This window comes from Streptomyces sp. NPDC005281 (assembly GCF_040607495.1).
GTDB lineage: Bacteria > Actinomycetota > Actinomycetes > Streptomycetales > Streptomycetaceae > Streptomyces.
Genome location: NZ_JBEXGX010000041.1, coordinates 1 through 57671, shown reverse-complemented (window position 1 = coordinate 57671; position 57671 = coordinate 1). Strand labels below are relative to the sequence as shown.

The 57671-nt window shown below is 71.2% G+C and carries 48 protein-coding genes (1 of these 48 running past the window's edge); 24 read left to right on the top strand and 24 right to left on the bottom strand.

Annotation, left to right across the window (positions count from 1 at the left end):
• Together ABZV42_RS36995 and ABZV42_RS36990 are read right to left on the bottom strand one after the other, a co-directional pair.
• A protein-coding gene (locus ABZV42_RS36995; RefSeq protein WP_355981598.1) for an ABC transporter ATP-binding protein crosses the window boundary here: on the bottom strand, positions 1-1203 show its 5' portion. The gene continues 84 nt to the left of window position 1, outside the view; only the first 1203 of its 1287 coding nucleotides appear in the window; the start codon lies at positions 1201-1203; the stop codon falls past the left edge of the window.
• A gap of 226 nt (positions 1204-1429) precedes the next feature.
• A complete protein-coding gene (locus ABZV42_RS36990; RefSeq protein WP_355981601.1) occupies positions 1430-2353 on the bottom strand; it encodes a hypothetical protein in 924 nt (307 codons plus the stop codon).
• Positions 2354-2613: 260 nt separating this feature from the next.
• Here ABZV42_RS36990 and ABZV42_RS36985 point away from each other — a divergent pair, with 260 nt between their 5' ends.
• Positions 2614-3780: a hypothetical protein gene (locus ABZV42_RS36985; RefSeq protein ID WP_355981604.1), complete on the top strand. Its 1167-nt coding sequence runs from the start codon at positions 2614-2616 to the stop codon at positions 3778-3780.
• 89 nt (positions 3781-3869) lie between these two features.
• On the opposite strand, the gene ABZV42_RS36980 is transcribed toward ABZV42_RS36985, so the two are convergent.
• The 5 genes from ABZV42_RS36980 to mce form a co-directional block, all read right to left on the bottom strand.
• The gene (locus tag ABZV42_RS36980; RefSeq protein ID WP_355981606.1) at positions 3870-4637 is read right to left on the bottom strand and encodes an ABC transporter permease; all 768 of its coding nucleotides are present in this window, start codon (positions 4635-4637) and stop codon (positions 3870-3872) included.
• A 2-nt stretch (positions 4638-4639) separates the two neighbouring features.
• Positions 4640-5689 carry an ABC transporter ATP-binding protein gene (locus ABZV42_RS36975; protein WP_356055857.1) on the bottom strand — a complete coding sequence of 350 codons (1050 nt, stop codon included), beginning with the start codon at positions 5687-5689 and terminating at the stop codon, positions 4640-4642.
• A gap of 95 nt (positions 5690-5784) precedes the next feature.
• On the bottom strand, positions 5785-6720 hold the full coding sequence (locus ABZV42_RS36970) for a cellulose-binding protein (protein WP_355981612.1): 936 nt from the start codon (positions 6718-6720) through the stop codon (positions 5785-5787).
• Positions 6721-6902: 182 nt separating this feature from the next.
• Complete coding sequence (scy, locus tag ABZV42_RS36965; RefSeq protein WP_356055855.1) at positions 6903-10751, bottom strand: polarized growth protein Scy; 3849 nt, start codon at positions 10749-10751, stop codon at positions 6903-6905.
• 243 nt (positions 10752-10994) lie between these two features.
• Positions 10995-11435 (bottom strand): methylmalonyl-CoA epimerase, encoded by a 441-nt coding sequence (gene mce / locus ABZV42_RS36960; protein WP_355981617.1) that lies wholly within the window; start codon positions 11433-11435, stop codon positions 10995-10997.
• Between the two features lie 147 nt (positions 11436-11582).
• Between mce and ABZV42_RS36955 the strand changes: the two genes are divergently transcribed.
• From ABZV42_RS36955 to ABZV42_RS36945, 3 genes are all read left to right on the top strand, one after another.
• Positions 11583-12785, top strand: a complete 1203-nt coding sequence (locus ABZV42_RS36955) for an acetyl-CoA C-acetyltransferase (protein WP_355981620.1) — start codon at positions 11583-11585, stop codon at positions 12783-12785.
• 40 nt (positions 12786-12825) lie between these two features.
• Positions 12826-13782 (top strand): methylmalonyl Co-A mutase-associated GTPase MeaB, encoded by a 957-nt coding sequence (gene meaB / locus ABZV42_RS36950; protein WP_355981738.1) that lies wholly within the window; start codon positions 12826-12828, stop codon positions 13780-13782.
• 547 nt (positions 13783-14329) lie between these two features.
• A complete protein-coding gene (locus tag ABZV42_RS36945) occupies positions 14330-15607 on the top strand; it encodes an MFS transporter (protein WP_355981623.1) in 1278 nt (425 codons plus the stop codon).
• A gap of 43 nt (positions 15608-15650) precedes the next feature.
• Here ABZV42_RS36945 and ABZV42_RS36940 read toward each other — a convergent pair whose 3' ends face one another.
• The 4 genes from ABZV42_RS36940 to ABZV42_RS36925 form a co-directional block, all read right to left on the bottom strand.
• Positions 15651-16127: a MarR family transcriptional regulator gene (locus ABZV42_RS36940; RefSeq protein ID WP_355981625.1), complete on the bottom strand. Its 477-nt coding sequence runs from the start codon at positions 16125-16127 to the stop codon at positions 15651-15653.
• A 104-nt stretch (positions 16128-16231) separates the two neighbouring features.
• Positions 16232-17032 carry an AIM24 family protein gene (locus ABZV42_RS36935; RefSeq protein ID WP_356055853.1) on the bottom strand — a complete coding sequence of 267 codons (801 nt, stop codon included), beginning with the start codon at positions 17030-17032 and terminating at the stop codon, positions 16232-16234.
• Complete coding sequence (locus tag ABZV42_RS36930; RefSeq protein ID WP_355981741.1) at positions 17029-17679, bottom strand: AIM24 family protein; 651 nt, start codon at positions 17677-17679, stop codon at positions 17029-17031. The genes ABZV42_RS36935 and ABZV42_RS36930 overlap by 4 nt, the downstream gene beginning before the upstream one ends.
• Position 17680: 1 nt before the next feature.
• Positions 17681-18313, bottom strand: a complete 633-nt coding sequence (locus ABZV42_RS36925; RefSeq protein ID WP_355981744.1) for an AIM24 family protein — start codon at positions 18311-18313, stop codon at positions 17681-17683.
• A 212-nt stretch (positions 18314-18525) separates the two neighbouring features.
• Here ABZV42_RS36925 and ABZV42_RS36920 point away from each other — a divergent pair, with 212 nt between their 5' ends.
• The 4 genes from ABZV42_RS36920 (at position 18526) to ABZV42_RS36905 (ending at position 23227) form a co-directional block, all read left to right on the top strand.
• Positions 18526-18870: a DUF3817 domain-containing protein gene (locus ABZV42_RS36920; RefSeq protein WP_355981631.1), complete on the top strand. Its 345-nt coding sequence runs from the start codon at positions 18526-18528 to the stop codon at positions 18868-18870.
• Positions 18867-19160: an MTH1187 family thiamine-binding protein gene (locus tag ABZV42_RS36915; RefSeq protein ID WP_356055851.1), complete on the top strand. Its 294-nt coding sequence runs from the start codon at positions 18867-18869 to the stop codon at positions 19158-19160. Before ABZV42_RS36920 ends, ABZV42_RS36915 begins: the two co-directional genes overlap by 4 nt.
• A gap of 308 nt (positions 19161-19468) precedes the next feature.
• On the top strand, positions 19469-21247 hold the full coding sequence (locus ABZV42_RS36910) for a cellulose synthase catalytic subunit (RefSeq protein ID WP_356055872.1): 1779 nt from the start codon (positions 19469-19471) through the stop codon (positions 21245-21247).
• 3 nt (positions 21248-21250) lie between these two features.
• On the top strand, positions 21251-23227 hold the full coding sequence (locus tag ABZV42_RS36905; RefSeq protein WP_356055849.1) for a kelch motif-containing protein: 1977 nt from the start codon (positions 21251-21253) through the stop codon (positions 23225-23227).
• 92 nt (positions 23228-23319) lie between these two features.
• On the opposite strand, the gene ABZV42_RS36900 is transcribed toward ABZV42_RS36905, so the two are convergent.
• A complete protein-coding gene (locus ABZV42_RS36900; RefSeq protein ID WP_356055847.1) occupies positions 23320-24318 on the bottom strand; it encodes a glycoside hydrolase family 6 protein in 999 nt (332 codons plus the stop codon).
• A gap of 131 nt (positions 24319-24449) precedes the next feature.
• Positions 24450-25433: a DUF5937 family protein gene (locus ABZV42_RS36895; protein WP_355981643.1), complete on the bottom strand. Its 984-nt coding sequence runs from the start codon at positions 25431-25433 to the stop codon at positions 24450-24452.
• 436 nt (positions 25434-25869) lie between these two features.
• Between ABZV42_RS36895 and ABZV42_RS36890 the strand changes: the two genes are divergently transcribed.
• The 4 genes from ABZV42_RS36890 (at position 25870) to ABZV42_RS36875 (ending at position 30023) form a co-directional block, all read left to right on the top strand.
• Positions 25870-27084 carry an MFS transporter gene (locus ABZV42_RS36890; RefSeq protein ID WP_356055869.1) on the top strand — a complete coding sequence of 405 codons (1215 nt, stop codon included), beginning with the start codon at positions 25870-25872 and terminating at the stop codon, positions 27082-27084.
• A gap of 208 nt (positions 27085-27292) precedes the next feature.
• Positions 27293-27802, top strand: coding sequence for a MarR family transcriptional regulator (locus tag ABZV42_RS36885; protein ID WP_355981648.1), 510 nt, complete (start codon positions 27293-27295; stop codon positions 27800-27802).
• A gap of 107 nt (positions 27803-27909) precedes the next feature.
• Positions 27910-28248, top strand: coding sequence for a DUF3817 domain-containing protein (locus ABZV42_RS36880; RefSeq protein WP_355981650.1), 339 nt, complete (start codon positions 27910-27912; stop codon positions 28246-28248).
• A gap of 74 nt (positions 28249-28322) precedes the next feature.
• Positions 28323-30023, top strand: coding sequence for a methylmalonyl-CoA mutase family protein (locus ABZV42_RS36875; protein ID WP_355981652.1), 1701 nt, complete (start codon positions 28323-28325; stop codon positions 30021-30023).
• Between the two features lie 503 nt (positions 30024-30526).
• On the opposite strand, the gene ABZV42_RS36870 is transcribed toward ABZV42_RS36875, so the two are convergent.
• Positions 30527-31183: a TetR/AcrR family transcriptional regulator gene (locus ABZV42_RS36870; RefSeq protein WP_355981655.1), complete on the bottom strand. Its 657-nt coding sequence runs from the start codon at positions 31181-31183 to the stop codon at positions 30527-30529.
• Positions 31184-31428: 245 nt separating this feature from the next.
• On the opposite strand from ABZV42_RS36870, the gene ABZV42_RS36865 reads away from it, so the two are divergent.
• From ABZV42_RS36865 to ABZV42_RS36850, 4 genes are all read left to right on the top strand, one after another.
• On the top strand, positions 31429-32403 hold the full coding sequence (locus tag ABZV42_RS36865) for a tetratricopeptide repeat protein (RefSeq protein WP_355981657.1): 975 nt from the start codon (positions 31429-31431) through the stop codon (positions 32401-32403).
• A 621-nt stretch (positions 32404-33024) separates the two neighbouring features.
• Entirely contained in the window at positions 33025-33660 is a 636-nt protein-coding gene (locus ABZV42_RS36860) for a DUF6230 family protein (RefSeq protein WP_355981660.1), read from the top strand.
• 124 nt (positions 33661-33784) lie between these two features.
• Complete coding sequence (locus ABZV42_RS36855) at positions 33785-34360, top strand: DUF6114 domain-containing protein (protein WP_355981663.1); 576 nt, start codon at positions 33785-33787, stop codon at positions 34358-34360.
• Positions 34350-35648 carry a hypothetical protein gene (locus ABZV42_RS36850; RefSeq protein WP_355981666.1) on the top strand — a complete coding sequence of 433 codons (1299 nt, stop codon included), beginning with the start codon at positions 34350-34352 and terminating at the stop codon, positions 35646-35648. The genes ABZV42_RS36855 and ABZV42_RS36850 overlap by 11 nt, the downstream gene beginning before the upstream one ends.
• Before the next feature lie 90 nt (positions 35649-35738).
• Here the strand turns inward: ABZV42_RS36850 and pyk are convergent, their stop codons facing one another.
• The 3 genes from pyk to pta all read right to left on the bottom strand — a co-directional run bounded on the left by pyk (position 35739) and on the right by pta (position 40624).
• Entirely contained in the window at positions 35739-37169 is a 1431-nt protein-coding gene (pyk, locus tag ABZV42_RS36845) for a pyruvate kinase (RefSeq protein ID WP_356055845.1), read from the bottom strand.
• Positions 37170-37265: 96 nt separating this feature from the next.
• Positions 37266-38507 (bottom strand): acetate kinase, encoded by a 1242-nt coding sequence (locus ABZV42_RS36840; protein ID WP_355981748.1) that lies wholly within the window; start codon positions 38505-38507, stop codon positions 37266-37268.
• 26 nt (positions 38508-38533) lie between these two features.
• On the bottom strand, positions 38534-40624 hold the full coding sequence (gene pta, locus ABZV42_RS36835) for a phosphate acetyltransferase (RefSeq protein WP_355981672.1): 2091 nt from the start codon (positions 40622-40624) through the stop codon (positions 38534-38536).
• A gap of 250 nt (positions 40625-40874) precedes the next feature.
• Here pta and ABZV42_RS36830 point away from each other — a divergent pair, with 250 nt between their 5' ends.
• Positions 40875-41900, top strand: coding sequence for an ATP-dependent 6-phosphofructokinase (locus ABZV42_RS36830; RefSeq protein ID WP_355981675.1), 1026 nt, complete (start codon positions 40875-40877; stop codon positions 41898-41900).
• A gap of 155 nt (positions 41901-42055) precedes the next feature.
• Here ABZV42_RS36830 and ABZV42_RS36825 read toward each other — a convergent pair whose 3' ends face one another.
• The 3 genes from ABZV42_RS36825 to ABZV42_RS36815 form a co-directional block, all read right to left on the bottom strand.
• Positions 42056-42769: a helix-turn-helix transcriptional regulator gene (locus tag ABZV42_RS36825; protein WP_356055867.1), complete on the bottom strand. Its 714-nt coding sequence runs from the start codon at positions 42767-42769 to the stop codon at positions 42056-42058.
• Positions 42770-42920: 151 nt separating this feature from the next.
• Positions 42921-43598 carry a response regulator gene (locus tag ABZV42_RS36820; protein WP_355981677.1) on the bottom strand — a complete coding sequence of 226 codons (678 nt, stop codon included), beginning with the start codon at positions 43596-43598 and terminating at the stop codon, positions 42921-42923.
• Positions 43595-45415 carry an ATP-binding protein gene (locus tag ABZV42_RS36815; RefSeq protein ID WP_356055843.1) on the bottom strand — a complete coding sequence of 607 codons (1821 nt, stop codon included), beginning with the start codon at positions 45413-45415 and terminating at the stop codon, positions 43595-43597. The genes ABZV42_RS36820 and ABZV42_RS36815 overlap by 4 nt, the downstream gene beginning before the upstream one ends.
• Before the next feature lie 300 nt (positions 45416-45715).
• On the opposite strand from ABZV42_RS36815, the gene ABZV42_RS36810 reads away from it, so the two are divergent.
• Positions 45716-47134, top strand: a complete 1419-nt coding sequence (locus tag ABZV42_RS36810; protein ID WP_355981682.1) for a cation:dicarboxylase symporter family transporter — start codon at positions 45716-45718, stop codon at positions 47132-47134.
• A gap of 105 nt (positions 47135-47239) precedes the next feature.
• On the opposite strand, the gene ABZV42_RS36805 is transcribed toward ABZV42_RS36810, so the two are convergent.
• Complete coding sequence (locus ABZV42_RS36805) at positions 47240-47848, bottom strand: TetR/AcrR family transcriptional regulator (protein WP_355981685.1); 609 nt, start codon at positions 47846-47848, stop codon at positions 47240-47242.
• Between the two features lie 189 nt (positions 47849-48037).
• Between ABZV42_RS36805 and ABZV42_RS36800 the strand changes: the two genes are divergently transcribed.
• Positions 48038-49948, top strand: a complete 1911-nt coding sequence (locus tag ABZV42_RS36800; protein WP_356055841.1) for an MFS transporter — start codon at positions 48038-48040, stop codon at positions 49946-49948.
• 67 nt (positions 49949-50015) lie between these two features.
• Entirely contained in the window at positions 50016-50780 is a 765-nt protein-coding gene (locus tag ABZV42_RS36795) for a DUF2127 domain-containing protein (protein WP_355981690.1), read from the top strand.
• 34 nt (positions 50781-50814) lie between these two features.
• Here the strand turns inward: ABZV42_RS36795 and ABZV42_RS36790 are convergent, their stop codons facing one another.
• Complete coding sequence (locus ABZV42_RS36790; protein WP_356055839.1) at positions 50815-51714, bottom strand: aldo/keto reductase; 900 nt, start codon at positions 51712-51714, stop codon at positions 50815-50817.
• A 1-nt stretch (position 51715) separates the two neighbouring features.
• Positions 51716-52618, bottom strand: coding sequence for an NAD-dependent epimerase/dehydratase family protein (locus ABZV42_RS36785; RefSeq protein WP_356055838.1), 903 nt, complete (start codon positions 52616-52618; stop codon positions 51716-51718).
• A 147-nt stretch (positions 52619-52765) separates the two neighbouring features.
• Between ABZV42_RS36785 and ABZV42_RS36780 the strand changes: the two genes are divergently transcribed.
• The 4 genes from ABZV42_RS36780 (at position 52766) to ABZV42_RS36765 (ending at position 56556) form a co-directional block, all read left to right on the top strand.
• Positions 52766-53287, top strand: a complete 522-nt coding sequence (locus ABZV42_RS36780; protein ID WP_356055835.1) for an Lrp/AsnC family transcriptional regulator — start codon at positions 52766-52768, stop codon at positions 53285-53287.
• A gap of 66 nt (positions 53288-53353) precedes the next feature.
• Positions 53354-53782, top strand: coding sequence for a MerR family transcriptional regulator (locus ABZV42_RS36775; protein ID WP_355981702.1), 429 nt, complete (start codon positions 53354-53356; stop codon positions 53780-53782).
• On the top strand, positions 53779-54111 hold the full coding sequence (locus ABZV42_RS36770) for a thioredoxin domain-containing protein (RefSeq protein WP_355981705.1): 333 nt from the start codon (positions 53779-53781) through the stop codon (positions 54109-54111). The genes ABZV42_RS36775 and ABZV42_RS36770 overlap by 4 nt, the downstream gene beginning before the upstream one ends.
• 192 nt (positions 54112-54303) lie before the next feature.
• Positions 54304-56556, top strand: a complete 2253-nt coding sequence (locus ABZV42_RS36765; protein ID WP_356055865.1) for an ATP-dependent DNA helicase — start codon at positions 54304-54306, stop codon at positions 56554-56556.
• Between the two features lie 63 nt (positions 56557-56619).
• On the opposite strand, the gene glgB is transcribed toward ABZV42_RS36765, so the two are convergent.
• The coding region (glgB, locus tag ABZV42_RS36760) for a 1,4-alpha-glucan branching enzyme (protein WP_356055833.1) at positions 56620-57671 on the bottom strand (1052 nt) is incomplete at its 5' end.

Sequence of the window (57671 nt, the reverse complement as noted above, 5' to 3'; positions counted from 1 at the left end):
CGGTGCGGGCGCGGCGACGGGCGCCGGCGGTCCGGCGGGGGCCTGGGCGTACGGGTTGACGGCCGGGGCGCCGGGGGCGGCCGGAGCGCCGTACGGGCCGGGAGCGGGCGCGCCCGGGGCCGCGGGAGCACCGTGGGGCGCGGCCTGCGGCATGGCGAACGGCTGCCCGCCCTGCTGTGGCGGCAGGGGCGCGTACCAGCCGGGCTGGCCCTGGCCCGCCACCGGCATCTGCGGCGGCGGCATGGCGCCCGGCGGCAGCTGCTGCTGGAGCCCGGCCTTCTGGTCCACGGTCGAGCGGTAGTCGACGGCGCCCTGCGTCATCCGCATGTACGCCTCCTCCAGCGAGGCCTGGTGCGGCGACAGCTCCCACAGGCGGACGTCGGAGGAGTGCGCGAGGTCGCTGATGCGGGGGAGGGGCAGGCCGGTGACGCGCAGCGCGCCGTCCTGCTCGGGCAGCACCTGGCCACCGGCCTCGGTCAGCGCGGCGGTCAGCTTCTCGCGCTGCTGCGGCTCGGTGTCGGGGGTGCGCACCCGGGCGAAGTCGGCCGAGTTGTGCGAGATGAAGTCCTTGATGGTCTGGTCGGCCAGCAGCTGGCCGCGGCCGATCACGATGAGGTGGTCGGCGGTCAGCGCCATCTCGCTCATCAGGTGCGAGGAGACGAAGACCGTGCGGCCCTCCGCGGCGAGCGCCTTCATCAGGTTGCGCACCCACAGGATGCCCTCGGGGTCGAGGCCGTTGACCGGCTCGTCGAAGAGCAGCACCTGGGGGTCGCCGAGGAGCGCGGCGGCGATGCCGAGGCGCTGGCCCATGCCGAGCGAGAAGCCCTTGGAGCGCTTTCGCGCCACCTCCTGGAGACCGACGACGCCGAGCACCTCGTCCACGCGGCGGGCCGGGATGCCCGACAGCTGGGCCAGGCTCAGCAGGTGGCTGCGCGCGCTCCGGCCGCCGTGGACGGCCTTGGCGTCGAGGAGCGCGCCGACCTGACGGGGTGCGTTCGGCAGCCTGCGGTAGGGGAAACCGCCGATCGTCACCTGCCCGGAGGTCGGGTTGTCGAGGCCGAGGATCATGCGCATCGTCGTCGACTTGCCCGAGCCGTTGGGCCCGAGGAACCCGGTGACGGCACCCGGCCGGACCTGGAAGGAAAGGTTGTACACGGCTGTCTTGGCGCCGTAGCGCTTCGTCAGGCCGACTGCCTCGATCATTCTCCGCACCCATCGAAAGGTTCAGGACCTCGGGGCGCACGCCCCCGTAAGGCTTAGGAGGATATCCGGGCGCCGACGGTTCCACTCAAGGGGAAGTAAAGTCACGCCCATCGGCTGGTGAAAGATCCAGTAGAGGGCGACGTTTCGTACGGGTGTCCTGTCAGGTACCCGTCTTTCTTGATCAAGGGGAAAGGGAATTCGCGCCCGGCCCGCCGGACGGTGAATCTCAGGGGCGCTCCGGCAGGGAATCGTCGAGCGGCGGAAGGTCGTCGTACAGCCGCAGCTCGGCCGAGTCGTCGAGGTAGGGCAGGAAGTCGGTCTGCGGCAGCACCCAGCCCTCCTCGCCGAAGATCAGCGTCCCCGCCTCGCGCAGCGACCGGTCGGCGCCCGCGCGGCGCACCCAGGCCGCAGGGTCGGGCCCGAGCAGGTCCCGCAGGCGCTCGGATCCGGACAGCAGGGCGGCCAGCAGCTCGGACTGGTCGCCGCCGCCCGGGCGGGGCCGGCCGGTCTCCGGCTCGGCGAGCACACCGTGCGCGCTGAAGTAGATGTACGCCCCGCCGAGCCGTTCCCCGGACGGCATCGTCATCGTGAACGCGTCGCCGGGGAGTATCGCCCGCCGGTAGTCGGGGAACTCGGTGTCGTCGACGGCCTTGAGCTGCGTCGAGTCCAGCCAGGTGACCACGAGCGTCGTCTCCGCGCTCCGGTCCACGTACGGCGTCCCGGCCACGTAGCCCGCCGGACTGATGTGCCCGGAGCAGCCCACGCCGACTCCGCGCACCCGTACCGGGACCATCGGCACCGTCGCGGGGATGCCCAGCCGGGTCAGCTTGTGGGCGACCTGCCCGGGGGAGGCGTTCGAGCCGACGGCGATGACCGGGTGACGCAGCCCGGTGCCCACCTGGCCCAGGTCGGCCAGGGCCTCGTCCAGCCGCTGTTGCGCCTGGCGCTCCTCCACGAACCACTCGCCGAGCCGCAGCGGCCGCACGTCGAGTTGGAGCAGCTCTCCGCCGGTCAGCAGGGAGGGCTCGGTGGTGGGGCGGCCGGGGTAGGTGAGGGGCTTCTTCGCGGGCACGTCGCTCAGGCCCAGTGCCTCGAGGCTTCGGTCCTTCGTCGTCACGGTGACGCCCTCCGGGGGTGGTGTCGCGCGCATGCGGGCACAGCCTTTCACGCGAGATGAACCTGGGCCTTCACCCGAGATGTACCCGGCGTGGGCCCCGGTCTCCCCGGCGGAGCGCGGTTGGCCTGAACCGGCACCGGGAATGATGTCGCCCTTATTGTATGGGTGGGGGCGAATTCGGTTACGGGGGAGGCGAGTTGAGGCTGTTGAGGCAAGGCCGGACGCGAACGGGAAGATGGGCCCGCGTATTGACGCGCGCATCGGCACGGGGATCGGCGCATCCGCAGTACCGCATGTCCGTTCGCTGGTGGATCGCGGGACGCACCGTCCACGCCCTGCTGCTGATGGCGCTCGGCGCGCTGGCCGGACTCTCGGTCGTCGTGGCGGCGGCGTGGACACTGACCGAGGACTCGCCGCGTTCGATGGCGGACCGGTTCTCGGACGGGGAGCGGCTCCTCGATCTCAGTCTGGGGGTGCTGCGGGCCTGCGTCGGCACCGACAGTCTCAACCCCGAACCCGACAGCACCGCCCATCAGCTGCTCGCCACGCTCGCCTCGGTGACCGGCGCGCTGGTGCCGGCGGTGCTGCTCGGCATCGCCCTGATCAAGCTGTTCGCGCTGCGGCCCTTCGTGTGGCGGAAGAAGGCCAGCATCTCGCACGCCTGGACCGCCGACTTCCCCGGTTACTCGCGGCGGCACGCGGACAGCGACGACGCCATCATCGCCGTCCGCTTCTACAACCGCTTCGACAATCTGTCGGTCGTCGACCTGCGGGCCCGCGCCCATCTGCGCTACCTGGAGACCTCCCCGCACGACCAGAGCCTCGTCATCTACAAGCAGTGGCTGAAGGTTCTGGACGCGCAGGGCGAGCCGGCCGACGAGCGGAGCTGGCTCGCGGTCGAGAGAGGGGCGCCCTTCACCGTCTGGATACCGGTCGAGGCGCCGGTGACCGAACTGCCGTTCCGCGAGATCCAGGGCAAGGACCTCTCCCGCTCGTCCGGGGTGAAGCTTCTCGTCCGGCTGACCGCGCGGACCGTCGGACTCGGCACCGAGGTCGCCGACGAGTGCTGGTTCGACCTGGCGGACGGGGACGCGGACGGGGACTTCGAACTCGGACGGTTCGTGCCGCTCCAGCCGGACCTCGGCAAGGACGTGTGGCAGTGGGAGGGGTGGCCCGACTTCGACGGACTGATCCACCCTTCCCCAGCCGGGGAAGCGCCTCCGGGCCTGGGCGGGGAGGAACCGCCCGACCTGGGCGGGGAGGAACCACCCGGCCCTGTCGGCGAGGAGCCGCCGGGTCAGGGAGGGGATGAGCCGTCCCCAGGTCCGGACGGCGACGAGCTTCCCGGCCCCGACGGCGAGGAGCCCCCGGACCCGGCCGGCGACGAGCCGCCTGGCCCGGGAGGGGACGAGCCCTCGTCGGGGCCTGGGAGGGGACGAGCCAGACCCCGACGGCGATGAGCCCCCCGGCCCCGACGGCGACGATCCCTCAGATCCGGACGGGGACGAACCTTCCGGCCCGGGCGGGGAACCTGCCGGAGCCGGAGTCCCTACGCGTCCCGCTTCTTGAGCAGGGCGTAGCCGCCGGCCAGTGCCACGGCCACCCACAGCAGCATGATGCCGAGGCCGCCCCAGGGGCCGTAGGGAGTGTCGTCGAGAGGTGTCACCACCCGCAGGATCCTGCTGCCGGCCTGGTCGGGGAGATAGCGGCCGACCTTCTTGGTCGCGGACACGGCGCCCAGGATGTTGGAGATCAGGAAGAAGAACGGCATCAGGATGCCGAGCGAGAGCATCGGAGAGCGCAGCATCGCCGCGACCCCCATCGAGAAGACGGCGATGAGAGTCATGTAGAGCCCCCCGCCGATCACCGCGCGCAGTACGCCGGGATCGCTGATCGACGCCCTGTGCGTGCCGAGCGCGGCCTGGCCCACGAAGAACGTGATGAAGCTGGTGATCATGCCGACGGCCAGGGCGAGGCCGGCCGCCACCGCGACCTTGCTGAACAGGAACGTGCCGCGCTGGGGGACCGCCGAGAGCGAGGTGCGGATCATGCCGGTGCTGTACTCGTTGCCGACGACGAGCACTCCGAACACGATCATCGCGAGCTGGCCGAGGGTCATGCCCGCGAAGCTGATGAACGTGGGGTCGAACGTCAGCCGGTCGCGCGGGCTCAGGTTGTCCCACTCGTTGTTGGAGAGGACCGAGATGAGCAGGCCGAGAGCGATCGTGACGACCGCCGCGAGGCTCAGCGTCCACACCGTGGACGACACGGACCGGATCTTGGTCCACTCGGACCTGAGGACCTGGGTGGCCGCCATGGTCAGCCCTTCTTCCAGTCGCCGCCCCATCGCGGGGCGGGGGGCGGGTCCGGCATGCCCTGCGCGCCCGGCATACCCTGCGCGCCCGGCATACCCTGCGCGCCCGGCATGCCCGGTGGGCCCGGCGGGATCTGCCGCCCCGGCTCGTCGGTGTGCGCGTGGTACTCCACCGACTCCGCGGTGAGCTGCATGAACGCCTCCTCCAGCGAGGCCTGCTGAGGACTCAGCTCGTGCAGCACGATCTGGTGCTGCGCGGCCAGCTCACCGATGTGCTCCGGCCTCCCGTCGTCCACCTCGAGCGCCCCGCTGCCCGTCTGCACGACGGTGATCCCCGCGCCCTTCAGCACGTTGAGCAGCCGCTCGCGCTGCGGGGAGCGGACACGGACGTACGAGCGCGAGTTCTGCTTGATGAAATCGGCCATCGAGGTGTCGGCGAGCAGCCTGCCCTGGCCGATGACGACGAGGTGGTCGGCGGTCAGCGACATCTCGCTCATGAGATGCGAGGAGACGAAGACCGTACGGCCCTGGGAGGCGAGGGACTTCATCAGGTTGCGGATCCAGTGGATGCCCTCGGGGTCCAGCCCGTTGACCGGCTCGTCGAACATCAGGATCCGCGGGTCGCCCAGCAGCGCTCCCGCGATGCCGAGCCGCTGGCCCATGCCCAGCGAGAACCCCTTCGCCTTCTTCCGCGCGACCGCGGTGAGGCCGACGGTGTCCAGGACCTCGTGCACCCGCGCCCTCGGGATGCCGTTGCTCTGGGCGAGGCAGAGCAGATGGTTGAAGGCGCTGCGGCCACCGTGCATGGCCTGGGCGTCCAGCAGGGCGCCGATGTACTTCAGCGGGTCCTTGAGATGGTCGTAGTGCTGCCCGTCGATCCGTACGTCGCCCGTGGTGGGACGGTCGAGGCCGAGCATCATCCGCATCGTCGTGGACTTGCCGGCGCCGTTGGGCCCGAGGAAGCCGGTCACGATGCCCGGCCTGACGGTGAAGGTGAGGTTGTTGACCGCCACCTTCTCGCCGTACCGCTTCGTCAGCCCCTCGAGCTCGATCATGCGGCCACGCTAGAACGGCCCTTGGGGGCCTGCCACCCGACGGCAAGGCCCGCGCCCTCGGCAGAGGGAGCGGGCCCTGGTGTCGTGCTGTGTGACTACCGGGACTGCTGCGCCGGAACCCCACGGGTGATCGGCTCGTCCTCGGCCGGACCGGTGGCGGCGGCCACCGCGGCGCCCGTGAGCGTCGCGAGCATCTCGCGGACGTTCGTGAGCTGCGCGTTGATCGAGTCGCGGCGGTTGGTGAGGGCGGCCAGCTCGCGCTCGGATTCCGAGCGGATGCGGTCGGCCTTGGCGTTGGCGTCGGCCACGATGTCCTCGGCCTGGCGCTGAGCCGTCTCCACCGTCTGACGGGCGCGGCGCTCGGCGTCCGTGCGCAGCTTCTCGGCCTCCAGACGGAGCTGCTCCGCGCGGTGCTCGATCTCCGCGAGGCGCTTCTCGGCCTTGGCCTGCCGCGAGGCGAGGTCGCGCTCGGACTGCTCGCGGCGCTTGGCGAGGTTCGTCTCGAAGTCGGCGGCGGCCTGGGCGGCCTTGGCGCGGGTCTCCTCGAAGAGGGCGTCCGCCTCCTCACGCTTGGACGCGGCGTCCTTCTGCGCGTCGGAGCGGAGCTGGGAGGCGTCGCTCTTGGCCTTCTCGACGATCCGGACGCCCTCGTCCTCCGCCTTGGACTTGCGGTCCGTGGCGAACGATTCGGCGTCGTTGCGCACCTGCTGAGCCGCCGACTCGGCGAGCTCGCGGTGCTGCTCGGACGCGCGACGGGCCTCCTCGCGCAGGTCCTTGGCCTCCTCCTCGGCGAGGCGGAGGATCTTCTCGACGCGTGCGCCAAGACCGGCGTACGACGGCTCTGCGTCGCTCACCTGCGCCTGGGCGTTCTGCGTTTCGAGATGGAGTTCCTCGATGCGCTTTTCGAGGGCGGTGATACGGGCCAGAGCGCTGTCACGGTCGGAGACGAGCTTCGAGATGCGTTCGTCCACCTGAGCGCGGTCGTATCCACGCCGCACAAGCTCGAAGCCGTAGGGGGAAGTGTCGCTCATGGGGTTCCTGTCGAATGAGACCGGTGAGGTGATAGGTGGAATCCTAGGGGGCAATGCGGTGTGTCATCGAGCGGATACGTGTTTGATCTGGAGAATGACACTCCTTTTGGGTGGCCGACTGTGGGAAGGCTTGCCAGAACCTGTGACAAACCCCCCACAAAGCGCGGAACCCGTGATTCCGGCTAGCTCTCCGTAGCCTTGCCGCCCGATCGGGTAGCCCCCGCGGCCGCCCCCGCCTTCACCCCGCCGTCCTTGCCACCCGAAGGCGCCTCGAAAGATTCCAACGCCTCCAGGACATCCTGGACACGGGAGATCTCCGTGTTGATGTCCTCACGCCGGCGGACCAGGACCTCCAGGTCGCGCTTGCCCTCCTCGACGGCGGCCTTCGCCTCCTGGATCGCCTCGGACCTGATCTTCTCCGCCTCGCCGACGAGCGAGGACTTCTTCGTCTCGGCCTCCTTGAGGAGCCCCTCGGCCTTGCGCACGGCGGCGATGCGGACCTTGCTCGCCTCGGAGTTCGCCTCCGCCACCAGGTCCTTGGCCTTCGCCTCGGCCTTGGCGAGCTGGTCCTCGGCCGCCTTGATGAGCGCGTCGCAGCGGTCGCCCGCGTTCTTCATCGTCTCGGACGACTCACGGCGCGCCCGCTCGTGCAGGTCCTCGATCTCGGACGTGACGCGGTCACGCAGCTCCTCGGCCCGCTCCCGGATCGCCGTCGCGTCCCGGCGCGCGCCGACCAGCAGCTCGTCCGCGTCCGTACGGGCCCGCTCCACGCGGGTGTTGCCCTCGACGGTCGCCTCCGAGACGAGCCGCTCGGCCTCGCCCCGCGCCACGCCGACCATCGTGTCGGCCTGCGACTCGGCGTCCGCCGTCGTCTTCTGCGCGCTCTGCTGCGCCTCGGCGAGCAGCTTGTCCGCCTCGGACGCGGTCTCGGTGATGAGCGTGTCGACCTGCTCGGCCGCCTCGGAGCGCTTCTTGTTGGCATCCCGGCGAGCCTCGTCCAGCAGGCGCTCGGCCTCCTCGCGCGCCGCCGTCGTACGCCGCTCGCCCTCCTCAGTGGCCCGCACCTTGAAACGCTCGGCCTCGGTACGGATCCGCTCGGAGTGGTGCTGAGCGGAACCGACCGCGTCGGCGGCCTCGGCGCGCAGCCGCTCCGCGTCACCGGTCGCGTCCGAGATGAGCTTCTCGGCCTTGGCCACGGACTCGGCGCGTACCCGCTCGGCCTCGGCCGCGGTCTCGGTACCGAGCCGTTCGGCCTCCGCCGTCGCCTCGGTGATCAGCGTGTCCACCTGCGTGGCGGCGTCCGAGCGGATCCGGTTCGCGTCCTCCCGGGCGTCCGCGCGGGTGCGCGCGGCGTCCTGGTCGGCGTTCGCGATGGAGTCCGACACCTCGGTGCGCACCCGCTGGGCGTGGTCGGCGGCGTCGGAGCGCAGCCGCTCCGCCTCCGCGATCGCATCGGCGACCGTGCGCTCGGCGAGCGCGCTCGCGGCCTCCGCCGCCTCGTTCGCCTCGCGTCGCAGCCGCGCCGCGTCCTCGGAGGCCCGCTCGCGCTCGGCGTACGCGTCGGCGCGGACCCGGTCCGCCTCCTCCTGCGCCTCGGTCCGCGTACGGTCCGCCACGTGCTCGGCGGCCGAGCGCAGCCCGGTGATCTCCTCCTGCGCCGTCTCGTGCAGCCCCGCGACCGAGTCCCGCACCTGCTGGGCGGTCTGCTCGGCGTTCGTGACCATCTCGGTCGCGCGCCTGTCGGCCTCCTCGACCAGCCGTACGGCCTCGGTCTGGGCCTCCTCGACACGCTTGCGCGCGGACGCGAGGAGCTCCTCGCTCTGCTCGCGGGCCCGCTCGCGCTCCTGGTCGGCCTCCTGGCGCGCCGAACCGAGGGTCTCCTCGGCCTCGCGGCGGCGGCGGGCGGCCTCCTCCTGGGCGGCGGCCAGCGTCTCGGCACTCTCGGCCGCCAGACGCTCGGCCGCGGCCTGCGCCTCGCCGCGCACCCGGTCGGCGCTGTCCTGGGCCTCCGACTTCAGCCGCTCGGCCTCCGTCATGGCCTCCGAACGCAGCCGTACGGCGATGGCCTCGCCCTCGGCGCGGGACGCCGCCGCGTCACCCGCGGCCTCGTCGCGCAACCGGTCGGCCTCCCGCTCGGCCTGCGCCTGGAGCGTACGGATGCGCTCGGCGGACTCCGAACGCAGCCGGTCGATCTCCTCGGCGGCCTCGCGGCGGATCCCCTCGGCCTCCGAGCGCGCGTCCGTCAGCGCCTGCTCGGAGGCGGTCAGCCGCTCCTCGGCCTCCGTGTGAAGCCGGGTCAGTCCCTCGGCGGCCTCGGCCTGACGGGCCTCTATGGCCCGCTCGGTCTCCTCGCGCTGCCGTTCGGCGGCCTGTTCCGCGTCGGCCGCGATCGTCTCGGCCTGCTCGACGGCGTCCGCGCGGTGCTTCTCGGCCTCGGTGCGGGTCCGCTCCAGCGTCTCCTCGGCCTGCCGGCGCAGCGTCGTGGCGCGCTCGATGGCCTCGGCGCGGACCTTCTCGCTGTCCGCCGTGGCGGCCTGGCGCAGCTCGTCCGCGTCCGCCTTCGCCTTGCCGAGCAGTTCCTCGGCCGTCCGCGCGCCTTCCTCGATCTGCTGGACGGCCTCGCGCCTGGCCTCGGCGCGGATGCGCTCGCCCTCGGCGACCGCGTCCGAACGCAGCTGCTCCGCGTCACCGCGCAGCCGGCGAGCCTCCTCCTGGAGCTCGACCGTCTTGGCGCGGTACTCCTTGGTGTCGTCCTTCGCCGTGCCCTTGAGCTGCACGGCGATGTCGTGCGCCTCGGCGCGCAGCCGGTCGGCCTCGGTCTCCGCCTCCGTGCGGATCCGCTCGGCCTCCTCGGAAGCCGCCTTCGTTGTCCGCTTGGCCTCCTCGGACGCCTTGTCGAGCACGTCCTCGGCGGTCCGGGCCGCCTTGGCGAGCTGGGAGGCGGTCTCCTCGGCGGTGAGGCTGCGCGCGCTCTCCTCGGCCTCCGCGACGATCGTCTCGGCCTTGCTGCGGGCGTCCGCGACGATCTGCTCGGCGTCGGACTTGGTGGTCTCGGCCTCCTGGTTGGCCTCGCCGACCAGCCGGGCGACCTGCTCCTTCGCCGTCCGCGTGCGCTGTTCGTTGACGGACTCGGCGCTCGCGATGGTCTTGGCCGCGGCCTCCTTGGCCTCGTTCAGGACCTTGTCCGCCTCGGTCTGCGCCTCGCGCAGTGCCGTCTCGGCGGCGCTCATCCGCTGCTCGGCGGCCCGGCTCAGCTCGGTGGCCTGGCGGCGGGCGTTGTCCGACTCGCTCGCCGTGGAGCTGCGCAGCTGCTCGGCGTGGTCGGTGGCCTCCTGCGCCTGCGTGGAGGCGGCGTTCAGCAGGCGTTCGGAGTCCGTGCGGGCACGGCGCAGCAGCGCCTCGGCCTCCGCTCGGGCGGCCTCGGCGTCGGTGGTGAGCCGCTGACGCGCCTCGGCGGCGACCCGCTCGGCCTCCGTACGGGCCGCGGTGAGCGCCTGCTCGGCCTCGGCACGCGACTCGTCGAGCAGCCGGCGGGCCTGGGACTCGGAGCGGGCGCGCAGCTGCTCCGCCCACGCCACGTTCTCGTTGACGTGCGACTCGACGGTCTGGCGGCGCTCCGCCAGCTCCTGGTCGAGCTGCTGACGCCGGGTGACGGCCTCCTGGTGCAGCTCCGCCTGGAGCCGGGCGGAGTGCTCGGCGTGCTCCTGGAGAAGACGCTGGGTCTGCGCCCGTGCCTGGCTGATCTCGCGCTCGGCGTCGACGCGCAGCTGGTCGGCCTGCATCTGGGCATTACGGAGCAGCTGCTCGGCCTGATAGCCGATGTCGGACCCGTCGTAGGCAGGACGGGTCGCCAGACTGCGGCGCGCCTCGTGCAGCTTGGCGCGCAGCACCTCGACCTGATAGCCGCGGTCCTCGGCGTGCTGGACGGCCTTCTCCCGCTCGGTCTTCAGCCGTTCCATCTCGGCCTCGAACCGAGAGAGGTGGTCGACGTCAGCCGCCGGCTCTCGCTCCTGGCGTTCGTAGCCCCGCACTGCGCGGTCCCATCCGTCCCCTGGTCGCATGTAATTCCGAACGAGCACCGTTCTTCCGCCGAACGGGGCCCCCGGGGAATGGTGTCAGATCAACGGCGGAGCACGGGCTGCTGCCCCGACGCTCGCCCCCCGAAACCTGGACCCCGGCCCTTGGTCCCGCCCACCGGAAGGCGCCAGGACCACGGCCGTCCCCCGCGAAAGGCGACGGCCGAGCCCAACCCTACCGGCCCAGATATACGGAGGTCAGTGCTCAGGTGACTCAACCGCCGCCGAAGTGACCAGTTCTGTCAGTACTCCGTGGCAATCCTTGGGGTGCAGGAACGTGATCCGGGACCCCATGGACCCGATCCGGGGCTGGTCGTAGAGCACGCGGACGCCCTTGTCCCGGATGTCAGCGGCGTCACCGTCGACGTCCGCGGTGCCGAAGGCGATGTGATGCACGCCCTCGCCGTTCTTGGCCAGCCACTTGCCCACGGCGGAGTCCTCGCGGGTGGGTTCCAGGAGCTGGAGGTAGGAGGCGCCGCCGTCGGACGTCTCGTTGATCTTGAGCATGGCCTCCCGGACGCCCTGCTCCTCGTTGATCTCGGAGTGGAAGACTTCGAAGCCGTACGTCGCACGGTAGAACTCGACAGTGGCGTCGAGGTCGAAACAGGCGATCCCGATGTGGTCGATTCGCGTCAGCATGGAGTCAGTGCAGCGCTCCCGGCGTGGTTACGCAACGTGCGCGCGATCACACTGCGGGCCGGATGACGGCTGGCCTACCGCTCAGTACATTCTCAGTAAACCCTCGTTCACTCCTCGGCTGTGCAGCCGGTAAGGGGATCGCACCTCATGTCTGGAACGAACAGCAACACCTCGGTGATCGTCGCGGGCGCCCGTACGCCCATGGGACGGCTGCTGGGCTCGCTGAAGTCCTTCTCCGGGGCCGACCTCGGTGGCTTCGCGATCAAGGCCGCCCTCGACCGCGCGGGCATCGGCGGCGATCAGGTGCAGTACGTGATCATGGGCCAGGTGCTCCAGGCCGGGGCAGGGCAGATCCCGGCGCGCCAGGCCGCCGTCAAGGCGGGCATCCCGATGAGCGTCCCGGCGCTGACCATCAACAAGGTGTGTCTCTCCGGCCTCGACGCCATCGCCCTCGCGGACCAGCTCATCCGCGCCGGCGAGTTCGACATCGTCGTCGCCGGTGGCCAGGAGTCCATGACGAACGCTCCGCACCTGCTCCCGAAGTCCCGTGAGGGCTACAAGTACGGCGCCGTCGAGATGCTCGACGCCATGGCCCACGACGGTCTGACCGACGCCTTCGAGAACATCGCCATGGGCGAGTCGACGGAGAAGCACAACACCCGTCTCGGCATCCAGCGCCCGGCGCAGGACGAGATCGCCGCGCTCTCCCACCAGCGCGCGGCCGCCGCCCAGAAGAACGGCATCTTCGAGGCGGAGATCACACCCGTCGAGATCCCGCAGCGCAAGGGCGAGCCCGTCGTCTTCAGCAAGGACGAGGGCATCCGCGCCGAGACGACCGCCGAGTCGCTCGGCAAGCTGCGCCCCGCCTTCACCAGGGACGGCACCATCACCGCCGGCACCTCCTCCCAGATCTCGGACGGCGCCGCCGCCGTGGTCGTGATGAGCAAGGCCAAGGCGCTGGAGCTGGGCCTGGAGTGGATCGCGGAGATCGGCGCCCACGGCAACGTGGCGGGCCCGGACAACTCGCTCCAGTCGCAGCCCTCGAACGCGATCCTGCACGCCCTGAAGAAGGAGGGCCTGGAGGTCGAGGACCTCGACCTGATCGAGATCAACGAGGCCTTCGCGGCGGTCGCGGTCCAGTCAATGAAGGACCTCGGCGTGTCCACGGAAAAGGTGAACGTCAACGGCGGGGCCATCGCCCTGGGCCACCCGATCGGCATGTCAGGCGCCCGGCTCGTACTGCACCTCGCCCTCGAACTGAAGCGGCGCGGCGGCGGTGTCGGCGCGGCGGCGCTGTGCGGCGGCGGCGGTCAGGGCGACGCTCTGATCGTGCGGGTGGCCAAGGCCTGACCCGCGTTCGTACGACCGACCTCTCGTGAACGGAGCTGTGATGCAGGACGTCTCCTCGCTGGTGACCCAGGCCAGGGAAGGGCGGCCACGGGCGGTGGCCCGGCTGATCTCCCTGGTGGAGGGCGCGGCACCGCAGCTCCGTGAGGTCATGGCCGCGCTGGCCCCCCTGGCCGGCAACGCGTACGTGGTGGGGCTCACCGGCTCGCCCGGCGTCGGCAAGTCGACGTCGACGTCGGCGCTGGTGAGCGCCTACCGGCGGCAGGGCAGGCGGGTCGGTGTCCTGGCCGTCGACCCGTCCTCGCCGTTCTCCGGCGGCGCGCTGCTCGGCGACCGGGTCCGCATGTCCGACCACGCCTCGGACCCGGGCGTCTACATCCGTTCGATGGCGACACGCGGTCACCTGGGCGGACTGGCCTGGTCGGCCCCCCAGGCGATCCGTGTCCTGGACGCGGCGGGCTGCGACGTGATCCTGGTCGAGACGGTGGGCGTCGGCCAGTCGGAGGTGGAGATCGCCTCCCAGGCCGACACCTCCGTCGTCCTCCTCGCCCCCGGCATGGGCGACGGCATCCAGGCGGCCAAGGCGGGAATCCTGGAGATCGGCGACGTGTACGTCGTCAACAAGGCCGACCGTGACGGCGCCGACGCCACCGCCCGCGAGCTCAACCACATGCTCAGCCTCGGGGAGTCCCGCGGCCCGGGAGCCTGGCGCCCGCCGATCGTCAAGACCGTCGCGGCACGCGGCGAGGGTATCGACGAGGTCGTCGAGGCACTGGAGAAGCACCGGGCGTGGATGGAGGAGCACGGCGTACTGGCCGAGCGCCGGCTCGCCCGGGCGTCCCAGGAGGTCGAGACGATCGCCGTCACCGCGCTGCGCCGGCGTATCGGCGACCTCCACGGCGACCGCCGTCTGAGCGCCCTCGCGGAGCGCATCGTCGCGGGCGAACTGGACCCCTACAAGGCCGCGGACTCCCTGATCGAAAGCCTGAAGGAGAACTGACCTCCCCCAACTCGGGCGCCCCCGCACTCCGGGGCCGGCCCGCGCACCCGCCCGGCTCCGGGTGAGCCCCCTGGAGCCGGCCCGCGCGGCTCTGCCCGGGCCCCGCACCTTGAGCAGGGCTGCGCGCCCGCCCGTCTTGGGGCGCCCCCGCACTCCGGGGCCGGCCCGGCGCGATGCCGTGCGGCGCGGCGCGGCCCACTCCGCCCGGGAGCGCATCCCAGACCGGGCGCCCCCTTTCGCGAGCGACGCGGTGTGGGGTGAGCGCCTGCGAGGAAGCGACGGGGGCAGGCTCCGGCGGGTGCTCCTGGGTTCCCGGAGGGCGGCACCGAGCGGCCGGGCGAGGTCGAGGCCGACGGCGAGGGCAGGGGTGCCGTCGAGGCCGGGGAAATGCCTGGCCGACTTGCCGTGGGCGCTGTTACTTTGAGGGTGTGTTCCTCCTCTTGGCATAGGGCCCGCCCAGGCCCGCGACGTGAACGCAGCACCGTGGCTGCGGCGTCGCGGCACTCAGGCGACCCCTGTCCCGCCTCGCTGTTGAGGAACCTCACCCATGTCTGCGTCGTCCCCGCGGCCGTCCTACGCCGCGCTCTTCCGCCTGCCCCACGCCCGCCGCACCTTCCTCGCGGCCATGACCGGCCGTCTCTCGTACGGCGTCGTCTCCCTGGCCATGATGCTCACCACCACCCGCGCCACCGGTTCGTACGCCGTGGCCGGCACGGTCATGGCGCTGTTCGGCGCGATGAGCGTGTTCCTGTCGCCCGCGCGGGCGGCGCTGATCGACCGGCACGGCGCCCGCCGCGCCCTCATCCCCATGGCCTCGCTCTACGCGGGCCTGCTCACGGCCTTCGCGGTCACCGCCTGGCGTCCCGGCGCACCGGTGGCGGCGATCGGCACGCTGGCGGTCGCCGCCGGTGCCTGCACACCGCCGCTCGGTCCCACGATGCGCGCCGTGTGGAGCGAAGTGGCGCAGGACGAAAGGCTGTTGCAGCGCGCCTACAGCCTGGACGGCGTCGTGGAGGAGATCCTCTTCGTCTCCGGGCCACTGCTCGTCGGCGCGGTCGTGCAGACGGCGCCGCCTGCCGCGGCCGTCGTGCTCAGCGCCCTGCTGGTGTGGTCCGGGACCCTGGCCTTCGTCCTGTCCCCGGTCGTGGCGGGCGTCCGTCCGGCCGCGGCGAAAGCCAAGGAGGGAGGGCGTCGGTGGCGGGGCGCCCGGACCCTCGCCCGGCCCGTCGTCGTGGCGGCGGGCGTCGGCCTCTCGCTCGGCGCGGTCGACCTCCTGGTCATGGCGTTCGCCGAGCAGCGCCACCACGGCGCGGGCGCGGTGGCCTGGGTGCTCGCCGCGCTCTCCCTGGGCAGCGCGCTGGGCGGCCTGCTGAACGGCGCGGTCGACTGGCGCACGTCCCCCGGCGCACGGCTGCCGCTGCTGACCGGCGCTCTGGGCCTCACCCTGCTCGGAGCGGGCCTCGCCGAGGGCCTCGGTACCTTGGTCCTGGCCGTCGCCTGCGCGGGTCTCTTCGTCGCCCCGGCCCTGACGACGTCCTATCTGATGGCGGACGCGGCGGCCCCGCCCGGCTTCCGTACCCAGGCCGGCGCCTGGGTCAACACCGCGGTGAACGCCGGGAGTTCCGTGGGCGCAGCCGGTGCGGGCCTGCTGGTGGGCCGGCTGCCGCTGGGCCTGTGCTTCGCGCTCTCGGGCGCGATGGCACTGGCGGCGGCCCTGTTCTGCGTACGGAACGCGCGTACCCCGCGTCCGGATGCGGACGCGGGGTGCGGTGCGGTCGGAGGCGTGCGGTCCGAGGTGACGGACGGCGCGCGACTGCCCGGCTGAGAGCCGCCGCCGGGATCGTGCCCGCGGACGCGGGCCCCCGGTCCTACGGCTTGCCGCGCTGTCCCAGCAGGTGTTCGGCGATCGGGCGCAGCGACTTGTGCAGGTCCTCGAGCGCCTCGGGTGACAGCAGGTCGATGAAGTGCCGCCGCACGGACGACACATGATGCGGGGAGACCTTCTTCATCGTCTCCATGCCGTGCTCGGTGAGGACCGCGTACAGTCCTCGCCGGTCGGATTCGCAGTTCTCCCGGCGTACCAGGTCCGCGTTCTCCATACGCGTGATCTGGTGCGAGAGTCGGCTCTTGGACTGGAGGGTGGCGGACGCCAGGTCGCTCATCCGCATGCGTACGCCCTCCGACTCGGAGAGGTTCACCAGGATCTCGTAGTCGTTCATCGTCAGCCCGAACGGTTGGAGGTCCCTTTCGAGCTGGTACGTCAGCAGCCTGTTGACCTCCAGGTGGGTGCGCCAGGCGCACTGCTCCGCATCGGTCAGCCAGGGCGTGGCCGTCTCGGTCTCCATGAATGAAGTCTACCTAAAATGTTGAAAGGCGAACTAGTGAGGGGTTGTGTGACGGTGCGCACGTGTTCGATGTGCGTTCGATGTCACACTCCGCAGACTACCGCTCACAGCCCGAAGCGACGCTGGAGGTCCCCCAGCTGTCCGGGAAGGCGCGGTGCCCCGGCCTGCTGCCCGTGCTGACCGGGCACCCCTCCCGCGCCGGGCACTCCGGCCTGGTGCGGGACCGCTCCCGTGGCCTGCTCGGCCATCAGGATCTCGGTGGACTGGAGCAGCACCGTGCCCGCCCCCACGAACTCGAACTGATGCTCCTCGCCGGAGGCCCCGCCGAGGCCCGTCATCGCACGTAGACCGCCCATCACACCCGTCATGTACCCATGGTCGTAGTGGTGGCACGGGGAGGGGCAGTCGGCCCATCCGACGAGGGCCTGCGGGTCCACCCGGATCGGGGGTTCCATGAACACCACCGGACCGTTGGACGCGGCCACGAACTTGCCGGTTCCGATCAGTGTCAGAAAGCCCGGCACGATCGACTGCTTGAGTGCGAGACTTGGCTGAAAAGCGAGCAAGTTGCCGGAGCGAATGGTCAGGTTGCCGTCGTCGAGGTCGTACGAATTCACGTCGAAGGCCCGGTCGGCGAGCAGCATCTTGCCCGAGCCCTGTGCCACGACCCAGTCGCTCGCGTGCAGTGGCGAATGGAACGACGTACGGACAAGACGGTCAAGTCGGCCGTGCCCGATGCCGTTGAACTCCATGGATCCGTAGTAGGCGATCATCTTGCCCTTCTGGAGGAACCACTCGCTCCCCTTGAGCTCCACGCAGAAGGTGTACTTGTTGACGTTGTCGTCGACCGGCAGCGACATCGGATCATGGATCACCGGGCCGCCCGGGACTCCGTACCCGCTCACAGCTTCTCCTCCGAGGCCTGGACGTACACCGAACCGCTGCCGCTCAGCTCCAGCTGGAACGCCTCGCCCGAACCGCGCCCCACCATGTCGCGCCAGCCCAGCGCCGTGGACAGCTTGTTGCGTACGTCCCCGTGGTGCGCCACGTACGCCTGCGGGTCGACGTGCACCGTCCGCTGCGGGGTGATCGGGACCTCGAAGACACCGCCGTGCGCCATGACGGCCACGGCCCCGTGGCCCTTGAGCGTGGTCGTGAAGAGCCCCTGGCCCGTCACCTGGCCCCGCACCATGCCCATGACCCCGCCCTGCGAGCCCAGGAACATCGTGCCCTGCTGCAACGTGCCGTCGAAGGCCAGCAGCCGGTCCGCCTCGACGTACAGCGTGTCACCCGTGAGGCTGATCACCTGGACGTGGTGGCCGCCGTGCCCGAAGAGCACCGTGCCGGAACCCTCCACGGTCATGAGGGGGGTGGCCTCGTTGGCCAGGCGGCGGCCGATCATCGACATCACACCGCCCTGCCCGCCCTGGATGTTGGGCGTGAAGGACACCTCGCCCTTGTAGGCGAGCATCGCGCCGCGCTGACTGAACAGCCGCTGCCCGGGAACGACCGTCGCCTCGATCATCTTCGAGTTCACCTCGCGGAACGCCATCTCACACATCTCCCGCGATCGTGTTGCGCTCACTGGGCTGGACGTAGACCAGCCCGTCGCCCTCGAAGCGCATCTGGAACGCCTCGCCCCCGCCCTCGCCGAGGAACGTGCGGAACGTCACACCGGACTGGAGCGACTGCCGCACATCGCCCTGATGCGCGATGTAGGCACCCGGATCGACCGTCAGCGGGTACTGGGCGCTGACCCGCAGCACCACCGCGGGCCCGTCCGACGTGATCGCCGCCTGGCCGTGGCCCTCGACGGTGGTCGTGAACAGTCCGTTGCCCTGCGAGGCGCCGCGCAGCCCCGTGAACGTCGTGCCCGTGCGCAGGCCGGTGTCCGTGGCGAGCAGATTGCTCGACTCCACGTACAGCTTGTCCCCCTGGAGGGACACCAGGTTGATCTCCGAGGCCCGGTCCGCGAACCAGCAGGTGCCGTGCCCCTTCACCTCCATCACCGTCATCTGCTCGCCGGTGAGGCGCCGGGTCACCATCCCCCGTAGCCCCTCACCGCCCCCGCTCAGCTTCTTGAAGGCCATCTGACCGTCGTACGCGACCATGGAGCCGTTCTTCGCCTTCACAGCGTCCCCGGTCATGTCGACGGCCAGCACCTTGCTGCCCTGAAGTCGAAACATCGCCACGCAGTGAAGGTAACCGCACCGCCGGACGGCCGACAGAGCCCGCGGGTGGATCCCACCCCTGATCCGCCCCCCAGGGCCTGTCGGGTGGTGTCGCCCGCCCCCGGGCCCGGGATCACGTCCGCCGGATGCCACAATGGCCGGGACGCTTGTGCGTGCGTTCACAAGGAAGCGTTCCCCCGACTAGCGAATCCCACCGAAGGTGACCCGTGGACATAAAGACCGCCACCGCACTCCGCCGGCTCCGCCTGGTCTCGGCCCCCGAGGCCGTTTCCTTCCTGCTGCTGCTCGTCTGCTCGGTGCTGAAGCGGACCACGGACTTCAACGCCGTGCCCGTGATGGGCGCGGTCCACGGCGTCCTCTTCGTCCTGTACGTGATCTTCTGGCTGGACGCCTGGAACCGGGCCCGCTGGAGCGCCGGCACCGGCGTCCTCTACTTCGTCCTCTCCGTCCTGCCCACCGGCGGCTTCTTCGCCGAGCGCAAGCTCAAGCGCGAGTCCGAGAATGCGGTCATCGCCTCCCGCACCCCTGAGGAAGGGGTCGTGAACGCATGATCGTCGCCTTCTCCGTGACGCCGCTCGGTGTCGGCGAGGAAGTGGGGGAGTACATCGCCGACGCCGTCCGCGTGGTCCGTGAATCGGGCCTGCCCAACCGTACCGACGCGATGTTCACCTCGATCGAGGGCGACTGGGACGAAGTGATGGCCGTCGTCAAGCGTGCCGTCGCCGCCGTCGAGGAGCGCGCGCCCCGGGTCTCCGTCGTCCTCAAGGCGGACATCAGGCCCGGCGTGACGGACGGCCTCACCTCCAAGGTGGAGACGGTGGAGCGGCACCTGTCGCCATGACGTCATGACCGCATGACCGCATGACGGTATGTCGGCATATCGGCACAGCCGCGGGCGCGGGCCCCGCTACGTGAACCCCGGTCCCCAGGGCCGGGGTTCACGCATGTCCGGCCGGCGCCCGCCTCGGCCTGCCCGCGCGCCCAGTTCCACGCCCGGCGCCCGACGGCCGTCCCGGGGACGAAAGACAACCCGCCCGCCCGGCACCGCACCCCATCGGACGCGCCCCGGTCGACACGTCGTCAAAACTCCACTTATGTATGGGTACCAGCCGTAACGATCACCGGCTCGTTCAACCACGGGAGGGCGATGTGCGGCCCGCGGGCTACGACTACGACACCTACGGCCGACTCGCCGGACCCCTGACCCAGCCGTCCGGCACCGGCTACCGGGTGCAGTACACCAAGCTCCTGTCGCGAGAGCCGCACCGAACAAGCGCCGTCCTGCTGATGACCCTCGCCCCGGTCCTCACCGGCGCGCTCCTCGTCTATCTCGTGTGGCCCACCCACTGGGTGGAACGCGAAGGCGGCGAGCCGTGGCGGATCGCCCTCGACACCACGATGCTCGTCGCCATCGGCCTGATCGAACTCTTCATGGTCGTCAACGTCCTGAGCATCGCCCACGCGACGATGGTCGCGCGCGACCCCGTTCCCGTCCCGCCCTCGCACGGAACCCGGGTCGCCTTCCTCACCACCTACGTCCCGGGAAAGGAACCCCTCGCCACGGTCCGCGCCACCCTCGAGGGCGCGGTCGCCCTCACCCACACCGGCCCCCTCGACGTCTGGCTCCTCGACGAGGGCGACGACGACCAGGCCAGAGCCCTCTGCGCCGAGCTCGGCGTCAGGCACTTCACCCGGTTCGGGGTGCCCGAGTGGAACCGCCCCGAGGGAAGCCACAGGGCCCGCACCAAGCACGGCAACTACAACGCCTGGCTCGCCCTCCACGGGCGCGCGTACGACTTCTTCGCCTCCGTCGACACCGACCATGTCCCGCTGCCCGGCTTCCTCGAGCGCATGATGGGCTACTTCCGGGACCCCGACGTCGCGTTCGTCGTCGGCCCCCAGGTGTACGGGAACTACGAGAACCCCGTCACCAAGGCCGCCGAGTCCCAGCAGTTCCTCTTCCACGCCCTGATCCAGCGCGCCGGCAACCGCTACGGCTCGCCCATGTTCGTCGGCACCAACAACGTCGTCCGGATCGCCGCACTCAGGCAGATCGGCGGGCTGTACGACTCCATCACCGAGGACATGGCCACCGGGTTCGAACTGCACCGGCACCGCAACCCCCGGACGGGCCGGCACTGGCGCTCCGTCTACACGCCCGACGTGCTCGCCGTCGGCGAGGGGCCCTCCTCCTGGACCGACTTCTTCACCCAGCAGCTGCGCTGGTCGCGCGGTACCTACGAGACCCTGCTCAAGCAGTACGGGAAGGCGCTGTTCACCATGCCGCCCGGCCGGCTCCTCTCGTACACGCTGATGCTTCTCTACTACCCGATGACGGCCGTCAACTGGCTTCTGGGCATCCTCAGCTGCTTCCTGTTCCTGTGGTTCGGGGCATCGGGCACCCAGGTCACCGCGTCCGTGTGGATGATGCTCTACAGCGACGCCGCCGCCCTTCAGATCTGTCTGTACCTGTGGAACCGGCGGCACAACGTCTCACCGCACGAACCCGAGGGATCGGGCGGTCTGGCCGGCATGGCGATGTCGGCCCTGTCGGCGCCCATCTATCTGAAGGCGCTGTGCGAGGCGGTCCTCCGGCGCCCCAGCCGCTTCGTCGTCACCCCGAAGGGCCACGACGCGAGCCCCGACCGGCTGGGGACGTTCCGGGTCCACCTCGGCTGGGCCGCGCTGCTCGCCGTCTCGCTCGGCGCCTCGGCCGTCCTCGGCCACACCCACGCGGCCATGCGGACCTGGGCGCTGCTGGCCATGGGTATCTCCCTCGCCCCGGTCGCGGTCTGGCTCCGCACCCGCGCCGGGGAGCGCCGCGCCCGCGGGCCCGCGGCGCCCGGGCGTGTCCGGCTTCCCGACAGCCGGGAGTCGGTGGCCGCCGCGCCCGTCCCGGTCACCGGCTCCACGACAGGAGGCACCTAGGCCATGGCGTACCGGCCCCCGAAGAAGGCGTACCGGCTCTCGAAGAAGACGAAGAAGAGGCTGCTCGGCATCGCGGGCATCGCCGTCCTCGCGGGACTCAACGCCCCGGCCGCGCTCGGCCTCGCCGGTGAGACCTACCACGAGTACGAGATCTCCCGGCCCGCCTACCAGGCGCAGTACGGCTCCTGGAGCGGGGTCGACATCCCCGAGAAGTACCGCACCAACGCGATCCACGCGGCGCTGCTGCACACCGGGAAGGTGCTCATCGTCGCCGGGTCGGGCAACGAGCAGAAGAAGTTCGACATGGGGTCCTTCGACACGATCCTGTGGGATCCGCGGACGGACACCTTCAAGAAGATCCCCACACCGGACGACTTCTTTTGCTCCGGGCACGCCCAGCTCCCCGACGGCAGGATGCTCGTGGCCGGCGGCACCGCCCGCTACGAGAAGCTGGACGGCGAGGTCGTACGGGCCGGCGGCGGCATGCGGGTGAAGAACGAGAACCCCGACAGGGCCATCGTCCTGAAGAAGGGCACCGTCTTCCGCTCGCCCGCCGGCGTCGACTACGTCACCAGGGTCGACGTGACGGTCCCCAGGGCCAGACGGAACCAGGTCATCACCTACGACCGCAGCGGTGCCATGCGGCCCTGGAGGACCGAGGTCACCGCCGGAGAGGCCCGGGTCTTCGTGGAGGCCGAGGAGAAGGGACCACGGGCGGTCACCGGCCGGCAGGCCCAGTACGAGATCGTTGGCCTGCGCGGCGAGGACGCCCGGAACACGTACGGCCTCTCGGAGAAGATCACCCTGGAGAAGCAGGACTTCCAGGGCATCAGGGCCGCGTACGAGTTCGACCCGTCGGCCGAGCGGTACATCCCCGTCGACCCGATGGACAAGGCCCGCTGGTACCCGACCCTGGTGGGACTGGACGACGGACGGGTCCTCGCGGTCTCCGGACTCGACGACGTCGGGGTCATCGACCCCGGCGACACCGAGATCTACGACCCGGTGACCAAGAAGTGGAGCCCCGGGCCCCACCGCTACTTCCCCACCTACCCGGCCCTCTTCCTCACCAAGGGCGGCAAGCTCTTCTACCCGGCCTCCAACGCCGGATACGGACCCGCCGACCAGGGCCGCGAGCCGGGCCTGTGGGACCCGCGGACCAACACGTTCCAGAAGGTGCCCGGCCTGCGGGACGCCGACCGGACGGAGACCTCCGCCTCGGTCCTGCTGCCTCCCGCACAGGACCAGAAGGTGATGATCCTCGGCGGCGGAGGCGTCGGCGAGTCGAGGAAGTCCACCGCCCGGACCGCCGTCGTCGACCTCAAGAAGGGCAGCCCGGCCTTCGAGGACGGCCCGGACCTGCCCGAGGGCACCCGCTATCTGAACAGCGTGATCATGCCGGACGACACCGTCTTCACCACCAACGGCTCCCGCGACTACCGCGGCCGCGGCGCCAGCAACATCCTCGGGGCGCAGTTCTACGATCCCCGGACCAACACCTTCCACGAGGCCGCCTCCCCCCGCGTGGGCCGCAACTACCACTCGGAGGCGCTGCTCCTGCCCGACGGCCGCGTCGCCACCTTCGGCTCCGACCCGCTCTTCGACGATCGGCGGAACACCAGACTGGGCCACTTCGAACAGCGCATGGAGGTGTTCACTCCGCCCGCCCTGCACCGCGACGGGGCGAACCGTCCGGTGCTGGGCGCGGGCCCCGAGGAACTCGACGTGAACCACCGGGCGACGTTCGCCACCGCCCGTCCGGATCGGGTGGCCAAGGCCCGGCTGATGCGGCCCAGCGCCGTCACCCACACCACGGACGTCGAGCAGCGGTCGATCGCGCTGGGGCTGACGAAGACGGCGGACTCGGTCACCGTCGACGTACCGCGGGACCCGTCACTGGTGCCGCCCGGCTGGTACATGCTCTTCGTGACGGACGCCCAGGGAACGCCGTCCGAGGCGAAGTGGATCCACGTCAGGTAACGCTGGAGAGCGGAGAGTGGAGAGCGGAGAGCGGGGAGCGGGGAGCGGAGAACCGGGGAACCGGGGAACCGGGGAACGGAGGCCGGTGGCCGTCAGCCGGTGGTGCCGCGCGTCAGCCCCAGGGCGTAGTCGGGCCACCAACGGCCGGCCGCCGGACCGCCCCCGCATTCCCCGTCCGACTCGCCGGGCCGCTTGATCCACAGGTACGCGTCGAGCGCGGGTTCACCGGTGGCCGTGGTCGGCGGGGTGCCGAGCGCCCGGCCCGGCGGGTTGCACCAGACCCCCTCCAGCGGGCCGTTGCCGTTGCGGCTCGTGTCGACGACGAAGTGCTTGCCGCCGAGCCTGCCGGAGAGGCGGACGCCGTACTCCTTGCTGACCGTGTCCGTCTGGAAGTTGGAGACGTTGAGCGAGAAGCCGTCGGCGTTCGCGATGCCCGCCCGCTCCAGCGGCTCGACCAGCTTCCCGGAGTCGGGGATCCAGGCGGGGTTCCCGGCGTCCAGGTACACCCTGGTGCGCGGCTGGCGCTTCAGCCGGACGACCGCCTCGCTCAGCAGCAGCTCGCGCTCGTCGTGGTAGTCGCCGGGCGTACAGCCGTCCACGATGTGGGCGACGGCGTCCGGTTCCAGGACCACCACGGCCCGGCCGTCACCGAGGGCGTCGGCGAACCGGCCGATCCACCGCCGGTAGGCGTCCGCGTCCACCGCCCCGCCCGCCGAGTGCTGGCCGCAGTCCCGGTGCGGGATGTCGTACGCCACGAAGAGCGCCGTCCGCCCTTCCCGGGTCGCGGAGGCGATCGCCGACCGGACCGCCGGGCCCGGGTCGACCTCGCCGGCCGGCCACAGGGCGAGGGGCTCCTCCGCGATCCGCCCCAGCGACGCGGCGTCCGCGGTACGGCCCTGCCGGCGCCACAGCTCGATCTGCCGGGCGGCCGGGCCCTGGGGGTCGACCCAGAAGGGTGAGCGGGCGACGGCGCCCGCCTGCTTCGAGGCGCCACCGGCGACCGCGGACCGGCCGGCCTCGGGCGCGGACGCGCAGCCCGCCGTGAGCCCGAGCGCCGCGAGTGCCGCGAGGGCGTGGATCAGCCGGGGCATGCTGCTCCCTTGCGTGAAGGTGACGACCGGTCACCAATCGTGGCACAAGCGGACATTACGGTGGGGAGGCGGCGTGGCGCGACGGGCGTTTCCCGGGGACTCCGATGCCCTGGTTTCCCCGCGGTCCCCGGTCAGGTGCCGCCCGAGGCCAGCGCGATTCCGAGCGGCGTCCGTTCGTACAGCACCTGGTGCCCGTAGCGGCGCGAGACGAGCAGGCCCGCGTCGCGCAACGCGGTGAGATGCGCGGAGACCGACGACGGGGCGAGGCCCAGCCGGTGCGCGAGCGAGGTCGTGCCGGCCGGTTCGCCGAGGGCGGTGAGCACGGCGGCCCGGCCGCGCCCGAGGAGCCGTACGAGCGCGTCGGGGGTATGGTCGGCCGGCTCGGTCCACAGGCCGCCGATGCCGCGCGCGGGGTAGACGAGGGTCGCCTGCCAGGGAGGCTCGAAACCGCTGATCACGTCCGGCCAGGAGAACACGCTCGGCATGAGGACCAGGCCCTGGCCGGCCAGGTGCCGTTCGTGCCGGCCCCCGACCTCGACGGTCAGGGTGTGGGAGCGCCAGCCGAAACGCCGGTCGATCTCGGGGAGGAGTCCGCCGAGGCCGACCTCGGCGAGCCGCCGGGAGTGGAAGGCGATGTCGGCGTCCAGCAGGGCGCGCAGCCGTGGCCAGTCCGGTTCGACGAGGCTGTGCCAGGCCTGTTCCAGCAGGTCCGTCAGTTCCCGCACCATGCGGGCCGGGTCGGCCAGCAGGGCCCGGCCGCGCGGCGACGCCAGGGCGCCGGGGGTGTCGGCGAGCGAACGCGCGCTCTCCTCGCGGGCCACGCCGGGGTCGGCCGAGCGGATGGCGGCGATCTCCTCCTCGAAGCTCGCCGCCGGGCCCAGCGGGGGCGGTCCGAGCCAGTCGGGGGAGTAGCCGCGCTGCGGCATCAGGAGCCACAGCGGGGAGAGGTCGAGTCCGGCGGACGCGGCGCGCATGCGGCGCAGCCAGGGTGCGTGATAGCCGTGCCGGGCGGGCCGGTCGAGTGTGCGGACCGCCTCCTGCGTCTCCCACAGCGGCGACACCGCGAACCGGCAGTTGAGGAGGTCGTCCTCCCCGAAGTGCAGCAGTGACGGCATGAAGTGACCCCAGAAGATTCGGCTGAAGCCGAAACTCTACGGCTCCGGGGCGGATCCGGGCACGCTGTCGCCCATGCCGGAAGCAGAGACGAAGGGCACAACGACGGTGCCCGCACAGACGCCCACCACAGACAACACGCTCACACCCGCCACGGGGAGCATCGCGGCGCCCGCCACGGGGGACGCCGCCGCGTCCGCCGGGGGGAGCGCCGTAGCGCCCGCGACGGGGAGCGCCGCAGCGTCCGCCACGGGGGAAGCCGCCGTGCCCGCCGTCGAGGGCCGCGCGACGCCCGCGGCGGACATCGCCGGTACACCGATCACGGAGAAGGCGGCGACGACTGCTGCGGAGAGCCCCACAGGCGTGGAGGCGTCTGGCACCGCGGGGGCTGCGGAAGGTGCCACGGAGGCCGTTCCCGCGCGGACCGGCTACGGGCCCGTGTTCGCGGTGCCCGAGTTCCGTGCCGTGTTCGTGGCACACGCGTTCTCGCTGCTCGGCCTCGTCGTCAGCGAGATCGCGCTCTCCGTCCTCGTCTACGGGCTGACGGGCTCCCCGCTGCTGAGCGCCCTGACGTTCGCGCTCGGCTTCCTGCCCTACTTGATCGGCGGGACCCTGCTCGCGGGCGTCGCGGACCGCTTCCCGGCCCGCCGGGTGCTGGTGGTGTGCGACCTGGTGTGCGCGGGCTGCGTGGCCGTGATGGTGCTGCCGGGCGCGCCCGTCGCCGTGCTGCTCACGATGCGGGTCGCGCTCGCCCTGGTCGCCCCGGTCTTCCAGGGCACCCGGACGGCGACCCTCGCGGACGTCCTCGGCGACGGCGAACTGTTCGTGCTCGGCCGCTCCCTGCTGCGGATCCTGTCGCAGAGCGCGCTGCTCGCCGGGTTCGGGGCCGGCGGCCTGCTCCTCACCGTCGTCTCCCCGCGCCACGCGCTCCTCGTCACGGTCTGCACCTTCCTGCTCTCCGCCGCGTTCCTGCGCTTCGGCACCCGGCGACGGCCCGCGCGGGCGAACGAGGGGCAGGCGCTCGTGCGCGACTCCCTGCGCGGTGCCCGTCACCTGCTGGCCGACCGGCGGATCCTCGTGCTGCTCCTGCTGTTCTGGGTGCCGCCGATGTTCGTCGTCGCGCCGGAGGCGCTGGCGGCGCCGTACGCCGAGGGGCTCGGGGCCGGTACGGCCGGGCTCGGCCTGCTGATGTGCGCGCTGCCCGTCGGCACGATCGCGGGGGAACTGTTCGCGGGTTCGCGGCTGCGGCCGGCGACCCGCAGCCGGCTCGCACTTCCGCTGGTCTGTGTCACGGTGCTGCCCTACGCGGCGTACGCGCTGCGGCCCGGTCTCGGCTGGTCGCTGGCCCTGCTGGTGCTCGCGGGCGCCGGATCGGCGTACACCCTCGGCCTGGACCAGTGGTTCGTGCGGGCGGTGCCGGACGAACTGCTGGGGCGGGCCATGACGCTGAACTCGGCCGGGCTGATGACCGTCCAGGGCGTGGGCATGGCCTTGTCGGGCGTGGTGGCGGAGTTCGCCGGGGTGAGGGCGACGGTGGTGAGTGCGGGTGTCCTCGGGACCGTGGTCTGTGCCGCCCTGGCGGTGGCGGCCCGCCGCACCGAACACACGGCGGCGCGGAGCCAGGAGGGCGGCCGGGGGAACGGGGACGGGTGAGGTCCCGGACCCGCGCCCCGATCCGTGGTCCCGAAGCCGCCCCGGGCCGTGGTCCCGAAGCCGCCCCGATGCGTGCTCACGGATCCGCTCCCGATCAGTGGTCCCGGACCCGCTCCCGAACCGCCCCGGACCCGGCCCTCCCAGGGGTCCGATACCGAAAAGCGAGACGGGGCTGACCACGATGTGACCGGCCGGTATGGTCGTCGGCGTGCCGAAGCCGCTCAGTCTTGCCTTCGATCCCATCGCCCGCGCCGACGAACACTGGCAGCAGCGCTGGGGTTCCGTGCCGTCCATGTCCGCCATCACCTCGATCATGCGCGCGCACCAGATCCTGCTCGCCGAGGTGGACGCGGTCGTCAAGCCGTACGGACTGACCTTCGCGCGCTACGAGGCACTGGTGCTGCTCACCTTCTCCAAGGCGGGCGAGCTGCCGATGTCCAAGATCGGCGAGCGGCTCATGGTGCACCCGACGTCCGTCACGAACACGGTGGACCGGCTGGTGCGGTCCGGGCTCGTCGACAAGCGGCCCAACCCGAACGACGGCCGGGGCACCCTGGCCTCCATCACGGACAAGGGCCGTGAGGTCTGCGACGCGGCCACCCGCGATCTGATGGCGATGGACTTCGGGCTCGGCGTCTACGACTCCGAGGAGTGCGCGGAGATCTTCGCGATGCTGCGGCCGCTGCGGGTCGCCGCGCGCGACTTCGACGACCAGTAGCCGGCCGACGGGCGGGGCACCGGGCCGGGGCGGGGCGTCGTAGGCCTGGAGAGGCGAGGCGTGGGGGCGCGTGAAGATCGCGCGAAAACGGTGGTTACCCTCGTGCCATGAAGAAGAGCGTGTTGACCCGCTACCGCGTCATGGCCTACGTCACCGGTGTGCTGCTGGTCCTGTTGTGCCTCAGCATGATCGCCAAGTACGGCATGGGCGTCGACGGAGCCGCGGACTTCACCCGTGTCGTCGCGATCGCGCACGGCTGGCTGTACGTCGTCTACCTGATCTTCGCCTTCGACCTGGGCTCCAAGGCGAAGTGGCCGGTCGGCAAGCAGCTCTGGGTGCTGCTGGCGGGCACGATTCCCACGGCCGCCTTCTTCGTGGAGCGCCGTATCAGCCACGAGCTGGAGTCCAAGATCGCGGAGGCTTCCCCCGCGGCCGTCGGAGCCTGATCCACACCGCCGTACGAGACCGTACGGCGGTTTGCCATCGACATTTACTAGGACGTCCTAGTAAATTCGAGGGTATGGACGCTCACGCCATCGAGGAAGGCCGCCGACGCTGGCAGGCCCGTTACGACGCTTCGCGCAAGCGCGAGGCCGACTTCACCACGCTCTCCGGTGATTCCGTGGAGCCGGTGTACGGTCCCCGGCCCGGGGACAACTACGAGGGCTTCGAGCAGATCGGCTGGCCCGGCGAGTACCCCTTCACCCGCGGTCTGTACGCGACCGGCTACCGGGGGCGTACGTGGACCATCCGGCAGTTCGCCGGGTTCGGCAACGCCGAGCAGACGAACGAGCGCTACAAGAAGATCCTCGCCAACGGCGGCGGGGGCCTCTCCGTGGCCTTCGACATGCCCACCCTGATGGGCCGCGACTCGGACGACCCCCGTGCGCTCGGCGAGGTCGGGCACTGCGGTGTCGCGATCGACTCCGCCGCCGACATGGAGGTCCTCTTCCAGGACATCCCGCTCGGTGACGTCACCACGTCGATGACGATCAGCGGTCCCGCCGTGCCGGTCTTCTGCATGTACCTGGTCGCCGCCGAGCGCCAGGGCATCGACCCCGCCGTGCTGAACGGCACCCTCCAGACCGACATCTTCAAGGAGTACATCGCGCAGAAGGAGTGGCTCTTCCAGCCCGAGCCGCATCTGCGCCTCATCGGCGACCTGATGGAGCACTGCGCCGAGAAGATCCCCGCGTACAAGCCGCTGTCCGTCTCCGGATACCACATCCGCGAGGCCGGCTCCACGGCCGCGCAGGAGCTCGCCTACACGCTGGCCGACGGCTTCGGCTACGTGGAGCTGGGTCTCTCCCGCGGGCTCGACGTGAACGTCTTCGCCCCCGGCCTCTCCTTCTTCTTCGACGCGCACGTCGACTTCTTCGAGGAGATCGCCAAGTTCCGCGCGGCCCGCCGGATCTGGGCCCGCTGGATGCGGGACGTGTACGGCGCCACCTCCGAGAAGGCGCAGTGGCTGCGCTTCCACACGCAGACCGCCGGTGTCTCGCTGACCGCCCAGCAGCCGTACAACAACGTCGTACGGACCGCCGTGGAGGCGCTCGCGGCCGTTCTCGGCGGCACGAACTCGCTGCACACCAACGCGCTGGACGAGACGCTCGCCCTGCCCTCCGAGCAGGCCGCGGAGATCGCCCTGCGGACCCAGCAGGTGCTCATGGAGGAGACCGGCGTCGCCAACGTCGCCGACCCGCTGGGCGGTTCCTGGTACGTCGAGCAGCTCACGGACCGGATCGAGGCCGACGCGGAGAAGATCTTCGAGCAGATCAAGGAGCGGGGGCTGCGGGCGCACCCGGACGGGCGGCACCCCATCGGTCCCATCACCTCCGGCATCCTGCGCGGGATCGAGGACGGCTGGTTCACCGGGGAGATCGCCGAGTCGGCGTTCCAGTACCAGCGGTCGGTCGAGAAGGGCGACAAGCGGGTCGTCGGCGTCAACGTCCACCACGGGTCCGTGACCGGCGACCTGGAGATCCTCCGGGTCAGCCACGAGGTGGAGCGCGAGCAGGTGCGGGTGCTGGCCTCACGCAAGTCGGACCGCGACGAGGCCGCGGTGCGTGGAGCGCTCGACGCCATGCTCGCCGCCGCGCGCGACGGCTCGAACATGATCGCCCCCATGCTGGAGGCGGTGCGCGCCGAGGCGACGCTGGGTGAGGTCTGTGGAGTCCTGCGCGACGAGTGGGGCATCTACGTGGAGCCGGCAGGTTTCTGACCCCGGGCGGCCCGGCTGGCCGGTGTTCCGGCGCCCCTGTGCTGCCTGGCTCCCCGGCGGTCCGGGCACCCGGCGGTCCAGCGACCACCGGGCACCCGGCGGTCCAGGCACCCGGCTGGTCCGGGCCGAGCCCGGAGCCCGAGGCTGCGGTGGGGCCGGACAGGCCCTTTCTCGCCCCCTCCGCCCCTACCCTTCCCACCCCTGGGGCTCCGCCCCGGACCCTGCTCCTCAAACGCCGGAGGGGCTGGAACTACCGCTCCGGAGGCACTGGAACTTGCCCCGGCCGGGGTTGAAATGGTCGGGTGCCACGACGCACCCGCAGTCGGCCGTGCGCGGAAGGGGCCGTGCCGGTACATCGGATGCCCGTCGCTTACGCCCGGATCGAGCAGCGGCTCCCTCGTCGACTGACGTCTGATCCAACGGCGACGGGCGGATGTACCGGCACGGCCCCGACCCACGGACCACCCGCGACCCGCGCCGGACCACCCAACGCGTCGCCCCTGTCAGGGGGCTGAGGGCGTCTCCGGGGTTACCGGGCCGGAGGCCGTGGCGCCGGTCAGGCCGAGGAGCAGGATGCGGGTGAACGAACGTACCCATTCCTCGTCCGCGGGCTCCGCGCTGACCAGGGTGCGGTGGACGACCGCCCCGGCGACCACGTCGAAGATCAGGGCGGCCGTGCGGTCGGCGGCGGCCGGGTCCGACTCCGGGGGGAGTTCGCCGCGTGCCTGGGCACGGGCGCGGCCCTCCATGACCAGGCGCTTCTGCCGGTCGACGATGGACGTGCGGATGCGCTCCCGCAGCGGTTCGTCACGGGTGGACTCCGCGACCACGGCCATCAGCGCCGTCTTCGCCTCGGGGCGGTCCAGGATCGCCGCGAACTGGAGCACCACGCCCTCGATGTCGGCGGCGAGACTGCCCCGGTCGGGAAGCTCCAGCTCGTCGAAGAGCTCGGCCACCGCGTCGACGACGAGTTCGTTCTTGCCCGCCCAGCGACGGTAGAGGGTCGTTTTCGCGACCCCCGCGAGCGTCGCCACGTACCCCAACGTCAGTTTGGACCAGCCCAGTTCGACCAGGGCCGTGCGCGTCGCCTCCAGGATCGCGGCGTCCGCGGCGGCGCTGCGGGGGCGGCCCGTGCGGGCGGCCTGGGAGCGACATTGCATACCAGTGACCATATCCGGCCGCTTCGGCGGCGATATCCGGCGGTTCTGTGAAGCCGTGAGGGAGATCACCGGGAGACGGCACATGGGCGTGCCCCCATGCAGTTACGCTACGACTCGTAGCGAAAGCTCGACCGCGGCGACAACCGCACGGGCGCCGGGTGGGGACCCGGCGCCGAACAGGCCTGACACAGCCTGGCTTTCACGACGCTTTTCACACGTGCGCGAGGAAGGGGGAGGATGTACTCATGCAGCCACGGAACATGTCCATGAGCGGAGTCGTCGACCTCGCCGCGGTGAAGGCGGCCCAGGAGGCCAAGTCGAAGGCGGAGCTGGCGCGCGCCGACGCGGCCAGGCAGGGCGGAGGCGGGGCCGTGACTCCCGCGAGCCTCGTCATCGACGTCGACGAGGCAGGATTCGAGCAGGATGTCCTGCAGCGCTCCACCGAAGTGCCCGTAGTCATCGACTTCTGGGCCGAATGGTGCGAGCCCTGCAAGCAGCTGAGCCCGCTCCTGGAGCGGCTGGCGGTCGAGTACGACGGGCGCTTCGTGCTCGCCAAGATCGACGTCGACGCCAACCAGATGCTGATGCAGCAGTTCGGGGTCCAGGGGATTCCGGCCGTTTTCGCGGTGGTGGCCGGACAGGCCCTGCCGCTCTTCCAGGGAGCCGCCGCCGAGGCGCAGATCCGCGGGACCCTGGACCAGCTCGTCCAGGTGGCCGAGCAGCGCTTCGGCCTGACCGGCCTGACGGTCGACGCGGACGGCGGGCCGAACGGGTCCCCCGTGGCGCAGGAGGTGCCGGCCGGACCGTACGACGCGCTTCTGGAGGCCGCCGTACAGGCGCTGGACGCGGGTGACTTCGGCGGTGCCGTCCAGGCGTACAAGAACGTGCTGGGCGACGACCCGGGCAACATGGAGGCCAAACTGGGCCTGGCTCAGGCCGAGTTGCTCCAGCGCGTGCAGGGTCTCGACCCGCAGCGGGTGCGCAGCGACGCCGCGGACAATCCCGGTGACGTGGTCGCGCAGATCGCGGGTGCCGACCTGGATCTCGTCGGCGGCCATGTGGAGGACGCCTTCGGGCGGCTCATCGACACGGTGCGGCGCACGGCGGGCGACGACCGGGACGCCGTACGGGTGCGGCTGCTGGAGCTCTTCGAGGTGGTGGGTGCGGACGACCCGCGGGTGATCGCGGCGCGCCGGGCCCTCGCCAGGGCGCTGTTCTGACCAGTCGGTAAACGCCAGGGCTTGTGATGCCCGGGTGAAAGATTGGCCGACAGGGACGCATGTGGCCGCGCTTTACCAAAACTTGGTAAACGCGGCCGCTGTTACTCGTAGTAAGTCGAGAGCGTTGAACTGTCTGTTTCCGTCCGGGATTTGACCATTCTGTCACCCATGGCGGTGCCACCCTGCGTCGCCACCCGTTGCCGACGGGTCGTCCTTCGGTTATCCCGCCGTTACTAGCGAGTAACGAACCCCCTTGTGCACGCGGCGAGAATGCACCACGATCGGCGACGCTCGGTCCATTCCCGCACCCCGACAGCCAATCGGGTCGGCGGACTTTCTGGGTCCCCACCGAGTAGGGCCGGCGGCCAGTGCGGCCGGTTCTTGGGCAGGGGGGTCTTTGCCGTCCGGCAGAGCCTGTCCAGCAGGTTGTGCGTGATGTGTGTCAGGCGCGACCAGTGGTTGTCGCTCGGGGGTGATCGCCGGTGATCCGGGTGCACCAGCACCAGCGGGTACAGGCGCTCTCCTTCCCGAGGACGTAGCACTTCTCCCATCCCTGCCCGGCTGAGCCGCCGCAACGTGGCAGTCAGGGCCAGGAGATGTACGTCCGAGAAGGAGGAAAATATGATGTCCCAGGTGCGTGGCGGGACCAGATGGAAGCGGTTCGCCGTCGTCATGGTGCCCAGCGTGGCAGCCACGGCAGCGATAGGTGTCGCCCTCGCGCAGGGTGCCCTCGCCGCGTCGTTCAGCGTTTCCGGCCAGTCGTTCAAGGTGTCTGCGGACAAGCTTGAGGGTCAGGGCTTCTCGCAGTACGGAGCCCTCGACCAGGGCACCGGCCTCGACGGCAAGGCGGCGCTGCACCCCGTCGCGGTGTCCGCGTTCAAGAGCGCTGACATCACGAGCATGTGTCAGTCCGTCGTCACCCCGAACATCCCGCTGCTCGGCTCCGTCAGCCTCGTGCTGAAGGCCGGCGGCAGCGGTACGCCGGTGCACGCGGACAACCTGTACATCGACGTCGAGGACCTCGGCGCCGATGCGACGTTCAAGAACATCGACATCGGTGTTGCCGCCAAGGACGCCACCAAGGGTCCGGGCATGAAGGGCGGCGGCGAGCAGGCCAACCCCTACGGGTTCGCCCAGCAGGCCGAGTCGGCCACGCTGACCGACGTCAAGCAGACGGCGTGGGCGACCACCGCCGGCACGTTCAAGCTCAGCGGTCTGAAGATGTCGGTGTCCGCGGGCACCCACGAGTGCTACTGAGTGCACCTCAGGGGTGGGCGAGGAGGCTCAGGCCCCTTCGCCCGCCCCGCCCCGCTCCGCCCGTCGTACGCGGAGCACCCAACGCGTACTTCTCACAGCAATGCCGTTCCAGGGAGCTGTTTCCATGAGCGCCGAGACTCCTGCCGCGCCCGCCCAGAACGATGAGCACTACCTTCAGGTGTTCCGGCGGAACTTCCGTAACTGGAGGGGCGACCGCCCGTTCTGGGCCGGTCTGTACATCGTGTTCGGTGGCTTCCCCATCGCGTACTTCCCGTACGCGCACCTGCAGCTCGGCCACCTGACGCTGGCGATGTCCACCACCGCCGGAGCCGGTTCCCTGATCATCGGCGTACTCCTCGTCGTGCTCGGGATCAGCCTCTGGTTCCAGAAGCACGTACGGACGTTCGCGGGTGTAGCCGCGATCCTCCTCGCCCTGGTGTCCATTCCGGTGGCCAACCTGGGCGGCTTCCTGATCGGCTTCCTGTTCGCCCTTCTCGGAGGCGCCATGGCGGTCTCCTGGGTTCCCGGCGAGCCCGATGAGGGCTACGCAGCGTCGGGTTCCCTCGGCAAGCAGGACACGCCGGAGGGTTCGGTGGCCGAGCACATCGGTACCGAGGCCGTGGACGGTGCGGACGACCCGAACGATCTGTCAGGAACGAGCCCGACCAACGGGGCGAACGGGAGGCACAGTGCCGGCTGACGAGGTGACCCACGGGACTGATGTGGAGGAGTCCCGTGTGAGAACCGGGCCGCGTCACGCGGCCCCGAGGAAGCCGCTGCTCACCAGGTTCCAGATGCCCGCCGGCAAGGTCATAGCCATCGCGGCGATGCCGACGGCGGTGCTCATGGGAATGGGCTTCACCCCGACGCTCGCCCAGGCCGACGACCACTCCACCTCCAAGAGCCTCACGGCCGAGGAGTACCAGGCGTGCGTCGAGGCCGTCACCGGCAAGGACGCGTCGGACACGGCGTCGCCCTCCGCCTCGGCGAGCGCGAGCGCTTCCTCCGACCAGGCCACGCCGACGCCCTCCGCGTCGTCGGACTCCACGGCCAAGGACACGACCTCTTCGTCGGATTCAGGTTCCGACGACAAGGCCGGGCCCACCGCGTCGCCGTCGGCCTCCGCGAGCACGCAGGAGAAGGCGGCGGACAGCAGCGCGTCCACGCCGACCCCCTCCGCGTCCGAGAGCAGCAAGAACCCGCTCGACCCGCTGGGCGTCGGCGACGTCATCAAGGACATCCTCACGCCCGACGAGACGGCGAGCTCCACCCCGGAGCCCTCCGCCTCGGCGACCGCGAGCGCGAGCACCGGCTCGGACACCACGGACGGCAAGAGCGCCTCGGACACCGTCAAGGACACGACCGACAAGGTCACCAAGACGGTCGAGGACACCACCGGGAAGGTCACCGACACCGCGTCGAAGGCCGCCTCGGACGCCACCGGAGCGGCCAAGGACACGGCCGCCGCAGTCACCGAGTCGCCCAGCCCCTCCGCGAGCGCCAGTACGCCCGCGAACTGCCCGGTCGCCACCGACGACCAGGGCGGCGTGGACAACGCGGTCGCCCTGCCGACCGACCCCTGGTACCTCAACGCCAGTTCGCTGCTCCTCAAGGGCGCCGACTACCAGGGCATAGTCAAGGTGAGGACGGCCGACGGCACCATAAAGAAGGTGCTGAAGTACGTCATATCCGACGGCACCGACATCGGGGACCTGCACCAGACGGTGGAGGACAAGCAGTCGGGCAAGACGTACCACGTGCAGGCCGCGGCGGGTTCGACGTCCACCATCCGCAACGGCAAGACGATCATGTACACGGAGAGCATATCCGGGAATCTGCTCGGCCTCATACCGATCACGTTCGACCCGGACAACCCTCCGCCGCTGAACATCCCGCTGATCTACTTCACCAAGGTGAAGGTCGTTCAGGCCGGTCAGTTCGGCGGAACCCTGACCGTCCCCGGACTCCACCAGTACACGACCGGCTGAGTCGTCCAGAGCCCGTCCGGGAGCCGTACAGACGCTGAGGGCGCCCCCTGTTCACAGGGGGCGCCCTCAGCGTCTGTACGGCGGTGGGTGTCAGGCGTGGTAGACCTCGCCCAGGTGGTGCACCCGGACCATGTTGGTGGTGCCGGGGACGCCGGGGGGCGAACCGGCGGTCATCACGACGACGTCGCCCTCGTTGAACCGCTTGAGCTTCTGAAGCTCGCGGTCGACCAGTTCGACCATCTCGTCGGTGCTGTTCACGAACGGCACGACGTGCGACTCGACGCCCCAGCTCAGCGTCAGCTGGTTGCGGGTGCCCTCGTCCGTGGTGAAGGCCAGGATCGGCTGGGCGGCGCGGTAGCGCGAGAGCCGGCGGGCGGTGTCACCGGACTTGGTGAAGGCCACCAGACCCTTGCCGCCGAGGAAGTCGGCGATCTCGCAGGCGGCACGGGCGACCGAACCGCCCTGCGTACGCGGCTTCTTGCCCGGCACGAGCGGCTGAAGGCCCTTGGAGAGGAGCTCCTCCTCGGCCGCGACGACGATCTTCGACATCGTCTTCACGGTCTCGATCGGGTACGCGCCCACGCTGGACTCGGCCGACAGCATGACCGCGTCCGCGCCGTCCAGGATCGCGTTGGCCACGTCGGAGGCCTCGGCGCGCGTCGGACGGGAGTTGGTGATCATCGACTCCATCATCTGGGTCGCGACGATCACCGGCTTGGCGTTGCGGCGGCACAGCTCCACGAGGCGCTTCTGCACCATCGGGACCTTCTCCAGCGGGTACTCGACGGCCAGGTCGCCACGGGCCACCATGACGGCGTCGAACGCCGCGACGACGCCCTCCATGTTGTCGACCGCCTGCGGCTTCTCCACCTTGGCGATGACCGGGACGCGGCGGCCCTCCTCGTCCATCACCTTGTGGACGTCGTTCACGTCGTTGGCGTCGCGCACGAAGGACAGGGCGACCATGTCGCAGCCCATCCGCAGGGCGAAGCGCAGGTCATCGACGTCCTTCTCCGACAGCGCGGGCACGTTGACGGCCGCGCCGGGCAGGTTGATGCCCTTGTGGTCGGAGATCACGCCGCCCTCGATGACGACCGTCTTGACCCGGGGGCCGTCGATCTCGACGACCCGCAGCTCGACGTTGCCGTCGTTGATGAGGATCTGGTCGCCCTTGGAGACGTCACCGGGCAGACCCTTGTAGGTCGTGCCGCAGATGTGCTTGTCGCCCGGCACGTCCTCGGCCGTGATGACGAACTCGTCGCCACGCTCCAGCTTGACGGGGCCTTCGGCGAAGGTCTCCAGGCGGATCTTGGGGCCCTGAAGGTCGGCGAGGACACCGATGGCGATGCCGGTCTCGGCCGAGGCGGCCCGGACACGGTCGTACCGGCCCTGGTGCTCGGAGTGAGAGCCGTGGCTGAAGTTGAACCGGGCCACATTCATGCCGGCCTGGATCAGCGCGACCAGCTTCTCGTGGGAGTCGACCGCGGGGCCGAGAGTACAGACGATTTTCGAACGGCGCATGGAGCGATCCTATCGGTTTGTTTCGCATCGGAATATTCCGTCTGGCGGAAGATACAAATGGGCGGGCGGGTGCTCAGGCGTGGCTCTCCGCCCCGCTCAGCCGTCGCCCTTTCCGACCAGCGCGTACGTCTGCGTGGCGATCTCCAGTTCCTCGTCCGTCGGCACGACCGCGACCGCGACGCGCGCGTACGGCGGTGAGATGAGCCGGGGCTCACCGCCGCGCACGGCGTTCAGTTCGCCGTCGACCGCGAGCCCCAGTTCCTCCAGGCCCCTGATCGCGGCCTCGCGCACCGGGGCGGCGTTCTCGCCCACTCCGGCGGTGAACGCGACGGCATCCACCCGGCCCAGGACCGCGTAGTAGGCGCCGATGTATTTCTTCAGCCGGTGGATGTAGATGTCGAAGGCGAGCCGGGCCTGTTCGTCCCCCTCGTCGACACGGCGGCGGATCTCCCGCATGTCGTTGTCGCCGCACAGGCCGATCAGACCGCTCTTCTTGTTGAGAAGAGTGTCGATCTCGTCCGTGGACATGTTGCCAACGCGCTCCAAATGGAAGATGACGGCCGGGTCCACGTCGCCGGACCGCGTTCCCATCACCAGCCCCTCCAGCGGAGTGAGCCCCATCGAGGTGTCCACGCACCGCCCGCCCCTGACCGCGGACGCCGACGCCCCGTTGCCCAGGTGCAGCACGATGACGTTGACCTCCTCGGGCGTCTTGCCGAGGAGTTCGGCGGTCGTCCGGGACACGTAGGCGTGCGAGGTGCCGTGGAAGCCGTACCGGCGGATGCGGTGCTCGTCGGCCGTCGCCACGTCGATCGCGTAGCGCGCGGCCGCCTCCGGCATCGTCGTGTGGAACGCGGTGTCGAAGATCGCGACCTGGGGGAGGTCGGGGCGCAGCGCCATCGCGGTGCGGATGCCGGTGAGGTTCGCCGGGTTGTGCAGGGGAGCGACCGGGATCAGCCGCTCGATCTCCGCGAGGACCTCCGCGTCGATGACCGTCGGCTCGGTGAACATCCGCCCGCCGTGCACCACGCGGTGGCCGATCGCGGCCAGTTCGGGGGAGTCGAGGCCTAGCCCGTCCACCGCCAGTTCCTCGGCCATCGCCTTCAGCGCGGCCTCGTGGTCGGCGAACGTGTCGGCCCGCTCGCGGGTCTCGCCCGTCGCCCGCGTGGTGTGCCGCAGCAGCGAGGTGCCCTCGCCGATGCGCTCCACGAGGCCCACGGCCAGCCGGGTGCCGTCACGCATGTCGAGCAACTGGTACTTCACCGACGACGAGCCGGAGTTGAGGACGAGGACCCGCGCCGCCGGCGGGGAGGCGGGCTCTGCGGGTTCCTCGGGCACGGCGGCCGAGGGGGACGGACGGTCGCTCACTGAACGGCAGCCTTCTGCTCGGGGGTCTGGGACTGGATCGCCGTGATGGCGACCGTGTTGACGATGTCCTGGACGAGCGCGCCGCGGGACAGGTCGTTGACGGGCTTGCGCAGACCCTGGAGCACCGGGCCGACGGCGATCGCGCCGGCCGAACGCTGCACGGCCTTGTAGGTGTTGTTGCCGGTGTTGAGGTCGGGGAAGATCAGCACGGACGCCTGACCGGCGACCTTCGACTCCGGCAGCTTCGTCGCCGCGACCGACGGCTCGACGGCGGCGTCGTACTGGATCGGCCCCTCGACCCTCAGGTCGCCGCGGCGCGAGCGCACCAGCTCGGTCGCCTCGCGCACCTTGTCGACGTCGGCGCCCGAACCCGAGGTGCCCGTGGAGTACGACAGCATCGCGATCCGCGGCTCGACGCCGAACTGCTCCGCGGTGGCGGCCGAGGAGATGGCGATGTCGCACAGCTGCTCGGCGTTCGGGTCGGGGTTCACCGCGCAGTCGCCGTAGACCAGGACCTTGTCGGCCAGGCACATGAAGAAGACGGACGAGACGATCCTCGACTCCGGCGTGGTCTTGATGATCTCGAACGCGGGCCGGATCGTCGCGGCCGTCGAGTGCACGGCCCCCGACACCATGCCGTCGGCGAGGCCCTCCTGCACCATCAGCGTGCCGAAGTAGTTGACGTCCGCGACGACGTCGTAGGCCAGCTCGACCGTGACCCCCTTGTGGGCGCGCAGTTCGGCGTACTTCTCGGCGAAGGAGTCCCGCAGCGGCGACGTCTGAGGGTCGATGAGCTGGGTGGCGCTGATGTCGATGCCGAGGTCGGCGGCCTTCTTGCGGATCTGGTCGACCGGGCCGAGGAGGGTCAGGTCGCAGACACCCCGGCGCAGCAGCACCTCGGCGGCGTGCAGGACGCGCTCCTCGGTGCCCTCGGGCAGCACGACACGGCGCCGGTCGGAGCGGGCCTGCTCCAGCAGCTGGTGCTCGAACATCATCGGGGTGAGCCGGTCGCTGCTGGGCGCGGAGACCCGCTTCAGCAGGTCGGCGGTGTCCACATGACGTTCGAACAGGCCGAGCGCGGTCTCCGCCTTGCGGGGCGTGGCCGCGTTCAGCTTGCCCTCGAGGGCGAAGAGCGCCTCCGCGGTGGGGAAGGAGTTCCCGGCCACCGAGACGACCGGGGTGCCGGGCGCGAGGCGGCCGGCGAGCGTGAGGATCTCGCTGCTGGGCTTCTCGTCCAGGGTGAGCAGGATGCCGGCTATCGGCGGGGTGCCGGCGCTGTGCGCCGCGAGCGAGCCGATCACCAGGTCGGCCCGGTCCCCGGGGGTGACCACGAGACATCCCGGGGTCAGCGCCGCAAGGAAGTTCGGGAGCATCGCGCCGCCGAAGACGAAGCCGAGCGCGTCACGGGCGAGTCCCGCGTCGTCGCCGAGGAGCACCTGGCCGTCGAGCGCGTGGGTGATCTGCGCGACCGTGGGCGCGGACAGCGCGGGCTCGTCCGGCAGGACGTAACAGGGCACCGGCAGCCGGGAGTCGAGCCGCTCCGCGATCTCCGCCCGGTCCTCGGGGGCCACCCGGTTCACCACCATGGCGAGGACGTCGCAGCCCAGCCCGTCGTACGCGCGATAGGCGTTGCGGGTCTCGGCGCGCACCGACTCGGCGCTCTGGCCCCGGCCGCCGACGACCGGGAGCACGGACGCGGCGAACTCGTTCGCCAGACGGGCGTTGAGTGCCAGCTCGTCGGGGACCTGGGTGCCGGCGAAGTCGGTGCCGAGGACGAGGACGACGTCGTAGTCGCGGGCCACCAGGTGGAACCGGTCGACGAGCGTGGACACCAGCTCGTCGGTGCCCTGCTCCGCCTGGAGCGCGGACGCCTCGTGATAGTCCATGCCGTACACCGTCGCCGGGTCCTGCGCGAGCCGGTAGCGGGCCCGCAGCAGCTCGAAGAGCCGGTCGGGACCGTCGTGAACGAGGGGACGGAACACCCCCACCCGGTCGACCTGGCGGGTCAGGAGCTCCATGACCCCCAGTTCGACGACCTGCCGGCCGTCGCCCCGGTCGATCCCGGTCACGTACACGCTGCGCGTCACGCGTGCTCTCCATCCGTTTCGTCGCCAGGCTGATTTCTGGGCTCGGAAAAAGGGCCCACCAACGTGAGCAGAACCCTCTTGACAATACCTCCGGCGCTGGCTAAGACGCCCGCCAGGGCAAGTGTGCCGGTCAGGGGGAGAGGCGACCGGGTGGCGCGGCGGGGGCCGGGCGGAATCGGCGGTGCACCCCGGGCCGTGAAACAATCGAAGCGGCTCACACGGACCAGCAGGGAGCGGGAGACACAGCACGATGCGCATCGGAGTTCTCACGGCAGGCGGCGACTGCCCTGGCCTGAACGCAGTGATCCGGTCGGTCGTGCACCGAGCGGTCACCAACTTCGGCGACGAGGTCATCGGCTTCGAGGACGGCTACGCCGGGCTTCTCGACGGCCACTACCGCAGCCTCGACCTCAACGCGGTCAGCGGCATCCTCGCCCGCGGCGGCACCGTCCTCGGCTCCTCCCGGCTCCAGCGCGACCGGCTCCGCGAGGCCTGCGACAACGCCCAGGACATGGCCCGCGAGTTCGGGATCGACGTGCTCATCCCGATCGGCGGCGAGGGCACGCTCACGGCGGCCCGGATGCTGTCGGACGCGGGCCTGCCGGTGGTCGGCGTCCCGAAGACCATCGACAACGACATCTCCGCGACGGACCGCACCTTCGGCTTCGACACCGCCGTCGGCGTCGCGACGGAGGCCATGGACCGGCTGAAGACGACGGCCGAGTCCCACCAGCGCGTGATGGTCGTCGAGGTCATGGGCCGGCACGCGGGCTGGATCGCCCTGGAGTCCGGCATGGCGGCCGGCGCCCACGGCATCTGCCTGCCCGAGCGGCCCTTCGACCCGTCCGACCTGGTCGCGATGGTCGAGGAGCGCTTCTCGCGCGGCAAGCGGTTCGCCGTCATCTGTGTCGCCGAGGGCGCCCACCCCGCCGAGGGCACCATGGACTACGGCCACGGCGAGATCGACCAGTTCGGCCACGAGCGTTTCCTCGGCATCGGCACGGCCCTGGCGTACGAGCTCGAGCGCCGCCTCGGCAAGGAGGCCAAGCCGGTCATCCTCGGCCATGTCCAGCGCGGCGGCACGCCGACCGCGTACGACCGTGTCCTCGCCACCCGCTTCGGCTGGCACGCCGTCGAGGCCGCGCACCGGGGCGACTTCGGCAAGATGACCGCGCTGCGCGGTACGGACATCGAGATGGTGCCGCTCGCGGACGCGACCACCGAACTGAAGACGGTTCCGAAAGACCGCATGGACGAGGCGGAGTCGGTCTTCTAGTCCTCCCGGAGACCGGAGACCGGAGACCGGAGACCGGAGACCGGAGACGGGGGACGGGACGGGAGACAAAAGGCGGTCCGACGCCGGACGGGCGTCGGACCGGGACCGGCCGCGGTGCGCGCCCGGGGCCGTCGTCCTCCGTCAGAACCGGGACCTCAGTACGTACTTCCGCGGACAGCCGTCCAGAAATGATCGACGACCCGGTCGAGGAACTCCCGGCCGGACTCGCCGGAGCCGGTGGCGGCCGGACCGCCGCCCCAGTTCAGCGTGGCCGTCATCCGGCCCTGGTAATGGGTGTGCAGTTCCTCCAGCACGACCTCCAGGAGACCGCGCTCCAGCGGAACCACCTTCGCGACCGGGCGCACATAGGCCTGCCAGCGCGTCGTCACCGCACTGCGGAGCAGGTCGCCGAGCCGGCCGTCGCGGCCCGTCACGGTGATGAGGTCGGGCAGCGAGAGGTCGAGCACCTCGGCGAGCGCGGCCGACTGCCGTTCGCTGCCACGCCAGTTGCCGGACTCCTCCATCCGCTCGTAGGCGGGGAGGCCGATCCCGAGGGCGGCTGCCACGTCCTCCGGCGCGAGATCGCGGGCGACCCGGTGTTCGCGCAACGTCCTCGGCGCGCCTATGAGTTCACCTGCCGAGCACCACAGAACACCTGCGAGAGCGGTGAGTTCGGGGCTGCTCGGCACCGTGATGCCGTGTTCCCAGGCGATGACCAGATCGGGTGTGGCGTACGGCAGTCCGTACGAGGCTCTCAGGCCGTACGCGACATGCTCGGGCCCCATTCCGAGCGCTGCCCGCAGTCTTCGGGCTGCCAGGGCGTTGAAGGGCGGGGTGGGCTGTTGGGCTTGCGGTCGGTGCACGCGCACAAAGTATGGGCCGGGGACAGCGATGACTACGGTCTGTTCGGCCACAATCACGGATTGTAGGAACGTACGGTTTCGGTCGCGGTCCGAAATTCGCTCTGCCGTACGACAGCTCCGTCCGCCGGTGCCTGTCCGGCGGCCCCGTCCGGTCCGGTCAGCTCTTCACCCAGCGGTACTGGAGTTCCGGCCGCCCGACCGTCCCGTACTGCGGGGCGCGGGCCGCGCGGCCCGCCTCCACCAGGTGTTCCAGATAGCGCCGGGCCGTGATCCGGGAGATGCCGACGGCCTCCGCGGCCCCGGCCGCCGTCAGTCCGCCGGGGTGGTCCCTGAGGGTGACGGTCACCCGTTCCAGGGTCGGCGCGCTCAGGCCCTTGGGCAGCGCGGCCGGTCCTGGAGCCCGCAGGGTGGCCAGCGCGCGGTCCACCTCGTCCTGACCGCTCGCCTCGCCGGCCGCCGCGCGGAACTCGGCGTACCGGATCAGCCGGTCGCGCAGGGTGGCGAAGGTGAACGGCTTGAGGACGTACTGCACGACCCCGAGCGACACCCCCTCCCGCACGACCGCCAGGTCCCGGGCGGAGGTCACCGCTATCACGTCGGCGTGATAGCCGGCGGCGCGCAGCGAGCGCGCGAGCTGGAGGCCGTGCGTGTCCGGCAGGTGCAGGTCGAGCAGGAGCAGATCCACGGGCGTGCGGTCCAGCGCGCGGCGCGCCTGCGCGCCGGTGTGGACCTTGCCCACCGCCGTGAAGCCGGGCACCCGGTCGACGTACATGACGTGCGCGTCGGCGGCCACGGGATCGTCCTCGACGACGAGCACACGGATCGGGCTGGTCATGCGCCACCTCCAGGCAGAACGGACTCGGCGGACGGCTGAGCGGACCGCGCACCAGGGACGGCGGCGGGACCTGGGGCCGGGCCGGCGCGCGAGGCCGGGGCCGGGGTGGGCCCGGTGTCCGAGGTGGAGGCCGGGGCCGGGGTCGGCCCGGTAGCGAGGGCCCGGGCCGGGGCGGATTCGGGGTCCGGGGTGCCGTTCCCGGCCGGAACCTGACCGGCGGCCGGTGACGGGAGGGGGAGGCGTACTTCGAACTCGGCTCCGCCGTCGGCCCCTTCGTACACCTCAAGTGTGCCCGCGTGCCGGATCACCGTCTGCCGGGCGAGGGCCAGTCCGAGACCGCGGCCGCCGGGGCCGGCCGGCTTCGTGGACCAGCCGCGCCGGAAGACCTGCTCGGCGTGGGCCGGGTCCACCCCGGAACCGGTGTCGGCGACCCGCAGCACCAGGGCCGACTCCTCGGTGAACGCCGTGACCGTGACCCGGGCGCCCACCGTGCCCTGCGCCGCGTCCATCGCGTTGTCGATCAGATTGCCGAGCACGGTGACCAGGTCGCGCGGGGTGAGCGAGGCCGGGAGCAGTCCGTCGTCGATGCCGCTGTCCTCGGAGACCACGAGCTCCACCCCGCGCTCGTTCGCCTGCGCGGCCTTGCCCAGCAGCAGCGCGGCGAGGACCGGTTCGCTGACCGCGGAGACCACCTCGTCGGTCAGGGCCTGCGCCAGCTCCAGTTCGGCGGTGGCGAAGGCGACGGCTTCCTCGGCGCGGCCCAGTTCGATGAGGGAGACCATCGTGTGCAGACGGTTCGCCGCCTCGTGCGCCTGCGAGCGCAGCGCCTGGGTGAAGCCGCGCTCCGAGTCCAGCTCGCCGGTCAGCGCCTGGAGTTCGGTCACGTCGCGCAGCGTGACCACCGTGCCACGGCGCTCGCCGCCGGACACCGGGGAGGTGTTCACGACCAGCACCCGCTCGTCCGTCAGATGGACCTCGTCCATGCGGGGCCGCGCCGACAGCAGCGCGCCCGTCAGCGGCGCGGGCAGCCCGAGTTGGGCCACCGAACGGCCGATCACGCCGTCGGTGACACCGAGGAGTTCCCGCCCGCCGTCGTTCATCAGCGCCACCCGGAACTGTCCGTCCAGCATCAGCAGCCCCTCGCGTACGGCGTGCAGCGCGGCCTGGTGGTAGTCGTGCATCCGGCTCAGCTCGGCCGCGTTCATGCCGTGGGTGGAGCGCCGCAGCCGGGCGTTGATGACGTACGTGCCGATGCCGCCCAGCAGCAGAGCGCCCGCCGCGACCCCGATCAGGGCCGTCACCTGGTCCTGGACGCGTTCGCTGATCGCGTCGACCCTGATGCCCGCGCTGACCAGGCCGATGGTCCGGCCGCCCTCCCGGATCGGGGTGACGGCGCGCACGGAGGCGCCGAGGCTGCCCGTGTACGTCTCCGTGAACGACCTGCCCTCCAGCGCCGGGCGGATGTGCCCGAGGAAGTGCCTGCCTATCAGCTTCTCGTCGGGGTGCGTCCAGCGGATGCCCCGCGGGTCCATGATCGTCACGAAGTCGACGCCGGTGTCCCGCTGGACGCGCAGGGAGTACGGCTGGAGCTCCCCGGTGGGGTCGGCCGTGCCGATGGCCGCGTGGACGGACGGGGCGTCCGCGACGGAGCGCGCCACCGCCATCGCCTGACGGCCGGCGGCCTCCTCGGCCTGGCTGCGGTCGCCGACGTAGGTGAACAGCGCGTACCCGGCGACGAGGACCGCGATGAGCACGGCCTGCATGCCGAAGAGCTGGCCGGCCAGGCTGCGGGGCCGCGGGACACGGGGAAGGCGCATCCGTTCAGTGTGCCTGGCCCGGGGCGGACGCTCACCGGCACGGCGGGGGCCGGACGGCCGCGCGGCCCCGGCGGTACCCGCGCGCCCGGACGTCTGTGTGGCCTCGGCGGGATCCGCGCGCCGAGACGGGACCCGCGCACTCGGACGGGGCGTGTGAACTCAATGAACGGAAGGGTGACCGCCCTCACACGCCGGGAGATAGTCCCCTCATCCCCCCGGGAGCCACGCCTCCCGGAACCCCCCCGGTCGTGAGCCGCACGCCGGGTCCGCCGGTCGTGAGCCGCACGCCGGATGATGCCGATGACGTCGTCAAGGAGGGCAGCCGTGGCCAGCACGCCGCAAACGGCACCTGCCGCACCCGCCGCGAAGCGGGACCGCACGCACTATCTGTACATCGCCGTGATCGGCGCCGTGATCCTCGGGATCGCGGTGGGCCTGATCGCTCCCGACTTCGCCGTCGAGCTCAAGCCCATCGGCACGGGCTTCGTGAACCTGATCAAGATGATGATCTCCCCGATCATCTTCTGCACGATCGTGCTGGGCATCGGCTCGGTCCGCAAGGCCGCCAAGGTCGGCGCCGTCGGCGGGATCGCGCTCGGCTACTTCCTGGTCATGTCGCTGGTCGCGCTCGCCATCGGCCTGGTCGTCGGCAACATCCTGGAGCCGGGCAGCAGCCTGGCGATGACCGACGCGGTCAAGCAGGCCGGCCAGGGCCAGGTGTCGGCGGAGGCGCTGCCGCCGGTCGACTTCGTGCTCTCGATCATCCCGACCACGATGATCTCGGCGTTCACCGAGGGTCAGGTCCTCCAGACCCTGCTCGTGGCGCTCCTGACCGGGTTCGCCCTCCAGGCCCTGGGGCCGGCCGGGCAGCCGGTCCTGCGCGGGGTGGAGCACATCCAGCGGCTCGTCTTCCGGATCCTCGCCATGGTCATGTGGGCGGCCCCGCTCGGTGCCTTCGGCGCCATCGCCGCCGTCACCGGCTCCGCGGGCCTGGACGCGCTCAAGAGCCTCGCCGTACTGATGCTCGGGTTCTACGTCACCTGCTTCCTCTTCGTCTTCATCGTGCTCGGCACGCTGCTGCGCGTGGTGACGGGCCTGAACATCCTCGCGTTCCTGAAGTACCTGGGCCGGGAGTTCCTGCTGATCCTGTCCACCTCGTCCTCCGAGTCCGCGCTGCCGCGGCTCATCGCGAAGATGGAGCACCTGGGCGTCGGCAAGTCGGTGGTCGGCATCACCGTCCCGACCGGCTACTCCTTCAACCTCGACGGCACGATGATCTACATGACCATGGCCTCGCTCTACATCGCCGACGCGATGGGCACGCCGATGGCCGTCGGGGAGCAGATCCCGCTCCTGCTCTTCCTCCTGGTCGCGTCCAAGGGGGCGGCGGGCGTCAGCGGGGCGGGCCTCGCCACACTGGCCGGCGGCCTCCAGTCGCACAAGCCCGCGCTGGTGGACGGCGTCGGCCTCATCGTCGGCATCGACCGTTTCATGAGCGAGGCGCGCGCCCTGACGAACTTCGCCGGCAACGCCGTGGCCACGGTCCTGATCGGGACCTGGACCAAGGAGATCGACAAGGAGCGGGTGTCCCGGGTCCTCGCCGGAGAGCTTCCCTTCGACGAGAAGACCCTGCTGGACGACGCCGACGCCGACGCCGCTCCCGACGCCCACGCGGACGTGCCGGAGCAGGGCGGAGAGAAGGAGCCGGCCACGGCGTAGGGCCCCGAGAACGCCGGGCGGCCGGGCATCCCCCCACGGGCCCGGCCGCCCGGTGCACGGCTGAGGACGGCCGGGTCCCCGGAGGCTCCTGACTCCTCCCGGGGCTCAGCCGCCCAGCTTCGCCACGAGTTCGGTGGCGCGTGAGGCGGGTACGCCCGCCGCGGTGAGCATGGTGACCGCGGCGGAGCTGCCCGCCTCCTCCGCTGCCAGCAGGCCGTCGTTCACCGCCTCCATCAGGGCGAACAGGGTCTGCTCGTGCACGTACGCCAGCGCGTACGGAGGCAGCGGCGAGGCGAACACGCCCTGTTCCAGGCCGTGCCGGAGGATCTCCGCGCAGGCCTCGCGGACCGGCGTCAGCCTTTCGCGGATGCCCTGCATGGTGACGCTGCGCTGGGCGAGGGCGACCAGCAGCCGGTAACGGTCGGCGATCTCCCAGACGGCCAGGGTCGAGCGGGCCAGCGACTCCGCCGGGTCCGCGACTCCTTCACGGCCCGCCGCGTGCGCCGCCGCTACGGCCGCGACGGCCTCGTCGGTCAGGGTGCCGACCAGTGCCTCGCGGCTGGGGAAATGCCCGTAGACCGTGCGCCGTACGACCCCCGCCGCCCGCGCGATCTGGTCCATGGACGCGTCGGGGTCGCGCAGCAGTTCGGCGAGGGCGACATCCAGGATGCGGCGGCGGTTCACATCGGCGCGGCTCGGGTTACCCGTGGTCATGGCTGCCATTCTGCCCGCCCGCCACCGAGCGGCGGCCTGTCCTGTGAGCACGGGCCTTCGACCCTCCTTCATTTGCACAGTGCTGTGCAATCTCGTATCTTGCACAGTGTTGTGCAGTTGCACTCTGCTGTGCAAGTCATGGCGCGGACGATCTCCGTGCCCGTCGATGAAGGAAGGGCGACCGTAGCCATGCGTCTCGTCATGAACGAACCGGTCGAGAGGATGGACCGGCCCTACGCCAGGCGGTGGTGGGCGTTGCTGGTCCTCTGCCTGAGCCTGCTGATCATCGTGATGGCCAACACCGCCCTCACGGTCGCGGCACCCGACATGACCCGGGACCTGGGTCTGTCCAGCGCCGACCTGCAATGGGTCATCGACGGCTACACCGTCCCGTACGCGGCCCTGATGCTGCTGCTCGGCGCGATCGGCGACAAGTACAGCCGCCGTGGCGCGCTCGTCCTCGGGCTCGTCGTCTTCGGCGGCGGCGCGGTCGCCGGCTCGCTCGTCGGCAGTTCGACCGGGGTCATCGCGGCCCGTGCCGTCATGGGTGTCGGCGCCGCGCTGATCATGCCCGCCACGCTCTCCCTGCTCGCCGCGACCTTCCCGCGCGCCGAGCGGGCCAAGGCGATCGTCCTGTGGACCGCCACCGCCGGACTCGCCATCGCCGCCGGCCCGCTGGTCGCGGGCGCCCTGCTCGAGCACCACGGCTGGTCGTCCACGTTCCTGATCAACGTGCCGATCGCCGCCCTCGCCATCGTGGGCGCGCTCGTCCTCGTACCGCCGTCCAGGGCCGCGCACCACAACCGCATCGACTACGTCGGCGGGCTGCTGTCCGTCGTCTGGATCGGCTCGCTGGTCTACATGATCATCGAGGGCCCGCACTTCGGGTGGGGCGTGAAGGCCGTGACCGCCGCCGTGGTCGCCGGGGCCGGACTGGTCCTGTTCGTGCTGTGGGAGCTGCGCCACCCGCGCCCGGTCGTCGACGTACGACGCTTCGCCCACCGCCGCTTCGCCGGTTCGAACCTCGCCGTCGCCCTCTTCTTCCTGGCCGTCTTCGGCGCCTTCTACTACCTCACCCAGCACCTCCAGTTCGTCCTCGGCTACGACGCCCTGGACACCGGGGTGCGGATGCTGCCGCTCGCCGGCGCGGTCTTCGTGGGCTCGGCGCTCACCGGCTACCTCACCCCGCGCGTCGGCATGAGGATCACCGTCACCGCGGGCATGGTCGGCGGCACGACGGCACTGGCCCTGCTCACCCGGGTGGACGCCTCCTCGGCCTACGGCGACCTCGTCCTGCCCCTCGTCATGCTCGGCCTCGCCATCGGGCTGGCGCTCTCGCCCTGCACGGACGCCATCATGGGCGCCTTCCCCGAGGCCGAACTCGGTGTCGGCGGCGCGGTCAACGACACCTCGCTGGAACTCGGCGGCTCGCTCGGCATCGCCATCCTCGGCTCGGTGCTGTCGAGTTCGTACTCCTCGCACCTCGCCGACGCGACCGCGGGCGGCAAGCTCCCGGCGGGCGCCCTGGCCACGGCCCAGGACTCGGTGGGCGCCGGGTACGCCGTCGCCCAGGGCATCGGCGACAAGGCCCGGCAGCTCGGCGAACAGGCCGCGCAGTCGGCGAACGCCGAACAGGCGGCCCAGCTGAAGGCGCAGGCCGGCCAACTCGGCCACGGCGCCCGGCAGATGGCGGACGCGGTCGGCTCGTCCTTCTCGGACGCGGTGGCACACACCAGCCTCGTCGGAGCGGTGATCCTGGGCGTGGGCACGGTGCTGGTGGCGATCCTGCTGCCGCGCGGGACCGGGCCGGGAGCCGAGACCGAGGCCGTGCCCGCGGCCGACGCCGAGCCCGGAACCGGGTCCGAGACCGCGACCGCGACCGCGACCGAGAGCAAGCCTGCGACCGACGCCGAGTCCGGAACCGGAACCGGGTCCGAGGCCGGTGACCACTCCGGTTCCGGGGGCATTGCCGTGCCCGACGCCGACGCCGACGCCGACGCCGACGCCGACGCCGACGCCGAGAAAGAGGCCAGTCGTGGGGCCGGAGGGCTGAGTGGGGAATCGGCCGGAACCGTGACCCCCCGGGCCGCCGTCTCGTAGAACGTGCACTACCGTGCCGTGCCGGGCAGTCCGGCACGGCACGCTCGTTCTGCGGAGGACACCGAGCATGAAGATCGACTGGGACCGGCGTACCTGTGCGCGCAAGGGGCACGTCACCTACGCGCCGGACGACCCGCGCCTGCGGGTGCGGCTGCACGCCGACACCGCGCTCGGCGAGGTCTGGCGCTGTCTGCGCTGCGGCGACTTCGCGCTCGGCGCCCCGCACGGCAGCGGCCCGGCCGCCGAGGCGCCGCTGGTGCCGCGCGGCAAGGTGCTCCGCGACCTGTTCATCCTGCGCTTCCTGGCGATCGAGCGGGCCGTGCGCGGGGTGTTCATCGTGCTGGTCGCGGCCGCCGTGTGGAAGTTCAGCAACAGCCAGTACGCGGTGCGCCGGCTCTTCGACGAGTACCTCGACGTCCTCAGGCCGGTCTTCCGGCACTTCCACTACGACCTCGACCACTCGCCCGTCGTCGGCACCATCCAGAAGACCTTCGGCTACAAGCACTCCACGCTGACGCTGGTCGCGGTCCTGCTGCTGGTGTACGCGCTGATCGAGATCGTCGAGGCGTTCGGGCTCTGGTACGCCAAGCGCTGGGCGGAGTACCTCACGGTCGTCGCCACCGCCGCGTTCCTCCCGCTGGAGATCTACGAACTCACCGAGCACATCAGCTGGCTGAAGATCGCGACCCTGGTCCTCAACATCCTCGCCGTCCTCTACATCGCCCTGGCCAAAAGGCTGTTCGGCCTGCGCGGCGGGCACAAGGCGTTCGAGGCGGAACGGCAGAGCGCCTCGCTGCTCGAGGTGGAGGAGTCCGCCGGGGTCATGGTCTGAGTCCGGCCCCGGGGATGTCCGTGCGTGGCCCGGCTCACGGGCCGAGGCGGGCCAGGTCGTCCGCGCTCAGGACCAGGTCCGCGGCACCCGCGGAGTCACGCGCGGTCTCCGGGCGGCTGGCGCCCGGGACCGGGATCACGGTGGGGGAACGGTCCGACAGCCAGGCGAGACAGACCTGCTGAGGACTCACGCCGTGCTCCCGGGCCACCGCGTGGAAGGCCCCGAACCGCTCCGGTGAACGGCCGTCGGAGCCGCCGCCGGAGGAGCCGGACGGGCCGTCCAGGGAACTGCGGGAGATGCCGCCGAGCGGGCTCCACGGCATGAAGGCGAGCCCGAGCTCGGCGCACAGGAGCAGTTCGGGGTCGCTGTCGCGTACCGCGGGGGAGTACCGGTTCTGGACGGAGACCAGCCGGTCGCCGAGGATCGCGTGGGCCCGGCGGATCTGGTCGGTGGTGGTGTTGGAGACGCCGGCCAGCCGGATGGTGCCCGCGTCGAGGAGGTCGCGCAGGGCGCCCACCGAGTCCTCGAACGGGACGGCGGGATCGGGCTTGTGCAGCTGGTAGAGGCCGATCGCCTCCAGCCCCAGCCTCTTCAGCGAGGCCTCGGCCGCCGCCTTCAGCCGGCGCGGGGAGCCGTTCACCGTCCAGGTGCCGTCGGCCGGCCTGCCCCGGCCGCCCTTCGTGGCCACCAGGACGTCCGAGGTGTCACCGCCGTAGGCCGCCAGGGCGCGGGCCACGAGCCTTTCGTTGTGGCCGGGTCCGGCGCCGGGCAGGTGATAGGAGTCCGCCGTGTCGAGCAGGGTGACGCCCGCGTCGAGGGCCGCGTGCACGGTCGCCAGGGCCCGCGCCTCGTCAGGCCGTCCCTCGATGGACAGCGGCATCACCCCGAGGCCCATGGCACTCACCCGGAGTCCGCCCAGATTGCGGTAGCGCATGTCAGTCGTCCTTTCCGAGCGTCTCGGCCACCGCGCCCGGCAGCCAGGCCCGCGCGTCACCGAAGGGGAAACCGAGCCGTTCGGCCCGGGAGTTGTCCATGCCGTAGGAGCGGCGGAAGGAGAACGGGGAGACCTCGCCCACCTCGACGGCCTCCAGGACCGTCCGGCCGTCCGGGAGGTGCGCGCCGATCGCCTCGCACAACTCCCGTGTGGTCAGGGCTCCGTGGGAGGCGGCGTTGACCGGTCCGGTGAAGTCCTCGCCCACCGCCCAGAACAGGAAGTCGGCGATCTCCTCGACGTGGATGTACGTCGCCGGGTGGTTCACGGCGGGCACGGCGATCGCCTCGCCGGTACGGATCCGGTCGGCGTAGTGCTCCAGCCGCCCGGTGAAGTCGTCGTCCCCGCCCAGCACATGGGCGACGCGCACGGCCACGTACGGGAAGGCCGGACCGGCGGCGAACACGGCCTCGGCCTGCCGCTTGCCCTCGCCGTAGTGCGCTTCGAGGAACTCCGCTTCGTTCCAGGGGAGTTCGGTGTGCACGGTGACCGTGCGGGGATCCACGGCGTCCTCGCCGACCGGGTCCGCCGTGTCCTCGTACTCGTACACCTCTACGGTGGACGTCATCACGTACCGGCGCGTGCGTCCCGCGAAGACCCGGCGGGCGATCTCCGCCTGGCGCGGGGTGTAGCAGACCTGGTCGACGACGACGTCGAAGACCCGTGAACCCAGCGCCTCCTCCAGGGACTTCTCGTCGTCGCGGTCGGCGATCAGATGAACCGTCCCGGCGGGCGGCGCGGACGAGCCGCGGTTGACGACGGTGACCCGGTCTCCCGCCGCGATCAGCCGGGTGATGAGACGTTTTCCGAAATACCGGTTTCCGCCGATGACGCAGATCTCCCGCATGTGGTTCTCCCCCGTCTCACCGCACGTGTGCCTCATGCACCCATGCGTTGCGTTTCCCGTGCCGGCGATTGTTCGCCGGCCGTTCACGGCGCTTCGGCCTGTGGTCATAATTCTCCCGTCGCAAGGGCGAGTCCCGAAGGGGGAGACATGGGAGATCCGGCTGTCCTGCCGAAAGAAACACGGCATCCGCGCGCCGTCTCCGGCGAAACGCCGGTGGGCTTCGACGCGCTCGACCGGCAGATCCTGGACCTGCTCCAGAGCGAGGGCCGCATCAAGCTCAGCGAGCTGGGCCGCCGTGTCCGGCTGAGCCCGGCGGCGGTCGCGGAGCGGGTGCGCCGGCTGGAGGCCACCGGCGCGATCACCGGATACGGCGCCCAGGTGTCGGCGTCCCGCCTCGGGTACGGCATCCAGGCCTTCATCCGCGTCAATCCGCACGGCGGGTACACGCTCAAGCACCCGCGGACGCTGGAACTGCTGGCCCGCCCCGAGGTCACCGAGGTCCACCACGTCGTCGGCGAGGACTGCTGGATCCTCAAGGTCGCCGTCGAGGACACGATCCATCTGGAGGACGTCCTGGAACAGACCTCGGCGCTCGGCCGGACGACGACCTCGATCGTGCTGTCGTCCCCGGTGGACCGCAAGCCGCTGCTGCCCCGCGTCTCACGCTGACCGGCGCCGGGACGCCCCCGGTCGGACGCTTGCCTTGACGTCGGCGTCAAGGACTACCGTCGTGACATGCGAATCGGCGAGCTGGCCGCACGGGCCGGGACGACCACGCGGACCCTGCGTTACTACGAGTCGCGGGGCCTGCTGCCCGCGCGGCGGGGCGACAACGGGTACCGGACGTACGACGAGCACGACCTGCGGCTGCTCCGGCAGATCCGGACGCTCCAGGACTTCGGGTTCGACCTGGAGGAGACACGGCCCTTCGTGGAGTGTCTGCGGGCCGGGCACCCGGAGGGCGACTCGTGCCCCGCGTCCCTGGACGTCTACCGGCGCAAGCTCGGCGAGCTCGACGCGCTGATCGACGAGCTGCGGTCGGTGCGTGCGCAGGTCGGCGAGCAGCTGACGCGGGCGGAGCGGGCGCGTGACGCGCTGGCGGCCGACGCGGAGGTTCCGGGTGGTCCGGAACCCGTATGCGAACTGGGAGGGCGGACGCGATGATCAGGGCGGCAGGAGTGGCCGAGGTGACGGACGCGGACTTCGGGGCGGAGGTGATCGGCTCGGATCTGCCCGTGCTGGTGGAGTTCACCGCCGACTGGTGCCCGCCGTGCCGGCAGATGGGTCCGGTCCTCAGCGAGCTGGCCTTCGAGGAGGGGGACCGCTTCAAGGTGGTCCAGCTCGACGTCGACACCAATCCGGAGACGACCCTGGCCTATGGAGTGCTCTCGATGCCGACGTTCATGGTCTTCCGCGACGGTGAGCCCGTGAAGTCGATGGTGGGCGCCCGGGCCAAGAGGCGGCTGCTCCAGGAACTGGACGACGTGATCTGATCCCACCCGGGGGAAGGGCCCGGCAGACAAAAAATCCCCTGGGCAATTGCGCCCGGGGGATTTCTCTGCGTATATTCAATGATTCACGACTTCGAGAAATCAGGCCGTGAAGAAGTTCAGTAGGCGCAGTGTATCTGGGTGGGAGTGGAATTGTCAAACAAGGGATCGCACACAGAATTCCCCGACGATGAACTGCGAAGTGAGCAGGAATTCATCGACGGGCTGTACGCGCGTGTCGATGCCCTGCGCGGTGCCACCGAGGCCTCGGTCGGAGACGCGCTCGCCCAGGGCAACACACCCATGCAGGCCCGGCTCGAACGGGACGTCCTGGTCGCCGAACGCTCGGGACTGCTGGCCGCGCTGAACGCCGTGGACGGTTCGCTCTGCTTCGGCCGCATCGACCTGTCACCCGCCGAAGGCGCGCTGGCCGGCGTCTGCCACCACATCGGCCGCATCGGCATCCGCGCCGACGACATCGAGCGCACCCCGATCCTCATCGACTGGCGGGCCCCGGTCGCCCGCCCCTTCTACCTGGCCACCGGCCACACCCCGATGGGCCTGCGCCGCCGCCGGCACATCGGCACCGAGGGCCGGCACGTCACCGACCTGCACGACGAGATCCTCGACCTCGGCGACCGTGAACGCACCGGCCACGAGGACCCGAGCGGCGACGCCGTGCTGCTCGCCGCGCTCAACTCGGCCCGCACCGGCCGGATGAGCGACATCGTGCAGACCATCCAGGCCGAACAGGACCGGATCATCCGCGCGCCGCACCGGGGCATCATGGTCGTCGAGGGCGGCCCCGGCACCGGCAAGACGGCCGTCGCCCTGCACCGCGCCGCGTATCTGCTCTACGAACACCGCGAGCTGCTCGCCAAGCGGGCCGTCCTGATCGTCGGGCCCAATCCCGCCTTCCTCGGCTACATCGGCGAGGTGCTGCCCTCGCTCGGCGAGACCGGGGTGCTGCTCTCGACCGTCGGCGAACTCTTCCCCGGTGTCCACGCGACGGCCGCCGACACGCCCGCGGCGGCCGCCGTGAAGGGCCGTGCCGCGATGGCCGACGTCCTGGTCGAGGTGGTCCGGGACCGTCAGGCCCTCCCCGACCCGGTGATCGCGATCGAGCACGACCGCGACGTCCTGATGCTCGACGCGGGCCTCGTCCGGGTCGCCCGGGAACGCACCCGCGCGGCGGACCTGCCGCACAACATGGCCCGCGAGCACTTCGAGGGCCACATCCTCAACACGCTCACCGACATGCTCGCCGAACGCATCGGCACGGACCCCTTCGACGGCTCCAACCTCCTCGACCCGAGCGACATCACCCAGATCCGCGACGAACTCGCCGGGAACCCCGAAGTCCGGTCGGCCGTCGACCAGTTGTGGCCGCGACTGACCCCGCGGCGCCTGGTCGCCGACTTCCTGGCCGACCCGTACGGCCATCTCCCGGACGAGGACGCGGCGGCGATCCACCGCCCGCTGACCGGTCCCGCCGACTGGACCGCCGCGGACGTGCCGCTCCTCGACGAGGCGGCCGAACTGCTCGGCGAGGACGACCGGGTCGCGCGGGCACTGGCCGACCAGGAACGCCGTACCCAGATCGCCTACGCGCAGGGCGTGCTGGACGTCTCCTACGCCTCGCGGACGTACGAGTTCGACGACAAGGACGAGGAGGACTCCGAGATCCTGTCCGCGCACAACATCATCGACGCCGAGCGGATGGCCGAGCGGCACGAGGAGGACGACCACCGCAGTGCGGCCGAGCGCGCCGCCGCCGACCGGACGTGGGCCTTCGGCCACATCATCGTCGACGAGGCACAGGAACTGTCTCCGATGGCGTGGCGGCTGCTGATGCGCCGCAGCCCCACGCGGTCGATGACGCTCGTCGGCGATCCCGCGCAGACCGCGGAGGCGGCGGGGGTCGGCTCGTGGGAGGAGATTCTCTCCCCGTACGTGGAGGACCGCTGGGAGCACACCAGGCTCGGCGTCAACTACCGCACCCCCTCCGAGATCATGGACGTCGCCGCCGGTGTGGTGCGGGCCGAGCGCCCCGGGTTCGAGCCGCCGCGCTCCGTCCGGTCCACCGGGCTAAGGCCCTGGGCGCGCGAGGCCGGGGACGACCTGCCAGGCGCGGTCGCCAAGGCCGTCGCCGAACTCACCCCGGCCGAGGGCCGGCTCGCGGTGATCGCGCCGCGGTCCCTGCACACCGCGCTCGCCGGCCGGCTGGACGGGGTGACGGCGGGCACGGAGCCCGACCTCACCCACGCGGTGGTGCTGCTCGACCCCCGGCAGGCCAAGGGGCTGGAGTTCGACTCCGTCCTGGTCGTCGAGCCCGCGGCGTACGGGACGAGCGACCTGTACGTGGCACTGACCCGGGCCACCCAGGCGCTGGGCGTGCTGTACACCGGTGAACTGCCCGCGCCGCTGCGGGGCACCGGCCTGGAGTGACGACTGCGAACGGTGCCCGGCGATTGCGCCGCCGGGCACCGGCCGCGGGATCTCGGAGCCGGCTCAGGCGGGCCGCAGCCACACCGTCGCGAGGGGTGGCAGGTTCAGCTGGATGCTGGCCGCCCGCCCGTGCCGGCCGGTGGGTTCCGGTTTGACGGGGTCGGGATTGGTGACGTCGCTTCCGCCGTACCGCAGGTCGTCGGTGTTGAGGACCTCGCGCCAGGCGGGGATGTCCTCGGGGACGCCGAGGCGGTAGTTGTGGCGGACGGCGGGGGAGAAGTGGGAGACGGCCAGCAGCGGGGTGCCGTCGGCCGCGTGGCGCAGGAACGCGAAGACGTTGTCGTCGGCGGAGTCGCCGGTGATCCAGGTGAAACCGGACGGGTCGGTGTCGCGTTCCCACAGGGCCGGTTCGCCGCGGTAGAGGGTGTTCAGGTCGCGCACGAGATCCCGGACCCCGCGGTGGTCGGGTTCGGCGCCGTAGGCGGGGTCGAGGAGCCACCAGTCGGGGCCGTGCGCCTCGGACCATTCGGCACCCTGGGCGAACTCCTGCCCCATGAAGAGGAGTTGCTTGCCGGGGTGGGCCCACATGAAGGCGAGGTAGGCGCGCAGGTCGGCGCGCTGCTGCCACCAGTCGCCGGGCATCTTGGAGACGAGTGAGCGTTTGCCGTGCACGACCTCGTCGTGGGAGATCGGCAGGACGTAGTTCTCGCTGTAGGCGTACACCATCGAGAACGTCATCTCGTCGTGGTGGTACCTGCGGTACACCGGGTCGTGCGACACATAGTCCAGCGAGTCGTGCATCCACCCCATGTTCCACTTCAGCCCGAACCCCAGACCGCCGAAGCCCCCCGGTCCCACGTGATGGGTGGCGCGGGTGACGCCGTCCCAGGCGGTGGACTCCTCGGCGACGGTGACGACGCCGGGATTGCGGCGGTAGACGGTGGCGTTCATCTCCTGGAGGAAGGCGACGGCGTCCAGGTTCTCCCGTCCGCCGTGCTCGTTCGGGGTCCACTGACCGGGTTCGCGGGAGTAGTCGAGGTAGAGCATGGAGGCGACGGCGTCGACGCGCAGGCCGTCGATGTGGAACTCCTCGCACCAGTAGGTGGCGTTGGCGA

Coding starts and splice junctions, on each gene's coding strand:
- ABZV42_RS36790 (WP_356055839.1), bottom strand. CDS start 51,714: ATGCGCTACCGCAATCTGGGCGGACTCCGGGTGAGTGCCATGGGCCTC.
- ABZV42_RS36895 (WP_355981643.1), bottom strand. CDS start 25,433: ATGCCGTCACTGCTGCACTTCGGGGAGGACGACCTCCTCAACTGCCGG.
- ABZV42_RS36820 (WP_355981677.1), bottom strand. CDS start 43,598: ATGACCAGCCCGATCCGTGTGCTCGTCGTCGAGGACGATCCCGTGGCC.
- ABZV42_RS36915 (WP_356055851.1), top strand. CDS start 18,867: ATGATCGTCGCCTTCTCCGTGACGCCGCTCGGTGTCGGCGAGGAAGTG.
- ABZV42_RS36795 (WP_355981690.1), top strand. CDS start 50,016: ATGAAGATCGACTGGGACCGGCGTACCTGTGCGCGCAAGGGGCACGTC.
- ABZV42_RS36925 (WP_355981744.1), bottom strand. CDS start 18,313: ATGTTTCGACTTCAGGGCAGCAAGGTGCTGGCCGTCGACATGACCGGG.
- ABZV42_RS36815 (WP_356055843.1), bottom strand. CDS start 45,415: ATGCGCCTTCCCCGTGTCCCGCGGCCCCGCAGCCTGGCCGGCCAGCTC.
- ABZV42_RS36940 (WP_355981625.1), bottom strand. CDS start 16,127: ATGGAGACCGAGACGGCCACGCCCTGGCTGACCGATGCGGAGCAGTGC.
- ABZV42_RS36780 (WP_356055835.1), top strand. CDS start 52,766: ATGGGAGATCCGGCTGTCCTGCCGAAAGAAACACGGCATCCGCGCGCC.
- ABZV42_RS36880 (WP_355981650.1), top strand. CDS start 27,910: ATGAAGAAGAGCGTGTTGACCCGCTACCGCGTCATGGCCTACGTCACC.
- ABZV42_RS36945 (WP_355981623.1), top strand. CDS start 14,330: ATGTCTGCGTCGTCCCCGCGGCCGTCCTACGCCGCGCTCTTCCGCCTG.
- ABZV42_RS36870 (WP_355981655.1), bottom strand. CDS start 31,183: ATGCAATGTCGCTCCCAGGCCGCCCGCACGGGCCGCCCCCGCAGCGCC.
- ABZV42_RS36900 (WP_356055847.1), bottom strand. CDS start 24,318: ATGCCCCGGCTGATCCACGCCCTCGCGGCACTCGCGGCGCTCGGGCTC.
- ABZV42_RS36930 (WP_355981741.1), bottom strand. CDS start 17,679: ATGGCGTTCCGCGAGGTGAACTCGAAGATGATCGAGGCGACGGTCGTT.
- ABZV42_RS36800 (WP_356055841.1), top strand. CDS start 48,038: ATGCGTCTCGTCATGAACGAACCGGTCGAGAGGATGGACCGGCCCTAC.
- ABZV42_RS36785 (WP_356055838.1), bottom strand. CDS start 52,618: ATGCGGGAGATCTGCGTCATCGGCGGAAACCGGTATTTCGGAAAACGT.
- ABZV42_RS36975 (WP_356055857.1), bottom strand. CDS start 5,689: ATGATCGAGCTCGAGGGGCTGACGAAGCGGTACGGCGAGAAGGTGGCG.
- meaB (WP_355981738.1), top strand. CDS start 12,826: ATGCAGGACGTCTCCTCGCTGGTGACCCAGGCCAGGGAAGGGCGGCCA.
- ABZV42_RS36875 (WP_355981652.1), top strand. CDS start 28,323: ATGGACGCTCACGCCATCGAGGAAGGCCGCCGACGCTGGCAGGCCCGT.
- ABZV42_RS36985 (WP_355981604.1), top strand. CDS start 2,614: ATGTCCGTTCGCTGGTGGATCGCGGGACGCACCGTCCACGCCCTGCTG.
- ABZV42_RS36905 (WP_356055849.1), top strand. CDS start 21,251: ATGGCGTACCGGCCCCCGAAGAAGGCGTACCGGCTCTCGAAGAAGACG.
- ABZV42_RS36805 (WP_355981685.1), bottom strand. CDS start 47,848: ATGACCACGGGTAACCCGAGCCGCGCCGATGTGAACCGCCGCCGCATC.
- ABZV42_RS36865 (WP_355981657.1), top strand. CDS start 31,429: ATGCAGCCACGGAACATGTCCATGAGCGGAGTCGTCGACCTCGCCGCG.
- mce (WP_355981617.1), bottom strand. CDS start 11,435: ATGCTGACGCGAATCGACCACATCGGGATCGCCTGTTTCGACCTCGAC.
- ABZV42_RS36775 (WP_355981702.1), top strand. CDS start 53,354: ATGCGAATCGGCGAGCTGGCCGCACGGGCCGGGACGACCACGCGGACC.
- ABZV42_RS36980 (WP_355981606.1), bottom strand. CDS start 4,637: ATGGCGGCCACCCAGGTCCTCAGGTCCGAGTGGACCAAGATCCGGTCC.
- ABZV42_RS36810 (WP_355981682.1), top strand. CDS start 45,716: ATGACGTCGTCAAGGAGGGCAGCCGTGGCCAGCACGCCGCAAACGGCA.
- ABZV42_RS36770 (WP_355981705.1), top strand. CDS start 53,779: ATGATCAGGGCGGCAGGAGTGGCCGAGGTGACGGACGCGGACTTCGGG.
- ABZV42_RS36855 (WP_355981663.1), top strand. CDS start 33,785: ATGAGCGCCGAGACTCCTGCCGCGCCCGCCCAGAACGATGAGCACTAC.
- ABZV42_RS36860 (WP_355981660.1), top strand. CDS start 33,025: ATGATGTCCCAGGTGCGTGGCGGGACCAGATGGAAGCGGTTCGCCGTC.
- pyk (WP_356055845.1), bottom strand. CDS start 37,169: ATGCGCCGTTCGAAAATCGTCTGTACTCTCGGCCCCGCGGTCGACTCC.
- ABZV42_RS36990 (WP_355981601.1), bottom strand. CDS start 2,353: ATGCGCGCGACACCACCCCCGGAGGGCGTCACCGTGACGACGAAGGAC.
- ABZV42_RS36955 (WP_355981620.1), top strand. CDS start 11,583: ATGTCTGGAACGAACAGCAACACCTCGGTGATCGTCGCGGGCGCCCGT.
- ABZV42_RS36970 (WP_355981612.1), bottom strand. CDS start 6,720: ATGAGCGACACTTCCCCCTACGGCTTCGAGCTTGTGCGGCGTGGATAC.
- ABZV42_RS36830 (WP_355981675.1), top strand. CDS start 40,875: ATGCGCATCGGAGTTCTCACGGCAGGCGGCGACTGCCCTGGCCTGAAC.